36 protein-coding genes and 1 tRNA gene are annotated in these 40,625 nt (G+C 67.8%); 26 read left to right on the top strand and 11 right to left on the bottom strand.

Annotation, left to right across the window (positions count from 1 at the left end; genetic code table 11):
• The first annotated feature begins 298 nt into the window (after nucleotides 1-298).
• From DCO49_RS08710 to DCO49_RS08690, 5 genes are all read left to right on the top strand, one after another.
• Nucleotides 299-685, top strand: a complete 387-nt coding sequence (locus DCO49_RS08710; protein WP_165835707.1) for a DUF4124 domain-containing protein — start codon at nucleotides 299-301, stop codon at nucleotides 683-685.
• 262 nt (nucleotides 686-947) lie between these two features.
• Nucleotides 948-3,170: a TonB-dependent siderophore receptor gene (locus tag DCO49_RS08705; protein ID WP_116863701.1), complete on the top strand. Its 2,223-nt coding sequence runs from the start codon at nucleotides 948-950 to the stop codon at nucleotides 3,168-3,170.
• Between the two features lie 108 nt (nucleotides 3,171-3,278).
• Entirely contained in the window at nucleotides 3,279-3,599 is a 321-nt protein-coding gene (locus DCO49_RS08700; protein WP_116863700.1) for a DUF3649 domain-containing protein, read from the top strand.
• Nucleotides 3,596-5,230 carry a PepSY-associated TM helix domain-containing protein gene (locus DCO49_RS08695; protein WP_116863699.1) on the top strand — a complete coding sequence of 545 codons (1,635 nt, stop codon included), beginning with the start codon at nucleotides 3,596-3,598 and terminating at the stop codon, nucleotides 5,228-5,230. Before DCO49_RS08700 ends, DCO49_RS08695 begins: the two co-directional genes overlap by 4 nt.
• A complete protein-coding gene (locus DCO49_RS08690; RefSeq protein WP_116863698.1) occupies nucleotides 5,227-5,556 on the top strand; it encodes a DUF3325 domain-containing protein in 330 nt (109 codons plus the stop codon). The genes DCO49_RS08695 and DCO49_RS08690 overlap by 4 nt, the downstream gene beginning before the upstream one ends.
• Nucleotides 5,557-5,621: 65 nt before the next feature.
• Here the strand turns inward: DCO49_RS08690 and rlmKL are convergent, their stop codons facing one another.
• Nucleotides 5,622-7,760 carry a bifunctional 23S rRNA (guanine(2069)-N(7))-methyltransferase RlmK/23S rRNA (guanine(2445)-N(2))-methyltransferase RlmL gene (rlmKL, locus tag DCO49_RS08685; protein ID WP_116863697.1) on the bottom strand — a complete coding sequence of 713 codons (2,139 nt, stop codon included), beginning with the start codon at nucleotides 7,758-7,760 and terminating at the stop codon, nucleotides 5,622-5,624.
• Nucleotides 7,761-7,904: 144 nt separating this feature from the next.
• Nucleotides 7,905-8,432 carry a hypothetical protein gene (locus DCO49_RS08680; RefSeq protein WP_116863696.1) on the bottom strand — a complete coding sequence of 176 codons (528 nt, stop codon included), beginning with the start codon at nucleotides 8,430-8,432 and terminating at the stop codon, nucleotides 7,905-7,907.
• Nucleotides 8,433-8,504: 72 nt separating this feature from the next.
• Between DCO49_RS08680 and DCO49_RS08675 the strand changes: the two genes are divergently transcribed.
• On the top strand, nucleotides 8,505-9,071 hold the full coding sequence (locus DCO49_RS08675) for an N-acetylmuramoyl-L-alanine amidase (protein ID WP_116863695.1): 567 nt from the start codon (nucleotides 8,505-8,507) through the stop codon (nucleotides 9,069-9,071).
• Between the two features lie 493 nt (nucleotides 9,072-9,564).
• Here the strand turns inward: DCO49_RS08675 and DCO49_RS08670 are convergent, their stop codons facing one another.
• The 3 genes from DCO49_RS08670 to DCO49_RS08660 all read right to left on the bottom strand — a co-directional run bounded on the left by DCO49_RS08670 (nucleotide 9,565) and on the right by DCO49_RS08660 (nucleotide 12,112).
• Nucleotides 9,565-10,467 carry a sulfurtransferase gene (locus tag DCO49_RS08670; RefSeq protein WP_116863694.1) on the bottom strand — a complete coding sequence of 301 codons (903 nt, stop codon included), beginning with the start codon at nucleotides 10,465-10,467 and terminating at the stop codon, nucleotides 9,565-9,567.
• Complete coding sequence (locus DCO49_RS08665) at nucleotides 10,464-11,276, bottom strand: CoA pyrophosphatase (protein ID WP_116863693.1); 813 nt, start codon at nucleotides 11,274-11,276, stop codon at nucleotides 10,464-10,466. Before DCO49_RS08665 ends, DCO49_RS08670 begins: the two co-directional genes overlap by 4 nt.
• 134 nt (nucleotides 11,277-11,410) lie before the next feature.
• Nucleotides 11,411-12,112, bottom strand: a complete 702-nt coding sequence (locus tag DCO49_RS08660; protein WP_108768346.1) for an FKBP-type peptidyl-prolyl cis-trans isomerase N-terminal domain-containing protein — start codon at nucleotides 12,110-12,112, stop codon at nucleotides 11,411-11,413.
• A 166-nt stretch (nucleotides 12,113-12,278) separates the two neighbouring features.
• Between DCO49_RS08660 and DCO49_RS08655 the strand changes: the two genes are divergently transcribed.
• The 16 genes from DCO49_RS08655 to rnt all read left to right on the top strand — a co-directional run bounded on the left by DCO49_RS08655 (nucleotide 12,279) and on the right by rnt (nucleotide 25,827).
• Nucleotides 12,279-13,073 carry an enoyl-CoA hydratase-related protein gene (locus DCO49_RS08655; RefSeq protein WP_116863692.1) on the top strand — a complete coding sequence of 265 codons (795 nt, stop codon included), beginning with the start codon at nucleotides 12,279-12,281 and terminating at the stop codon, nucleotides 13,071-13,073.
• 4 nt (nucleotides 13,074-13,077) lie between these two features.
• A complete protein-coding gene (locus tag DCO49_RS08650) occupies nucleotides 13,078-13,431 on the top strand; it encodes a hypothetical protein (protein ID WP_116863691.1) in 354 nt (117 codons plus the stop codon).
• The gene (gene nth / locus DCO49_RS08645; RefSeq protein WP_116863690.1) at nucleotides 13,431-14,117 is read left to right on the top strand and encodes an endonuclease III; all 687 of its coding nucleotides are present in this window, start codon (nucleotides 13,431-13,433) and stop codon (nucleotides 14,115-14,117) included. The genes DCO49_RS08650 and nth overlap by 1 nt, the downstream gene beginning before the upstream one ends.
• Before the next feature lie 203 nt (nucleotides 14,118-14,320).
• On the top strand, nucleotides 14,321-15,532 hold the full coding sequence (locus tag DCO49_RS08640) for an OprO/OprP family phosphate-selective porin (protein ID WP_116863689.1): 1,212 nt from the start codon (nucleotides 14,321-14,323) through the stop codon (nucleotides 15,530-15,532).
• A 312-nt stretch (nucleotides 15,533-15,844) separates the two neighbouring features.
• On the top strand, nucleotides 15,845-16,864 hold the full coding sequence (gene pstS, locus DCO49_RS08635) for a phosphate ABC transporter substrate-binding protein PstS (protein WP_116863688.1): 1,020 nt from the start codon (nucleotides 15,845-15,847) through the stop codon (nucleotides 16,862-16,864).
• 426 nt (nucleotides 16,865-17,290) lie between these two features.
• Nucleotides 17,291-18,379, top strand: a complete 1,089-nt coding sequence (gene pstS / locus DCO49_RS08630; RefSeq protein WP_116863687.1) for a phosphate ABC transporter substrate-binding protein PstS — start codon at nucleotides 17,291-17,293, stop codon at nucleotides 18,377-18,379.
• Nucleotides 18,380-18,458: 79 nt separating this feature from the next.
• Complete coding sequence (pstC, locus tag DCO49_RS08625; protein WP_116863686.1) at nucleotides 18,459-19,427, top strand: phosphate ABC transporter permease subunit PstC; 969 nt, start codon at nucleotides 18,459-18,461, stop codon at nucleotides 19,425-19,427.
• Nucleotides 19,427-20,290 carry a phosphate ABC transporter permease PstA gene (gene pstA, locus DCO49_RS08620; protein WP_108764603.1) on the top strand — a complete coding sequence of 288 codons (864 nt, stop codon included), beginning with the start codon at nucleotides 19,427-19,429 and terminating at the stop codon, nucleotides 20,288-20,290. The genes pstC and pstA overlap by 1 nt, the downstream gene beginning before the upstream one ends.
• 19 nt (nucleotides 20,291-20,309) lie before the next feature.
• Nucleotides 20,310-21,140 (top strand): phosphate ABC transporter ATP-binding protein PstB, encoded by an 831-nt coding sequence (pstB, locus tag DCO49_RS08615; RefSeq protein WP_108751511.1) that lies wholly within the window; start codon nucleotides 20,310-20,312, stop codon nucleotides 21,138-21,140.
• 76 nt (nucleotides 21,141-21,216) lie between these two features.
• Nucleotides 21,217-21,924 carry a phosphate signaling complex protein PhoU gene (gene phoU, locus DCO49_RS08610; protein ID WP_079221290.1) on the top strand — a complete coding sequence of 236 codons (708 nt, stop codon included), beginning with the start codon at nucleotides 21,217-21,219 and terminating at the stop codon, nucleotides 21,922-21,924.
• Between the two features lie 189 nt (nucleotides 21,925-22,113).
• Nucleotides 22,114-22,464 (top strand): hypothetical protein, encoded by a 351-nt coding sequence (locus tag DCO49_RS08605; protein WP_116863685.1) that lies wholly within the window; start codon nucleotides 22,114-22,116, stop codon nucleotides 22,462-22,464.
• Nucleotides 22,451-23,326: a DUF692 domain-containing protein gene (locus DCO49_RS08600; RefSeq protein ID WP_116863684.1), complete on the top strand. Its 876-nt coding sequence runs from the start codon at nucleotides 22,451-22,453 to the stop codon at nucleotides 23,324-23,326. Before DCO49_RS08605 ends, DCO49_RS08600 begins: the two co-directional genes overlap by 14 nt.
• The gene (locus DCO49_RS08595; protein ID WP_116863683.1) at nucleotides 23,319-24,074 is read left to right on the top strand and encodes a putative DNA-binding domain-containing protein; all 756 of its coding nucleotides are present in this window, start codon (nucleotides 23,319-23,321) and stop codon (nucleotides 24,072-24,074) included. The genes DCO49_RS08600 and DCO49_RS08595 overlap by 8 nt, the downstream gene beginning before the upstream one ends.
• A 25-nt stretch (nucleotides 24,075-24,099) precedes the next feature.
• The gene (locus DCO49_RS08590) at nucleotides 24,100-24,600 is read left to right on the top strand and encodes a DoxX family protein (RefSeq protein ID WP_116863682.1); all 501 of its coding nucleotides are present in this window, start codon (nucleotides 24,100-24,102) and stop codon (nucleotides 24,598-24,600) included.
• A 189-nt stretch (nucleotides 24,601-24,789) separates the two neighbouring features.
• Nucleotides 24,790-25,107: an RcnB family protein gene (locus DCO49_RS08585; protein ID WP_116863681.1), complete on the top strand. Its 318-nt coding sequence runs from the start codon at nucleotides 24,790-24,792 to the stop codon at nucleotides 25,105-25,107.
• Nucleotides 25,108-25,242: 135 nt separating this feature from the next.
• Nucleotides 25,243-25,827, top strand: a complete 585-nt coding sequence (gene rnt, locus DCO49_RS08580; protein WP_012510544.1) for a ribonuclease T — start codon at nucleotides 25,243-25,245, stop codon at nucleotides 25,825-25,827.
• A 52-nt stretch (nucleotides 25,828-25,879) separates the two neighbouring features.
• On the opposite strand, the gene DCO49_RS08575 is transcribed toward rnt, so the two are convergent.
• The 3 genes from DCO49_RS08575 to DCO49_RS08565 all read right to left on the bottom strand — a co-directional run bounded on the left by DCO49_RS08575 (nucleotide 25,880) and on the right by DCO49_RS08565 (nucleotide 31,329).
• Nucleotides 25,880-28,903: a ligand-binding sensor domain-containing diguanylate cyclase gene (locus tag DCO49_RS08575; protein WP_116863680.1), complete on the bottom strand. Its 3,024-nt coding sequence runs from the start codon at nucleotides 28,901-28,903 to the stop codon at nucleotides 25,880-25,882.
• 293 nt (nucleotides 28,904-29,196) lie between these two features.
• Nucleotides 29,197-30,594 carry an ATP-binding protein gene (locus tag DCO49_RS08570; RefSeq protein WP_116863679.1) on the bottom strand — a complete coding sequence of 466 codons (1,398 nt, stop codon included), beginning with the start codon at nucleotides 30,592-30,594 and terminating at the stop codon, nucleotides 29,197-29,199.
• A gap of 6 nt (nucleotides 30,595-30,600) precedes the next feature.
• Complete coding sequence (locus DCO49_RS08565; protein ID WP_079221281.1) at nucleotides 30,601-31,329, bottom strand: response regulator; 729 nt, start codon at nucleotides 31,327-31,329, stop codon at nucleotides 30,601-30,603.
• Nucleotides 31,330-31,534: 205 nt separating this feature from the next.
• Here DCO49_RS08565 and DCO49_RS08560 point away from each other — a divergent pair, with 205 nt between their 5' ends.
• Genes DCO49_RS08560 through DCO49_RS08550 form a run of 3 tightly spaced genes read left to right on the top strand, consistent with a single transcriptional unit; the run spans nucleotide 31,535 to nucleotide 36,173 of the window.
• A complete protein-coding gene (locus tag DCO49_RS08560) occupies nucleotides 31,535-32,782 on the top strand; it encodes an efflux RND transporter periplasmic adaptor subunit (RefSeq protein WP_116863678.1) in 1,248 nt (415 codons plus the stop codon).
• On the top strand, nucleotides 32,779-34,737 hold the full coding sequence (locus DCO49_RS08555) for a MacB family efflux pump subunit (protein ID WP_116863677.1): 1,959 nt from the start codon (nucleotides 32,779-32,781) through the stop codon (nucleotides 34,735-34,737). Before DCO49_RS08560 ends, DCO49_RS08555 begins: the two co-directional genes overlap by 4 nt.
• Nucleotides 34,734-36,173, top strand: coding sequence for an efflux transporter outer membrane subunit (locus tag DCO49_RS08550; RefSeq protein WP_116863676.1), 1,440 nt, complete (start codon nucleotides 34,734-34,736; stop codon nucleotides 36,171-36,173). The genes DCO49_RS08555 and DCO49_RS08550 overlap by 4 nt, the downstream gene beginning before the upstream one ends.
• Nucleotides 36,174-36,340: 167 nt before the next feature.
• Here DCO49_RS08550 and rlmB read toward each other — a convergent pair whose 3' ends face one another.
• The 3 genes from rlmB to rnr form a co-directional block, all read right to left on the bottom strand.
• Nucleotides 36,341-37,084 (bottom strand): 23S rRNA (guanosine(2251)-2'-O)-methyltransferase RlmB, encoded by a 744-nt coding sequence (rlmB, locus tag DCO49_RS08545; RefSeq protein ID WP_079221277.1) that lies wholly within the window; start codon nucleotides 37,082-37,084, stop codon nucleotides 36,341-36,343.
• Nucleotides 37,085-37,179: 95 nt separating this feature from the next.
• Complete coding sequence (locus DCO49_RS08540; RefSeq protein WP_116863675.1) at nucleotides 37,180-37,662, bottom strand: GFA family protein; 483 nt, start codon at nucleotides 37,660-37,662, stop codon at nucleotides 37,180-37,182.
• A gap of 121 nt (nucleotides 37,663-37,783) precedes the next feature.
• Nucleotides 37,784-40,144, bottom strand: coding sequence for a ribonuclease R (gene rnr / locus DCO49_RS08535; protein WP_343126022.1), 2,361 nt, complete (start codon nucleotides 40,142-40,144; stop codon nucleotides 37,784-37,786).
• Nucleotides 40,145-40,376: 232 nt separating this feature from the next.
• Between rnr and DCO49_RS08530 the strand changes: the two genes are divergently transcribed.
• A tRNA-Leu gene (locus DCO49_RS08530) sits at nucleotides 40,377-40,461 on the top strand.
• Nucleotides 40,462-40,625: the final 164 nt, after the last annotated feature.

Genomic DNA, 40,625 nt, shown 5'->3' with positions numbered 1-40,625 from the left:
CGGGGGACGCTGCAAGTACGTCCATGTAAGCTCGGTCGCCGCATCCATGCGGCTCACGCCCCCGCAACCGGACCCACCCCGCCTTCGACAGTTTCCCGCGAGCTGTTGGGACCTGCTGCTGAGGGTGGGTGCCGACCGTTGGTCGGCACGGGGTTGGATCCCGTTGCGACGCAACGGGCTGTGACCCCATGTCTGGCGGAAGGCGAAGGCATATTGCGCGACCGGGGTCACACTCCTTATGCTCCCGCGCCATGCGGGCCAGGGTGGCCCGTGGGGGGGATCCATGCGAAGGATGTGGATGTTGCTGCCGCTGCTGGCCGCGGCCGGTGATGCGTGCGCGCAGCGTGTGTACAAGTGCAACGATGGTGGTCGTAGCGTCTACCAGACGCTGCCCTGCCCCAGCGGGCAGGATACGGGCGTGACGCGGCCGATCGTGCGTGATCCCAAGCTGAGCTGGCAGGAATCGGAGCGGGTCGACCGCGAGCTCCGCGATGCCCGCCGTCAGCTTCAGGCCAATGCCGGCCGCAGTGCGCCGCAGGGCTCCGGCACGGTCATCGAGGCCGCCAGCAATGCCGAAGCCTGCGACAAAGCGCGTGCGCGCCGCGAGATGGCCGAGTGGTTCGGCACGCGCACGCCACAGCGGCAGCTCAACGACGACGTCACCCGCGCCTGCGCGTCGCGCTGAAGGCGGGGGCCCCAGGCCCCGGCCAACCCACGCTTGATTAACGAAATGCGAATGCCTATCATTTACTGATCGGTTGTACGCTCAGCCACCTGGCGCCCCCACCGCGCTTCCGCCCGTGTACATCCCCGGCTCCTCGTGCGCCGACGGTTCTGGCCGTCAGCGCGTGGCGATGGGAGATGCCTCGGGTCGCGCGATTCCGCGCGGGCGCCCGCACGCATGGATTCCATCGCTGATGGTTTTCTCCTGCATGGAATCGCACTGTATGGCCCGACCGAACATTCCCGTCGTTTCACCCTTGGCGCTGGCCCTGGCCACGCTGTTGTGTGCCCCGCTGGCCCACGCCGATGCACCGTCCGCTGCCGATGCGCGCACGCTGGATACGGTGAAGGTGACCGCCGACGGCGAGATCCAGAACGGCTATACGGTGAAGAACGCGCGCAGCGCGACCAAGCTGGACCTGTCGCTGCGCGAGACGCCGCAGTCGGTCACCGTCATCACCCGCCAGCGCCTCGACGACATGGGCCTGTTCTCGCTGTCCGATGTGATGGGCCAGGTCACCGGCGTGCATGTGGCGGTCACCGACAGCGAGCGCATCAACTATGTCTCGCGCGGCTACAACATCACCAATTTCCAGATCGACGGCATGCTTAACACGTTCGGTGGGTCGATCAAGACCAATACCGACAACGTGATCTACGAGCGCATCGAAGTGATCCGCGGTGCCACCGGCCTGACCACCGGCGCCGGTGATCCGTCCGGCACCATCAGCATGGTGCGCAAGCGCCCGACCGATACCTTCCAGATGGGTGCCAACCTGACTCTGGGCCGCTGGGGCAACCAGCGCCTGGAAGCCGATCTCGGCGGCCCGGTTGCCTGGGACGGCCGCATCCGCGCGCGCGTGGTCGCCGCCAAGCAGCAGAGCGATTCGTTCCGTGATGTCTACCAGCTCGACAAGGACGTGTTCTACGGCATCGTCCAGGCCGACCTGACCGACAGCACGCTGTTCGAAGTGGGTTACGAGTACCAGTCGCCGCATACCCGCGGTGTGACCTGGGGCGTGGTGCCGTACTGGGGCCCGGATGGCACGCCGGCCAACCTGCCGCGCTCGACCAACCTCTCCGCATCGTGGAGCAGCTGGCCGATCATCGAGAAGACCACCTTCGCGCGGCTGGAACAGCAACTGGGCAGCCACTGGTCGGTGAAGGCCGCGATCAGCCGCGCCAAGCGCAACACCGATGGCGCGGTCTGGTATGGCGCGCAGGGTTACCCGCGTGCCGATGGCACCGGCGTGCTGGCCTACATCGGCAACTTCGTGGAAGACAGCACGATGGATGTGGTGGACGTCAACGCCACCGGCAGCTTCGAACTGTTCGGCCACACCCAGGAAGTGGTGTTCGGCGCAGGCCAGTCGGTGCGCAAGGGCGAGTACCCCGCGGCCTCCATCGACCCCTACCCCGCCAGTTACGCCCAGGTGCCCGACTGGCGGAACTGGACCGGCGATGTCGCGCCGCTGTCGGTCACCCGTCCGGGCTACCTCGGTTCGCAGGATGAGCTGCGCCAGCAGGCAGCCTACGTGGCTACCCGCCTGCGCCTGACCGACCCGCTGCTGGTGGTGGCCGGCGTGCGCTACGGCAACTGGGAAACCAAGACCTGGCGCTACAGCTACGACAGCAGCGGCAATGGCACGGGCACCACGCGCACCGGCTACAAGCCCAAGGACCAGACCACGCCGTATGCCGGCGTGGTGTACGACTTCAACCGCGTGCTCAGCGCCTATGCCAGCTACACCGACATCTTCGCGCCGCAGAACTACCGCGACAAGAACGGCAGCTACCTGGAGCCGGTGGTCGGCAAGATGTACGAAGGCGGCCTGAAGGCCGAGTTCTTCGGCGGCCTGCTGAATGCCTCGGCAGCGATCTTCGAGGGCGAGAAGGACAACGTGGCCGAGGTCGATGATTCGGTGCCGCTGAATTCGCTTCCGGATGGCACCCAGGCCTACCGCTCCACCGGCAAGGGCAACAAGGTGCACGGCTGGGAAGTGGAAGCACAGGGCAGTCTCGGCGAAAGCTGGAACCTGTCTGCGGGCTTTGCCCACGCTGTCAGCCGCAGCCAGGCCGGCGTCGTACAGAACAGCACCACCCCGCAGGACACTTTCCGCCTCAACGCCAGCTGGCGCCCGGGCGGCTTCGATGGCCGCTTCTGGCTCGGCGGCGGTGCCACCTGGCAGAGCCGTATCTGGCGCGCCAGTACCAAGCCGGCGGCCGACTACCTGACCAGCGGCCGCACCGAACAGGGCGTCATCCAGCAGGACGCGTTCTACCTGCTAAACCTGGCCGGCGGCTACCGCTTCAACGAGAACTTCAGCGCCCAGCTCAACATCAGCAACCTGCTGGACAAGAAGTATTACAGCAACGTCGGTTTCTACAACGGCGTGTACTGGGGTGAGCCGCGCAACGTCAGCGTGACGCTGCGCTGGAAGCTCTGATTCCCTGATGGATGGCGCCGGTTCTGCGACCGGCGCCCGGCCACGGATGGCCACCCCCGGCGCACTTCGGTGCGCCGGCCTTTCTTCCAACGAACCTGCAGGACCGCCGTGGACCGCTCGCCCGAACTTGCCAGCTCCCGCCTCAGCACCTTCTTCGCCAGCGAACGCTGGGGAGTGCTGTCCCGTTCCCTGGCCGCGATCTTCGGCGGCTATGCGCTGGCTTCGGCCACCAGCGTGTTCTGCGCGGTGGCGCTGCCCGGCGCACGCGGGCAGACCGTGCTGACCGGCATGCTGCTGGCCATTCTGGTCGCCGCCTGCGCGGCGTTGTGGGCGTTCGCCACCCGCAGCGCGCTGCGTGCGTGGGTCGGCATTCTCGCTCCCGCCCTGCTGATGGCTGCCATCGCGCGCATGCTGGGGGCCTGGGCATGAAGAACGGATTCCGCCAGTCGATGGCCTGGCTGCACACCTGGACCGGCTTGCTGGTCGGCTGGTTGCTGCTGCTGATTTTCATGGCCGGCACGGCCAGCTACTACCGCGAAGAAATCAGCCGCTGGATGCGCCCGGAGCTGCCGTCCAGCAACGTCAGCATCGACGTCGCCGCGCAGCGCGCGGTGGACTACCTGCAGGCCAACGCCGCGCAGGCCGAGAACTGGTTCGTCACCCTGCCGCAGCCGCGCAACCCGGCCATGCAGATTTTCTGGCGACTGCCCCCGGAACTGGCCGACCCCAGCCGTGGCCGTCGAGGCGGCTTCGGCGATGCCACGCTCGACCCCAACACCGGCCAGGCACTGAAGGCCCGTGAGACCCGCGGCGGTGATTTCTTCTACCGCCTGCACTTCGACCTGCACTACATCCCGGTGCTGTGGGCACGCTATCTGGTCGGCTTCTGCGCGATGTTCATGCTGGTGGCGATCATCACCGGCGTCATCACCCACAAGAAAATCTTCAAGGACTTCTTCACCTTCCGCAAGGACAAGGGCCTGCGCTCCTGGCTCGATTTCCACAACGTCAGCGCGGTGATGGCCCTGCCCTACCACGCGATGATCACCTACACCGGCATCGTCACGCTGATGATCATGTACCTGCCGTGGGGCGTGAAAGTCGCCTACCCGCAGGACGAGGACAAGTTCTTCAGCGAAGCCTTCGGCGGCATGCCGGAGGTGACCGCGCCGGCCGAAGGCCGCGCAACACCGCTGCCGATCGCGCAACTGCTGGACAGCGCGCGTGCGCATTGGCACGGCGTGGAAGTGGCCGGCTTCACCGTGTCCAACCCGGGCGCGGCCAATGCGGTGATCGACATCCGCCAGCGTGATGGCAAGCGCCTGTCCACCGACACCCCGGCCGTGCGCTACGACATGGTCAGCGGTGCATTGCTGGAAGAAACACCGCCCTCCGGTGGCGCCACCGCCACCCGCGGCGTGCTGTACGGCCTGCATCTGGCACGCTTTGCCGACTGGGGCCTGCGTGCACTGTTCTTCCTGTCCGGCCTGACCGGCTGCCTGATGGTCGCCAGCGGCGTGGTGCTGTGGGCGGTGAAGGAACGGCCCAAGCATGCCAAGAGTGGGCGCATCGGCTTCGGCCTGCGCCTGGTCGATGCGCTGAACATCGGCGCCGTGGCCGGCCTGCCGATCTCGTTTGCCGCCTACTTCTGGGGCAACCGCCTGCTGCCGCTGGAGATGGCCGAGCGTTCGAACGCCGAGGCCAACGTGTTCTTCTACGCCTGGGGCGCCGCCCTGCTGGCCGCCTTCATCTGGCCCAAGAGGATGATGTGGGCGTGGCAGCTGTACATCGGCGCGGCCGCCTTCGCGCTGGTGCCGGTGGTCAATGCCCTGACCACCCACGCGCACCTGGGCGTGACCTTGCTCAATGGCGATTGGGTGCTGGCTGGTTTTGACCTGTCGATGCTTGCGTTTGGCGCGATGCTGGCGATGTGCGGCTGGCGCATGCAGCGCTGGACGCCGTCGCTGAGCGCGGCCGAAAAGAAGAAGCGCGCAGCGGCGGCTGCAGCCGCCAAGGCACCGGCTGCGCCTGCGGCTACCGAAGCGGAGGCCAGCGCATGATGCTGCTGGCCCTGACCCTGTCGTTCTCCGCGTTCACCGCGCTGTCGCTGGCGATGGAAAAGCACCAGCAGGACCTCCACGGCAAGGCCGCCGCGACGCCGGCACGGCGCACGCAGTGGCGCGTGCTGGGCTGGGTGTTGCTGACGGTCGCGTTCGCGCTGTGCGTGGTCGACCACGGCTGGGCGATGGGCCCGGTGCTGTGGCTGGGTGCATTGACCCTGGCCGGCGTGCCGCTGGCCTTTGGCCTGTACCCGTACCGGCAGGCGTGGATCGCGCCGTTGGCCATCGCGCTGCCGGTTCTCGGCCTGGTGGTGGCGGTGCTCTAACCCGGCAGCCGGGGTCGGATCCCTTGCGCAATGCGCAAGGGCTCTGACCCCATTCACGACCGGGGTCAGCCCAGGCGCTTCAGTTCCCACGCGCGGTGGATGCGCGCGTTGCGCTCGAAGTCCGGGCCAATCGTGCGCGCGGTGATCTCGCGGCACTGGGCGAACTCGGCAATGGCATTTTCTTCCAGCTTGAAGCGGCGGAAGTTGTTGGAGAAATACAGCACGCCGCCCGGTGCCAGGCGCGCCACCGCCGCACGCAGCAGCTTCAGCTGCTCGCGCTGCACGTCGAAGTCGTCGGCACGGGCCGAGTTCGAGAACGTCGGCGGATCGCAGAAGATCACGTCGTACTGGCCGCGGTCGCCTTCCAGCCACGCCATCGCATCGGCCTGCACCAGCAGGTGCTGGTTGCCGCCCTGGCCGTTCAGCGCCAGGTTGTCGTAGCACCACTGCAGGTAGGTGGCCGACAGGTCGACGCTGGTGGTGCTGGCCGCGCCTGCCACCGCCGCCTGCACACTGGCCACGCCGGTGTAGCAGAACAGGTTGAGGAAACGCTTGCCACGCACCTGCTCGGCCATCATCCGGCGCAGCGGGCGGTGGTCGAGGAACAGGCCAGTATCGAGGTAATCGAACAGGTTCACCTGCAGCAGCGCGTTGTTCTCACGCACCACGATGAACTCGTCACGCTGCTCGAAGCGACCGTACTTGCTGCCGCCCTTGCCGCGCTCGCGCGACTTCATCGACACCTGCTCCGGCGGAACGCCGAACACTTCGCGCGCGGCAGCCAGCAGTTCGTTGCGGCGGCGGCGCACGTCGTGTTCCGGAATCGCGGCCGGTGCGGCGTATTCCTGCACGTGCAGGAAGGTACGGCGCTGGCCACGGTCTTCTTCGTAGACGTCGATGGCCGCCGCATATTCCGGCAGGTCGGCATCGTAGGCGCGGAAGCAGGTGATGTCCTCGCGCGCGCGCCAGCTCTTGAACTTCTTAAGGTTCTTGCGCAGGCGGTTGGCCACCATCTGCGCGCCTTCGCTCAGTTCGCGCGGCTGTGCCGGGTCGCGGCCCGGCACGGCGATCGGATCGCAGATGATCAGCGCGCATTCCAGCGCACCGTTGAACATCTGGTACTTCTTGCCGGCGCGCAGGCCGGTAGCGAAAGCGAGTTCGTCGTTGCCGCACAGCAGGCTGGCACGCCACTGCGGCACCGCCTTCTGCAGTGCGTTGCCCAGCGCGCGGTACAGCGCCGGATCGGCGGCCAGGCGCTCGTCGTAGGGCGGGTTGCAGACCACCGCGCCGATTTCCTGCTCCGGTGCGGCCAGGTCGGCCACGTCCGCACGGGTGAAGCGGATGGCATGGGCCACGCCGGCCACTTCGGCATTCTCACGCGCGGCCTGGATGGCCACCGGGTCGATGTCGCTGCCGTGGATGACCGGCTTCAGCGCGGCCAAGCCAGCAGCTTCGCGGTCACGCGCTTCGCTCTGGATCGCCTTCCAAGCGGCCTTGTCGAAGCCCAGCCAGCGGCTCGGCGGCAGGCTGCCATGGCGCATCAGGCCGGGCGCGACGTCGGCGGCCATCAGCGCGCCTTCGATCAGCAGCGTGCCGCTGCCGCACATCGGGTCCAGCAGGCCACCACCGGCGGCGTGCAGGCGCGGCCACTGCGCGCGCATCAGCAGCGCGGCGGCCAGGTTTTCCTTCAGCGGCGCCTCGTGGGCGGCACCGCGCCAGCCACGGCGGTGCAGCGGGCCACCGCCGAGATCGATCGACAGCGAGGCACGGCCCTTGCGCAGCGACAGGTTCACGCGCACGTCGGGCAGGTCGGTGTTGACCGAGGGGCGTTCCAGGCCTTCATCGCGCATGCGGTCGACGATGGCGTCCTTGATCCGCTGCGCGGCGAAGCGCGCGTGGGTGATCTTGTCGCCGGACACATGCGCGTCCACCGCCAGGGTCATTTCCGGCTTGACGTGCTCATGCCACGGCAGCGCACGCACGCCGTCGTACAGTGCCTGCTCGTCCGGGCACTCGAACTCGTCGATCGGCCACAGCACGCGGCTGGCCAGGCGCGACCACATGACGATCCGCAGCGCCTGCTCCAGTTCGCCATCGGCGTTGACGCCGGCAATGGTGGCGGTGGCCTTGCCAAGGCCCAGGGCCGACAGTTCATCGGCAAGCAGGTATTCCAGGCCCTTGGCACAGGAGACGAAGAATTTCACGGGATCGGTTCGCAGGTGGTCGGGCGCGGCACAGGGGCCGGGCCAGTCGGAAAGGAGGGCCGTGGACACGGCCGGCAGGCCCGCGCCGGGGCGGCGGGGCTGCCATTGTAGTCAAAGCGGGCGGGCGCGCCGTGCGCCCGGGCTTCACAGCTGGCGCAGCAGGCGCTCGAAGGCCTGCGCGGAGGCCTCCACATGGCGTTCCAGGCGGTGGCCGTCGTCCACCAGCAACAGCTGCGCCGAGCGCGCCTGCGCCCAGGCGATGACCCCGGCGGCCGGCACCACGTCGTCATGCCAGGCCTGGACCACGGTGGTCGGCACGGCGGCGGCGTCCAGCGCCGGCATCGGGCCCATGGTGGTGGGCGGCACCATCAGGAACAGGCCGGCCACCGGCACCTGCAGCGAGGCGATGCCGGAAATGTAGGCGCCCAGGCTGGAGCCGGCCAGCACCACCGGCCCCTGCGTGGCGGCCGCGGCGGCACGCTCGACCAGGCGCTGCAGGCGGGTGCGTACGTCGCCGACGCGGCTGATCCCGCTCATCGCGTCCAGGTCGGTGTAGTCGGGGCGCTCATGGGTCCAGCCCAGGCGCTCGGCAACCTCGGCCAGCGCGGTGACCTTGGTGGCCTCCGGGCCACTCTCGAAGCCGTGGGAGAGGATGCAGTGGCCGCGGCTCATGCATGCGCTCCCAGGGAGCGGCTCAACGTCGATCGGGAAGGCAGGTTCATGCTGCAATGCTAGCATCGCCGCATGCCCACCCCGCTCCTGCCCGGCCTGCAGCTGCAGCCCCTGCCCTACCATGACCGCCTGCCCCTGCGTGATGCCGACAGCCTGCGGATGGTGGTGATCCACTGCACCGAGCTGCCCGACCTGGCGATGGCCCGCGAGTATGGCGAGCGTGTGCTGTACGACAGCGGCGCGGGCAACAGCGGTCATTTCTACATCGACCGCGATGGCAGCGTGGTGCAGTACGTGGCGCCGGAGCGCATCGCCCACCACGTGCGCGGCATGAACGCCGATACGGTGGGCATCGAGCTGGTCAACACCGGCCGCTACCCGCACTGGTTCGACAGCCACCACCAGGCGATGGACGAGCCGTATACGGAGGCGCAGCTGGTTGCGCTGGAGGCGCTGCTGCTGGCGCTGGTGGCACGATATCCGTCGCTGCAGCGGATTGCCGGGCACGACCAGCTGGATCTGGAGCAGGTGCCGGCCAGTGATGATGCGGGGCTGACGGTGGCGCGCAAGCGGGATCCGGGGCCGTTGTTTCCGTGGGCGCGGGTGCTGGCGAGGGTGCCGTTGCAAGGGTTGGAGTGATCGGCAGGGCTGCGCCCTGCACCTGCCGGATCAACGTCAACGTCAACGTCAACGTCAACGTCAAAAGCTGGCTATCCGTGGGATGGCGGGGTGGGTCCGGTTGAGGGGGACGCTGCAAGTACATCCCTGTAAGCTCGGTCGCCGCATCCATGCGGCTCACGCCCCCTCAACCGGACCCACCCCGCCTTCGACAGTTGGCCGCGATCTGTTGGTACGGCACGGGGTCGGATCCCGTTGCTGCGCAGCGGGCTCTGACCCCAATCTGGAATTCGATATCTGATGGATTTCATCCACGCATGGCGTGGATCTACTGGCCTCTATCTGCCGGAACCTGCTGCTGATGGTGGGTGCCGACCGTTGGTCGGCACGGGGTCACATCGATCGAAATGCGATTTTGTAGAGTCGAGCCGTGCTCGACTGCGCCCTGCACGGCTACCGGGCCGGTGGGGTCAGAGCCTTTCCCCGCTGGGAAACGGATCCGACCCCGCGCGACTCAGGCGCCGGTGGCGACCGGGCGGGTGCTGTCGCTGACCCAGCCGCTCCAGGAGTCGGCGTAGATGCGGGCGCCGCTCAGGCCGGCGCTTTCCATCGCCAGCAGCAGGTGGCAGGCGGTCACGCCGGAACCGCACATCAGCACGACGCGCGCGGGGTCCTGGCTGCCGATCACGCCCTGCAGTTCGGCGCGCAGTTCCTGCGGGTCGCGCAGGCGGCCGTCGAGGACGTTCAGGGCGAACGGGCGGTTGACCGCGCCGGGCACGTGGCCGGCCACCGGGTCCAGCGGCTCGACTTCGCCGCGGAAACGCTCGCCGGCGCGGGCGTCGACCAACCAGCCGGGGGCGTGTTTGAGGCGCGCGGCGATTTCGTCGGCCGAGGCCACCTGGGTGGTGTCGAAGCGGCCTGGATAGGGCGGCTGCGCGGTCACCTCGCTGTGGCCGGTGGCCAGCGCATGGCCCGCGGCCTGCCAGGCGGCGATGCCGCCGTCGAGCACGGCCACACGGGTATGCCCGATCAGGCGCAGCAGCCACCACAGGCGTGCGGCGGCCATGCTGCCGTCGCTGCCGTCATAGACCACGACCTGGGTGTCCGGCCCGATGCCCCACTGGCCCACGCGCGCGGCGAAGGCGTCGCTGTCGGGCAGCGGATGGCGGCCATGGCCGCTGCGGCGCAGGTCGGAAAGATCCTGGTTGAGATCGGCATGGACCGCACCCGGGATATGCCCGGCCGCATACTGCCCTGCCCCGGCCTGCGGGTCGGCCAGCGCTGCGCGCGCATCCACCACGCGCACAACGGTGCTGGCGGTGGCACGGGCATCGACCACGCGCACGTCGCCATCGAGGGCGGCAGCCAGCGTGGCGACATCGACCAGGGGGGTCCACGGCGGATTGATCGGCTTCATTGCACTTGCTCCAGGCGGCGACGCAGGTTGTAGAGGATGGCAGCGGTCGCGCCCCAGATGCGCTGGCCAGGCCAGCCGTATTCGAGGACATGGCGCACGCGGCCGCGATGGTTGATCTCGACCTGGCGCAGGTTATCGGCAGCCATCAGGTAATCCAGCGGCACCTCGAACACCTCGGCCACTTCGCTGGGCTGCGGTACCGGCACGAAATCCGGATCGACTACCGCCACCACCGGGGTCACCCGGTAACCGGTGATGGTCACGAACGGATCGAGGTAGCCCAGCGCCTGTACCTGGCCCGGTGCCAGCGCGATTTCTTCCTGACTCTCGCGCAGGGCGGCGGCCAGGGCATCGCGGTCGTCCGGTTCGGTGCGTCCGCCCGGGAAACCGACCTGGCCGCCGTGGGTGCGCAGGGTCTCGGTGCGGCGGGTCAGGATGACCTGGGCACCTCCGGCACGCGGCACGATGCCGGCCAGCACCGCGGCTTCCACCGGCGGGCCGGGGGGCAGCAGGTCACTCAGTTCGCTGCGGTTCCAGCCATCGCCCTGCGGCGGTTCGGCCAGCGGATGCAGCGCGCGCAGCAGGCGTTCGTGGTCGGCCAGTGATCCGCGCAGCGACTGCTGCAGTTGTTCGCGCAGGGGCTGCACACGATGCAGGACGCGGCTGCGTTCGCGGTCGCTCATCGACGACCACCCTGCGATTTCATCGATATGCCGCCCGCACCCGACGCATAGCCGGTTGTGATCCAGCTTGCACACTCCAATGCAGGGGCTTGCGACAACACGCGCCGGTTCTTCCGTAGTTTGCACCCTGCAACAGTAGCGCGAATGGCTGCGGTTGGGGACGATCACGAAGGTGCGTGATCGTCGCGGGATGCACAAACAGAAACGCGCCGGTGGAAGCCACCGGCGCGTTGTCTGCATTGCATTGATGTTGGGTCGACTTACTTGACGCTGACCAGCTTGACTTCGAACTGCACCGCCACGTTCGGCGGGAAGCCGGTACGCGGGTCGGCACCGTAGGCCTGATCCGGCGGCAGGGTGATTTCCCACTTCGAACCCGCCGGCATCTGCAGCAGGGTCTCGCGCATGGCCTTCATTTCGACTTCGCTGACCTTGATCGACGGAATCTGCTGGGCCGGACGGGCTTCGGTCGGACGCTGGCCGAACGGGTACGGACCGGCCACTTCCAGCTGCACGGTGTTGGCCTGGGTCGGCTTGGCGCCCTTGCCGGCTTCGATCACGCGGTACTGGACGCCACTCGGCAGGGTCTGCACGCCCGCCTTGGCCTTGTTGGCCGCAACGAACTGGTCGCTCTTGGTCTTGTTTTCGGCAGCAGCCTTTTCGTACTCGGCCTTGGCAGCCTGGGCACGGCCCTGCTCACGCTTCTGGAACGCTTCAACGGCCGGCTTCAGCTGCTCGGCGGTGATCGCCGGCTGCTTCTTGGCGTAGGCGTCCTGCAGACCCTTCACCACCGAGTTGATGTCCAGCTGCTCACCACGACCGGTCAGCTCCGCCAGGTTGTTGCCGTAGTCGTAACCGAAGTAATAGCTCAGCTTGCCCTTTTCGGACGCGACGTCCTGGGCGAGGGCATTGCCCGTCAGGGCCAGGGCCGCGACGGCGACCGCGATAGAACGCAACTTCATCAAACAGTTCTCCAGGGGTGGTAACTCAGGGACGTTCTGCGCCGCCCTGAGGCGACGGGTTAGGATACCGGCCACAACGTGTAACCGCTACTGACCACGCAGGCTTTGACCCACCTGCGTTTCAAGAGTTCAATCTCACTTTTTTTTAACGTTCCAGGAGCTTTCCGTGGCCTCAGCCCCCGCCGACCAGCCCGTCGCCGTGACCGATGACGGCGCCATCCGCACCCTCACCGTGCAGCGCCCGGAAAAGCTCAATGCCCTCAATGCGGCCACCCTGCAGGCCCTGGCCGAGGCGTTCAGCGCGGCGTCGGCCGACCCGGACGTTCGCGTGGTGGTGCTGACCGGCGCCGGCCCCAAGGCCTTCGTGGCCGGCGCCGACATCGCCGAGATGAATACACTCAGCGCGGTTCAGGGACGTGATTTTTCGCTGCTCGGCCAGGCCCTGATGCGCCGGATCGAGCGCATGCCCAAGCCGGTCATCGCCCGCGTCAACGGCTTCGCGCTCGGCGGTGGGCTGGAGCTGGCCATGGCCTGCCACCTGCGCATCGCCGCCGATTCCGCCAAGATCGGCCAGCCGGAGATCAACCTGGGGCTGATCCCGGGCTTCGGTGGCAGCCAGCGCCTGCTGCGCCTGTGCGGCCGCGCCGCCACCCTGGAACTGTGCCTGCTGGGCGCCCCGATCGATGCCGAACGCGCCTTGGCGCTGGGCATCGTCAACCAGGTGGTGCCGGCAGCCGAACTCGACAACCGCGTGCAGGACGTCGCCAGGCAGCTGGCACGCTCGGCGCCGCTGGCCCTGCGCGGCCTGCTCGATGCCGTGCACGTGGGTGGCGAATGCAGCCTGGAAGCCGGCCTGGAGTATGAAAGCGTGCAGTTCGGCCTGCTGTTCGCCACCGAAGACATGCGCGAAGGCACCAGCGCGTTCCTGCAGCGCCGCCCGCCGGCCTTCCAGAACCGCTGACCCCATGGCATCCCGACCCAACCCCGTGCAGCTTTTTGCCCGGGTCCAGGCAGACGATCTCGATGGCGCCCTGCAGAACGGCCTGATGGACTACATCGCCGCGGATGCCGACGCACGGCTGCTGCCCGACCACCCGGAACTTCCGCAGCGGCTGCTGCAGGCACAACGTGACCTGCGCACGGCCTGGGCCGCACGCGAACGCTATCGCGCACGCGCCGTGCGCCTGGCACGCCGCGAAGCCGAACGTGATGCACGTCGCACACCGGCACCGGCGCCCGATGTGAAACCCGCGCTGCCCGCTGCGGCGGCCGCGATCCTCGCCCGGGCCAAGGCCCGCGCGGCAGGCAAGGAACAGTAATGGCCACTGCAAAGAAGACCACGCGCGCACCTGCGCGTCGTGGCAGCGTGATGCCGCGCGCCGACGTGGTGGAGATGTTCACCCGCCTGCGCGAACTCAACCCGCACCCGAAGACCGAACTGGAATACAGCTCACCGTTCGAACTGCTGGTGGCGGTGGCACTGTCGGCGCAGGCCACGGACGTGGGCGTCAACAAGGCGACGCGACGCTTGTTCCCGGTGGCCAACACACCGGCGAAGATCCTCGCGCTCGGTGAGGACGGCCTGAAGAAGTACATCGCCACCATCGGCCTGTTCAACGCGAAGGCGAAGAATGTGATCGCCACCTGCGCGATCCTGCTGGAGAAGTACGACGGCGAGGTGCCACGCGATCGCGAGGCGCTCGAAGCCCTGCCCGGTGTCGGCCGCAAGACCGCCAACGTGGTGCTCAATACGGCCTTCGGCGAACCGGTGATGGCGGTAGACACGCACATCTTCCGCGTCTCCAACCGCACCGGGCTGGCACCGGGTAAGAATGTGCGCGAAGTGGAGGACCGTCTGGTGAAGGCGATCCCGGCCGAGTTCCTGCTCGATGCGCACCACTGGCTGATCCTGCACGGTCGTTACGTGTGCAAGGCACGCAAGCCGGATTGCCCGGGCTGCGTGATTGCCGACCTGTGTCGCTTCAAGGAAAAAAACGTCGCGTAGACCGCAGGAAACGCATCCAGGCGAGGCGTGGATCTACTGCAATCCGTGCGCAACCCCAACGTCACATGCAAGCGTTTACATCGTCAGCCCCTGACGCGACGGGGCCTGCGGCGGATCCCGGCCGCGCTCCAACTGTCACATTTACGCAATCTTTACCTTTTAGCCTGCGCGCATCTTCCCACCTGCCTGCAAGGCTCCTCTCCATGAAACTGCATCACCAACTCCTGACGGTGGCCGTGGCTGCTGCGCTGTACGTGCCGGCTGCACACGCTGAAGTCGCCATCGATGTGATCGGCGGTTCGGAAATCACCTTCGAAGGCCTGGTCCAGGCTGACGGCAACTGGTTCGACAATGACGTCGTGGACCTCAACGGCGGTGACGCCGGCAATGGCAAGGACAGCGAATTCGAACTGCGTCGCGCCGAGCTGGTGCTGAAGGGCAAGGGCCCGGGCAACGTGGAGTGGGTCGTCGGCTACGACGCCAAGGCTGACAAGTTCCTCGACACCAACGTCAAGTACAAGCTGCTGGGCAACGCCAACCACTTCATCCAGGCCGGCCAGTTCAAGCAGCCGAACAGCCTGGAAGAACTGTCCAGCACCAAGAACAACGACTTCATCTCCAAGGCTGCGGTCACCAATACCTACGCGGTCGCCCGCCGCCTCGGTGGCGCCTACAGCTACGGCCAGGACAACTGGTCGGTCACCGCCAGCGCCTTCGGCCGCGAACTGACCCGCAACCTGGCCCACGGCAGCGGCTACGGCGCACGCGGCACCTTCGCCCCGATCAACGAGAAGGGCCAGGTCCTGCACTTCGGCCTGAGCTACGTCGACTACGACGCCGACGCCGACACCCTGCGCGTGCGTGCCCGTCCGAACGCCGACCTGGCCACCGCGCGCCTGGTCGACAGCGGCAACATGACCGACACCGACCGCGTCAGCACCCTCGGCGCTGAAGCCATGTATTTCCAGGGTCCGTTCAAGGCCCAGGCCGAGTACTACAGCAGCAAGGCCAAGCGCTACGACCACGACAACTACACCAGCGACGGCTACTACGTCAGCGGCGTGTGGAACGTGACCGGCGAAACCTGGAGCTACAAGGCCGGCACCCCGGGCACCGGCCTGCCGAACAACCCGGCTGGCGGCCAGTGGCAGCTGGGCGTGCGTTACGACCACATGGATCTGAACGACGGCAACCTGTCGACCAATCCGGTAGCCGGCCGTCCGCCGATCGTCGATGGCGTGCTGGGCGGCAAGATGGACATCTGGACCGTCGGCGCCAACTGGTACTGGCGTTCAAACTTCAAGTTCATGGTCAACTACGTGATGGTGGACAGCAAGAAGTACAGCTCCACCGCCCGCGGCTTCGTCAATGACGATCCGAACATCCTGGAAGCCCGCGCGCAGTTCTTCTGGTAAGACCTGACGCACGCGTTGCAACGAAGGCACGGCTCCGGCCGTGCCTTCGTCGTTTCAACGCCCTGTCGCCCCCGCCACCCGGTGGCCGCACCTGCGCAGCACCGGCGCTGGAGCAGCGCCGCGGGGGCCACGACGCCCTGTTCCCCACCGTGCTCCGAAGGCCCTGCAGGCCCTCTGGCGCGGGTTCCGGGACATTCATGACGGGTGTCACGATTGCGTCATATGACAGACGCAGGCATGTCACGTAACCGTTATGGAATGTGCACCGAAACGTCGGGCAGCCGCCCTTCGACCACCCCAGGAGTCTCTCCCGTGATCCACGCCTTCAAGTCGCGCGCCGCTGTCGCCATCCTGGCTGCATCGTCCGTGTTTGCCGCCAACGCCGCCGATGTCACCGGCGCGGGCGCTTCGTTCATCTACCCGGTCATGTCCAAGTGGTCGGCGGACTACAGCACCGCGACCGGCAAGAAGGTCAACTACCAGTCGATCGGTTCCGGTGGTGGTATCGCCCAGATCAAGGCGGCGACCGTGGACTTCGGTTCCTCCGATGCCCCGCTGAAGCCGGAAGAGCTGGCTGCTGCCGGCCTGGCCCAGTTCCCGTCGGTCATCGGCGGCGTGGTGCCGGTCATCAACGTGGCCGGCGTCGCCCCGGGCGCGCTGAAGCTGGACGGCCCGACCCTGGCCAACATCTTCCTGGGCAAGATCAAGACCTGGAACGACCCGGCCATCGCTGCCCTGAACAGCGGCCTTGCCCTGCCGAACGCCAAGATCACCATCGTCCATCGTTCGGACGGTTCGGGCACCACCTTCAACTTCGTCAACTACCTGTCCAAGGTCAGCCCGGAGTGGAAGAGCAAGGTCGGTGAAGGCACCTCGGTCCAGTGGCCGGCCGGCATCGGCGGCAAGGGCAACGAAGGCGTCGCTGCCTACGTGAAGCAGATCAAGGGTGGCATCGGCTACGTCGAGCTGTCCTACGCCCTGCAGAACAAGATGTCCTACGCGGCGATGAAGAATGCTGCCGGCAAGATCGTGCAGCCGTCGGACGCCTCCTTCTCGGCCGCGGCCGCCAGCGCTGACTGGGCCAATGCCAAGGACTTCTATCTGGTCATGACCAACGCCCCGGGCGAGCAGGCCTGGCCGATCACCGCCACCAACTTCATCCTGGTGCGCAAGCAGCCGAAGAACGTGGCCGGCGCCAAGTCGACCCAGGAATTCTTCCGCTGGATCTACAAGAACGGCGACGCCCAGGCCAAGCAGCTGGACTACGTGCCGCTGCCGGACACCCTGGTCAAGCAGATCGAGACCTACTGGTCGCAGAACCTGAAGTACTGAGCAAGGCGTTCCCCCGCAGGAACGGGGGTCGGCGGGTCCTCTCTCCCTCGCCGACCCCAACCGGGCGCTGGTCCTTCGGGCCTGGCGCCTTTCTTTTTTGGGGGCCTGGCCCTGCCCCCGCCCTTGTAGCGCTGAGCCCATGCTCGGCTGCTTTTGCCTTTGTAGAGTCGAGCCATGCTCGACTACGGGCCGCCAGCCGAGCATGGGCTCGACTCGACAAAAGCGAAAGGCGCCCGCCCGCCGCGCGCATTCCAGCGCCCCGGGCGGCGCCGGGCAGCCCCACCATAGGGTCGCTGACCCCGTGAAACCCTTGTCAGAACGTGATGTCCGACACCTCTGTCATGGACGTCATACGGCTGTAACAAAAACATCATTTCATAGCCGCATCCGCCGACGCCGTCGGCTCTTCCCCGCTATGGAGTGAACATGAAACTGCACTCGGCCGGCCTCGCCGCCCTTTCCCTGGCCATCGCCCTGGGCCTGTCGGCCTGCGGCGGCGACAAGCAGGCTGCACAGCAGCCGGCTGCCGACGCAGCCGCCGCCCCGGCCGCTGCCGGCGACAAGGTGACCGCCGAGGTCTCCGGCGCTGGCGCTTCCTTCATCTTCCCGCTGGTGTCCAAGTGGTCGGCCGACTACAACACCGCCAGCGGCGCCAAGATCAACTACCAGTCGATCGGTTCGGGCGGCGGTATCGCCCAGATCAAGGCCGGCACCGTTGATTTCGGTTCCTCCGACAAGCCGCTGAGCAGCGACGAACTGGCCCAGGCCGGCCTGGCCCAGTTCCCGTCGGCCATCGGCGGCGTGGTGCCGGTCGTCAACATCGAAGGCCTGGAAGCCGGCAAGCTGCGCCTGACCGGCGCCCTGCTGGCCGACATCTTCCTGGGCAAGGTCAAGACCTGGAACGACCCGGCCATCGCCGCGGCCAACCCGGGCGTGACCCTGCCGGACGGCAAGATCACCATCGTCCACCGTTCGGACGGTTCGGGCACCACCTTCAACTTCTCCAATTACCTGTCCAAGGTCAGCCCGGAGTGGAAGACCACGGTCGGCGAAGGCACCTCGGTGCAGTGGCCGGACGGCGTCGGTGGCAAGGGCAACGAAGGCGTTGCCTCCTACGTGAAGCAGATCAAGGGCTCCATCGGCTACGTCGAGTTGGCCTACGCCCTGCAGAACGCCATGCCGTACACCGCCCTGCAGAACGCCGCAGGCACCTGGGTGCAGCCGAACGCTGAAACCTTCGCCGCCGCTGCCGCCAGCGCCGACTGGGCCAGCGCCAAGGACTTCAACTTGGTCATCACCAACGCCCCGGGCGAGCAGGCGTGGCCGATCACCGCCACCAACTTCATGCTGATGCAGAAGAAGCCGAAGGACGCCAAGCGCAACCAGGACACCCTGGCCTTCTTCAAGTGGGCCTTCGAGAACGGCCAGACCCAGGCCAACGAGCTGCACTACGTGCCGCTGCCGGCCGAACTGACCAAGCAGATCGAGGCCTACTGGGGCACCGAGCTGAAGTGATGGACCCGACGGTGCCCGCCCCGCGCGGGCACCGTCACTTCCACGTCGTGCCGCCCCCTTTCCTGGCCCTGCCGTCCCCATGAATGCCATCGCCCAGCCTGTAGCAGCCCCGTCCACGCGCGATGCGCGTGATGCCCGCAACGACAAACTGTTCCGATGGGTGCTGGTCGGCACCGTCATCTTCGTCCTGATCGCCCTGGCCTGTGCCGCGCTGTCCATGCTGTGGGGCGGCCGCCATGCCCTGCAGATGCAGGGCATGAGCTTCTTCTTCTCCTCCGACTGGAATCCGGTCGAAAACAAGTTCGGCGCACTCGCCCCGATCTACGGCACCCTGGTCACCGCGTTCATCGCGATGGTCATCGCCGTGCCGGTCAGCTTCGGCATCGCCTTCTTCCTCACCGAAGTCGCGCCGCGCTGGCTGCGTGGCCCGGTCGGTACCGCCATCGAACTGCTGGCCGGCATCCCCTCGATCATCTACGGCATGTGGGGCCTGTTCGTGCTGGTGCCGGTGATGACCGAGTACGTCACCCCGTTCCTCAACGAAACCCTGGGCGAATGGCCGATCATCGGCCCGATGTTCCAGGGCCCGCCGCTGGGCATCGGCATGCTCACCGCCGGCTTCGTGCTGGCCATCATGGTCATCCCGTTCATCTCCTCGGTGATGCGCGAAGTGTTCCTGACCGTGCCGACCCGCCTGAAGGAATCGGCCTACGCGCTGGGTTCCACCAAGTGGGAAGTGAGCTGGGACATCGTCCTGCCCTACACCCGCTCGGCCGTCATCGGCGGCATCTTCCTCGGCCTCGGCCGTGCCCTGGGTGAAACGATGGCCGTGGCCTTCGTGATCGGCAACAGCGTGCGCCTGTCGCCCTCGCTGCTGGAACCGGGCACCACCATCGCCGCGCTGATCGCCAACGATTTCGGCGAAGCCACTGAAACCTACCGCTCGGCGCTGCTGCTGCTCGGCTTCGTCCTGTTCATCGTCACCTTCGTCGTGCTGGCCATCGCCCGCCTGATGCTGATGCGCCTGTCCCGCAAGGAGGGCAACTGATGTCCACCACCGCTGACTCCCTGTACCTGCGCCGCCGCATCGGCAACGTCATCGCCATCGCGCTGTCCTGCGCCACCGCCCTGTTCGGCCTGTTCTTCCTGGGCTGGATCCTGTTCACCCTGGCCTCCAAGGGCCTGGCCGGCATCAATCTTGATCTGTTCACCAAGATGACGCCGCCGCCGATGCAGGAAGGCGGCCTGGCCAATGCCTTCTTCGGCAGCGCGGTGATGTGTGCGCTGGCGATCGGCATCGGCACCCCGCTGGGCGTGCTGGCCGGTACCTGGCTGGCCGAGTACGGCAACGCCCGCAAGGCCGGCACCGTGGTCCGCTTCGTCAACGACATCCTGTTGTCGGCACCGTCCATCGTGCTGGGCCTGTTCGTCTACACCCTGTACGTGATGCAGACCGGCGGCAACTTCTCCGCCTTCGCGGGTGCGCTGTCGCTGGCCTTCATCGTGCTGCCGGTGGTGGTGCGCACCACCGACGAGATGCTGCGCCTGGTGCCTTCGCAGATGCGCGAAGCCGCCCTGTCGCTGGGCATCCCGCAGTGGAAGGTGATCGTCCAGGTGCTGTACCGCAGTGCATCGGCCGGCATCATCACCGGCATCCTGCTGGCCCTGGCCCGCATCTCCGGCGAGACCGCACCGCTGCTGTTCACCGCCTTCGGCAACCAGTACTGGAACAACAACATCTTCCAGCCGATGGCTTCGGTGCCGGTGGTGATGAACCAGTTCGCCGGCAGCCCGTATGAATCCTGGCAGGTGCTGGCCTGGGCCGGTGCCCTGGTGCTGACTGTCTTCGTGTTGCTGGTCAGCCTTGCCGCCCGTGGCATCCTGCTGCGCAACCGTATCTCCCATGACTGACCTTTCCGTGGATAACGCCATGAACGACCTCTCCAACGCCGTGCCCATGCAGCGCATCGCGGTGCCGGCCTCGCACGAGAACCTGCACACGCCGTCGCCGGTCAAGCTGGCCGCGCGTGGTCTGGACTTCTACTACGACAAGTTCCACGCCCTGAAGGGCATCAACCTGGAGATCCCGGAAAAGCGCGTGACCGCGCTGATCGGTCCCTCCGGTTGCGGCAAGTCGACCCTGCTGCGCATCTTCAACCGCATCTACGCGCTGTACCCGAAGCTGGAAGCGCGTGGTGAGGTGCTGCTGGACGGCGAGAACATCCTGTCGCCGAAGTACCCGATGAACCGCCTGCGCAGCAAGGTCGGCATGGTGTTCCAGAAGCCGGTGCCGTTCCCGATGACCATCTTCGAGAACGTGGCCTACGGCATCCGCCACCACGAGAAGCTGAGCAAGGCCGACATGGCCGACCGCGTCGAGCAGGCGCTGCGCCAGGGCGCGCTGTGGGACGAAGTGAAGGACAAACTGGGGCAGAGCGCCCTGGGCCTGTCCGGGGGCCAGCAGCAGCGTCTGTGCATCGCCCGTGCCGTGGCCCTGCGCCCGTCGGTGCTGCTGCTGGACGAGCCGACCTCGGCGCTGGACCCGATTTCGACCAGCCGCATCGAGCAGCTGGTGGAAGAGCTCAAGCACGAGTACACCATCGTCATCGTCACCCACAACATGCAGCAGGCAGCGCGAGTGTCCGACTACACCGCCTTCATGTACCTGGGCGACCTGATCGAGCACGACCGTACCGAAGTGATCTTCTCGCAGCCCTCGCAGCGGCAGACCGAGGACTACATCACCGGTCGCTTCGGCTGAAACGGCAGTCGAGCATGGCTCGACGCTATCGATAACGGCAGTCGAGCATGGCTCGACTCTACAGAGTGGAACAACCATGAATCTTCCCAACGACCACATCGTCAAGAGCTACGACGAAGAGCAGCAGCGCCTGGTGGCCGAAATCGTGCGCATGGGCGAGATGGCCGTCGCCCAGCTGGAGGCGTCGATGGACGTCATCGAAAAGCGCGACGAGAACGCCGCCCACCGCATCATCGCCAACGATGAAGCCATCGACCAGCTGGAACAGCAGATCAGCCACGACGTGATGCGCCTGGCCCTGCGTGGCCCGATGGCCCGCGACCTGCGCGAGATCCTGGCCGGCCTGCGCATCCCGGCAGACATCGAACGCATCGGTGACTACGCCGCGAACGTGGCCAAGCGCTCGATCGCGCTGGGCAAGGTGCCGCCGCTGCCGCAGATCCAGGGCCTGCGCGCCCTCGGCCGTCTGGCCGCGCAGCAGGTGCGCCGCGCCATCGCCGCCTACCGCGACAACGACGCCGAAGCCGCCATCGCCCTGCGCCAGGACGATGCCCGCCTGGACGCGCAGTACACCGCGCTGTTCCGCGAGCTGCTGACCTACATGATGGAAGACCCGCGCAACATCACCCCGTGCACCCACCTGCTGTTCATGGCCAAGAACCTGGAGCGCGTGGGCGACCATGCCACCAACATCGCCGAGAACGTGTGGTTCCTGGTGCACGGTGAGCAGCCGCTGCCGCCGCGCGAGAAGCGCGACGAGACGTCGAGCACCGACCACGTCTGATACTGCGCTGCAACAGCGGAGACGCGTCCGAGGGCCCCTGTCGGCATGACAGGGGCCTTTTTGTTTGCGCGCGCGCCGCCTGTAACACTTCTCACGAAAATTTGAGGTCTCGGCGAGGATTCCTTGAGTACGATCGCGGCATCATCGTTTCACCCCGGGCGCCCGCCCACCACACAAGGAGTACGACCGATGAGCAGTTCCAACAAGACCCTGTCCCTGCTGACCGCCACTGCACTGGCCGCAGGCCTGGGCGTGACTGCCAGTGCTTCGGCCCTGAGCATGACCGACCTTGCCCAGGGCTACCTGGTGGCCGGCCAGGCTGCCAAGGCGGGTGATGCAAAGGCCGCCGACAGCAAGGCTGGTGATACCGCCAAGCATGCCGAGGGCAAGTGCGGTGCCGACGGCAAGAGCGCCGAAGGCAAGTGTGGCGCCGACAAGGGCAAGGCCGGTGCGGCTGCTGGCACCAAAGCGAAGACCGCTGGCGACAAGAAGGCCGCCGAGGGCAAGTGCGGCGAAGGCAAGTGCGGTGCGAAGCACTGACGCTGCCGCCAGCGTCGTCCACCCACGGCTGCCGCTGCCTGCGGCGGCCGTCGGGCTGGGCCTGCGGCGTGCGCTGCTGCAGGACCTGCACGACGCCCCGGCCGGCGACTTCGATTTCCTGGAATGCGCGCCGGAAAACTGGATCAACGTCGGCGGGCCGGCCGGCGATGCGCTGGACGAACTGGCCCGGCGCCACCCCTTGAGCTGCCACGGCCTGTCGCTGTCGCTGGGCGGCAGCGCTGCACTGGATACCGAGCTGCTGCAGCAGGTCGGCCGTTTCCTCGAGCGCCACCGCGTGCCGCTGTACAGCGAACACCTGAGTTACTGCAGCGACGACGGCCAGCTGTACGACCTGCTGCCGATTCCGTTCACCGACGAAGCCGTGCGCCATACCGCCGCGCGCATCGCCCGCGTGCAGGACCTGCTGGGCCGCCGCATCGCGGTGGAGAACGTGTCCTACTACCTGGCCCCGCAGCCGGCGATGGACGAACTGGCCTTCACCAACGCGGTGCTGGCCGAGGCCGATTGCGACCTCCTGCTGGACGTCAACAACGTCTACGTCAACGCCTGCAACCATGGCTACGATGCCGACGCCTTCATCGCCGGGCTGCCCGCGCAGCGCATCGTCTGCCTGCACGTGGCCGGCCACCTGGACGAGGCGCCCGACCTGAAGATCGATACCCACGGCAGCCCGGTGATCGACCCGGTGTGGGCGCTGCTGGAGCGCAGCTACGACCGCTTCGGGCCGCGCCCGACCGTGCTGGAACGCGACTTCAACTTCCCGCCCTACGCCGAACTGCAGGGCGAACTGCGCACCATCCGCCGGCTGCAGGGCACGCAGCGCGAGGTCGCCCATGGCTGACGCGCCCGCGCGCCTGTGCGCGCAGCAGCATGCATTCACCGCGCACCTGCGCGACCCGCAGCAGGTGCCTGCCCCGGCCGACCTCGACCCGCGGCGGGTGGCGGTCTACCAGCGGCTGCTGTCCAACAACCTGCTGGGCCTGCTCGGCAACAGTTTCCCGGTCTGCGTGCGCCTGCTCGGCGAGGCGGCCTGGGCCGAGCTGGTCCGACACTACTTCGCCCACCACCGCGCTCGCACGCCGCTGTTCACCGCGGTGGCAGCAGAGTTCGTGCACTGGCTGCAGGCACAGCCCGAGCTGCCGCACCCGGCGCTGGCCGAGCTGGCCCACTACGAGTGGGTGGAAACCGATCTGTACCAGCGTGCGGCCGAGCCATTGCCGCCGGCCCCGGGCATCGACCCGCTGCAGGAACCGCTGCGCTGTTCACCGCTGGCCTGGCCGCTGCTGTACGCGTGGCCGGTCCACCGCCTCGGCGCCGATGACGCACCGGTCGCTCCACCCGCCGAACCGACCGGCCTGCTGGTCCGCCGCGATGCCGATGGCGTGGTGCGCTTCGCCCAGCTCAGCCCGTTGGCCGCGCACCTGTTGATCCTCATCGACGAGGCGCCGGGAGCCACCGGCGGCCAGCAGCTGCAGCAGCTCGCCAACCTGCACCAGCTCGACGCCGATGCGTTGATCGAACCCGGCACCCCGCTGCTGCAGCAGTTCCTGCAGGCCGGTCTGATCGGCCCGCTGCCCACCGTGGCCTGATACCTCCAACGAGGAGTTCCCCGTGATGAACACCCTGCCCCTGGCCGCCGTGCGCGGCCAGCTGGATCGCTGCGGCCCGTGGTTGGCGCCGCTGGGCCTGCGCCTGCTGCTGGCCTGGGAATATTTCGAGTCCGGCCGCGAGAAGCTGCTGGGCGAGAACTGGTTTGCCGAACTGCAGGGGGCGTTCCCGTTCCCGTTCGACCAGCTGCCCGCCGGCGTGAACTGGCAGCTGGCGACCTGGTTCGAGCTGGCCGGCGCGGCCTGCCTGCTGTTCGGGTTCGGCACCCGCCTCGCCGCGGCGAGCCTGCTGGTGCTGACCGTGGTGGCCACCTATGCCGTGCACTGGCCGATGCACTGGCATTCACTGGGAGAACTGGCGATGGGCTATGCGATCAGCGACCAGGGGTTCGGCAACTTCAAGCTGCCGCTGCTGTTCATGGCGATGCTGCTGCCGCTGCTGTTCAACGGCGCCGGGCGCCTGAGCGTGGACGCGTGGGTGGCCGGCCGGACCGTCGCGCCCCGTTAGTCGCCAACCTTGGTTGGCGGTTGTTCCGCATGCCAGCCAAGGTTGGCATCTACCGGTCTGGCGGCCAGCCCGTTACACGCCGATACGCGACGAAACCGCGCAAAAGGCCGATTTAATCGCCTATTCATCAAAAAAATCCGATGCTGGATCCGTGGCCTCGATGACCACGTCCTTCCCCGGAGTTGCCCCATGAAGCGCCTGATTGCCGCCGCCCTTTCGCTGACACTGCTGGCCACCGCCGTCTCGCCCGCGATGGCCGCACCCTATGGCGCCGGTGGGCGCGACGACAACCACGGCCACAAGGATCACCACGACGACCGTCGCGATCCGCCCCGTCGCGGCCACACGCTCGCCCGTGACCACCGCGGCGAGTACGTCCGCGATTACCGCCACCATGGCCTGCACGCCCCCACCCGCGGCCAGGAATGGCGCAAGGTCGACGGCCGTTACGTGCTGATTGCCGTGGCCACCGGCGTCATCGCCGACGTGGTGCTGGCACGCCGCTGACCCGTGCACAGCCTCCCGGCCATGCGATGCGTGGCCGGGCGCTCAGGGTCGCTCTGCTAGAATCCGCGCATGACTGACCCCACCCCCGCAGCTGACACCGCCCCTGTTTCCTTGGTTCCGATGGCGCAGCGCGCGATGTCGCAACGGTTCCGCGGCTTCCTGCCGGTGGTGGTGGACGTGGAAACCGGCGGCTTCGACAGCCAGCGCAACGCGCTGCTGGAAATCGCCGCCGTGCCGATCGAGATGGACGAGAACGGCCTGCTCTACCCGGGCCAGACCGCCAGTGCCCACGTGGTCCCCGCCGAAGGCCTGGAGATCGACCCGAAGTCGCTGGAAGTGACCGGCATCATCCTCGACCATCCGTTCCGGCTGGCGAAGGAAGAGAAGGCCGCGCTGGACCACATCTTCACCCCGGTCCGCGCAGCGATGAAGAAGTACGGCTGCCAGCGCGCGATCCTGGTCGGGCACAACGCCCATTTCGACCTGGGCTTCGTCAATGCCGCCGTGGCCCGCACCGGCCACAAGCGCAACCCGTTCCATCCCTTCAGCGTGTTCGACACGGTCACCCTGGCCGGTATCGCCTATGGGCAGACGGTCCTGGCGCGTGCAGCCAATGCCGCCGGCCTGGGCTGGGATGCGAACGAGGCGCACAGCGCGGTGTACGACACCGAGCAGACGGCACGGTTGTTCTGCACCATCGCCAACGCCTGGCCGCGGTAGATTCACACCTGCAGTGCGGACCAACGGTCCGCACCCACCAACCAAATGGCAATTACCCGATGCTGGTGCGGTCGCGGCCGTCGCTCTTGGCGCGGTACAGCGCGCGGTCGGCGCGCTGGTACAGCAACGCCGGGGTGCGGTCGTCATTGGCCAGTTCCACCAGGCCCGCACTGAAGGTCACCCGCAGACCCTTCACTCCGGCCCAGTCCGGATGGTCATGGAACAGGCCGCGCAGGCGCGCGCAGACCTGCGCCGCTTCTTCCAGGCGCGTGTCATTGAGCAGCAGCGCGAACTCTTCGCCACCGGTACGCGCCGGCAGGTCCGAATCGCGGCAGGCTGCGGCGATCACTTCGGCCACTTCCTTCAGCACCAGATCGCCGATGCTGTGGCTGTAGGTGTCGTTGACGTCCTTGAAGTGATCGATGTCCAGCACCACCAGGCTCAACGGATGGCCGCTGCGCTGCGAACGGGCGAAATCACGCGCCAGCGTCTCGTCGAAGCCGCGGCGGTTGGCCAGGCCGGTCAGCGCATCCTCGCGGGCCTGCCGCTCGAACGCCTCGGCCTGCCGCGCCAAGCGCTCGGCCAGCTCGGTCTTTTCCTGGTTCAACGCCTGCAGGTGCACCGTCTGCGCCTGCAGGTCGAAGGTTGCTTCATCCACCCGCCGGGCCAGGCGCAGGTTGCTGGCCTTGTACTGCTGCAGCAGGAAACGGTACAGCGCCACCAGCGCGCCCAGCAGCAACAGGCCGATGAAGGCCTGCACGCTGTGCCGCTGCCACCAGAACGGCTCGACGGTGAAACTCCACACCGCTTCCTGCTGGCCCCAGGCGCCGCCCGGGTGCGAGGCCGCCACGTGCAAGGTGTAGTCGCCTGGTGGCAGGCCGACGTACTCCACGCTGCGCTGCGGGCCACGCTCGACCCAGCCGGCGTCCAGGCCTTCCAGCCGGGTGCGGTAACGGATGCGGTCGGACATCAGGTAGCTGAGGCCGACGAAGCTCACCGCCAGCCGGCGCCCGCCGGGAATCAGGTTGCGCTCGGGCCCTTCCCAATGCACCTGCGCGCCATCGACCTGCACGTTCTCGATCGCCGCCGGCGGCGCCGGGCGTTCGCGGAAGCGCTGCAGGCGCTGCGGGTCCACCGTGCTCAGGCCACCGGCGGTGACCACCCAGAAGCTGCCATCCTGGCGCAGGATCGCCGACGGCGCCGAGCTGCCATTGGCCTGCGCGTTGGCCATGCCGTCGATCTCGTTGTAGCGCTCCACGGTCACCCGTGGCGCGCGGCCGTCAGCCACCGCGTTCAAGGTCGCCATGTCGGTGCGCAGCACGCCGCGGTTGCTGCTGATCCACACATTGCCCAGCCGGTCGGGAACCAGCTGGAACACCGTATCGACCGGCATGCCCTGCTCCAGGCCGACCCGCGACAGGCGGTCCTTGTACCAGCGGTACAGGCCACGGTCGCTGCTGATCCACATCGCGTCGCCGATCTGGTGGAAGCCGAACACACTGCGGCCACCGCCCATCGGTGCCAGGTCGATGGCCTGTACGTGGTCGCTGCGCAGCACGCGGATGCCCTCGATGGTGCCGATCCACAGGTTGCCCTGGTGATCGTGTTCCAGCGCGGTGATCAGGCCGGTGGGCATGCCCGGCATGTTTGCCACCCGCACGCGGGCGCCGTCGATGCGCACCACGCCCTTCTGCGTGCCGGCCCAGACCACGCCGGACGGATCGACGCTGATCGCGCGGATATTGCCACCCGGCATGCCATCGGCGGCATCGTAGTTGTGGCGCAGGCTTCCATCGGCGCGCAGGCGGTAGACGCCGTCGCCGAAGGTGCCCACCCAGACGTCGCCGCCGGGATCCTGGGCCAGGCTCAGCACCGACGCCGCCTTGCCACCCCGGTTGTGCAGCGGCATCGCGCGGAAGCGGCCATCGGCGGTCTGCAGGTCCAGACCGCTGGCGCTGCCCACCCACAGCCGGCGATCGCGGTCCTCGAACACGGTGCGCACGTAGTCACCGCTCAGGCCATCGCGCTCGGTGTAGCTGCTGAACAGCGTTTCGCGCAGGCGGTACAGGCCACCGTTGGCGCCGACCCAGATGCTGCCCTCGGCGTCCTCGCGCAGGCTCACCACCCGCCCGCCGGGCAGGTTCAGACCGGCCGGCAGGCGCTCCAGGCCGTGGCTGGAGATGCGCAGCAGGCCCTGGTTCTCGGTGCCCAGCCAGATGTCGCCGTGGCGGTCCTGCAGCATCGCGGTCATGTGCAGCTGGCCGGGCAGGCTGTGGACCCGCACCAGGCGGTCATCCTCGACCCGGTACAGGCGTTCGCCGGCCACGATCCACAGGGCGCCATCCGGTGCTCGATAAGGCCAGGTCAGGCCTTTGCCGACGCCCCATTCGGCCGGCGCACGCTTGAGCTCGCCATCGTTGTCGCGCAGCACCAGGCCATCGAGGGTGCCGATCCAGACCCGGTCCTGGGCATCGACCACCAGCTTGGTGAAGCTCATCGCCAGTGGCAGGTCCGGCGGCGGCGGCTGGTAGACGATGCCGGATTCCGGGGTCAGGTAGGCGATGCCCTTGCCCTCGTACAGCAGCCACAGGCGCCCTTGGCTGTCCATCTGCATGGACTGGATCAGCACTTCCGGGGTGTTGGCCTGGTGTTCCCAGACCCGCCACTGGCCGGCGCTGCTGCGGTAGGTCACGTTGCCGCGCGAATCGCTGATCCACAGCCCGCCCTGACGGTCCACCAGCAGCGCGCCGATGCCGTTGTCGCGCAGGCCCGGCCGCGTGCTGCGGTCGAACACGGTGAAATCCAGGCCGTTGTAGCGCACCAGGCCTTCCCAGGTGGCGAACCACAGGTGGCCTTCGGGGGTCTGGGCGATGTCGCGCAGCGAGTTGTGCGGCAGGCCGTTGCGCGAGGTCCACACGTCGATGGCGTAATCGCGCAGCGGTGGCGCGACGGTCTGGGCCGTCAGCGGCGACGCCAGCAGCAGCAACAGCCACAGCACACCGAGCCGCAACAGGCGACGAACATGGTGTTCCGGGTGGCGCCCCGCCAGGCGCCTGCCAGCCCCCTGACCGCCCATTACTGCAACGGCAGCGGCCAGGTGCGGTTGCCGCGCATGGCAACAGGCAGGAACAGGAACAACCGGGCGGTACGGGGCCGCGCGCCGGTGTGAACAGGCTGGCTCATCGCGGGAACTGTGGGGAGATGGGGCGAATGATAGGGCAAACACCCCCCTCGGCGTCACCGCGGCGTGAAAGCCGGGGTATGAGGCGGGGGCAGAGCCCTTACGCCTGCGGCGGAAGGGATCCGACCCGGGGCCGGATCCCTCTGCGCACGCAGAGGGCTCTGACCGTAACTATCCGGACCCCCGACTCAGCGCCCGGCCGCCGGGCTGCCCGCCGGCCACTGCACCACCGCTTCCAGTCCGCCCTCGGGGCGGTTGCGCAGCCACAGCCGGGCGCCGTCCTTCTCGGCCAGCGCGCGGGCGATGGTCAGGCCCAGGCCAGCGCCGCCGGTCTGCCGCGAGCGTGAGGTTTCCACCCGCACGAAGGGATCGAACACCGCTTCGAGCTGGTCATCGGCCAGCCCCGGGCCATCGTCGGCCACCACCACGGTGATGCCACCGCCGCTGCGTTCCACCCGCACCCGCACGCGCTCGGCATACATCACCGCGTTGTCCACCAGGTTGGAGAACAGGCGGTGCATCGCCAGCGGCCGCAGCATCAGCACCGCGCCACTGGCGCCTTCGAAGGCCACGTCGGCGCCCGCCTCGGCGGTGTCCTCGACGATGCTCTCCAGCAGCGAATCCAGGTCGAGGGCCGCGCGCTGTTCGGCGCTCTCGGCGCTGCGGGCAAGCTCCAAGCCTTCTCGCACCAGGGCCTGCATGGCTGCGAGGTCGCCGATCAGGCGCTCGCGGAGGATCTCGTCGGTCACGTTTTCCAGGCGCAGGCGCAGCCGGGTCAGCGGCGTCTGCAGGTCGTGGGTGATCGCCGCCAGCATCTGCGTGCGTTCGGCCAAGTGCCGCTGCAGCCGCTGCTGCATGGCATTGAATGCCTCGGCGGCGCGCTGCACTTCGCGCGGGCCGCGCAGGGGCAACGGGTCGCGCTGCAGGTCGTCGCCCAGTTCCTCGGCTGCCGAGGCCAGTTCCTGCAGCGGCGCGCTGGCCATGCGCGAAACGATGTAGGCCAGCACGGCGATCGCCAGCACCAGCAGGGTCAGGAACAGCGGGTCTACGGCCAGCACGCCGTTGTGCGCCACCGCCGGCGAATCCAGCGCCAGCTTCAGCGAGGTGCCATCGCTGAGGACCACGTCCACGGCCCGGCACTTGGGCGGGATGAAGGACGGGTCGCGTTCACGTGGCGGGCGCCGCTGGCCCGGCGGTGGCGGCGGCAGCAGTTCCTGCAGCTTGGGGATGCACGAGCGGAACGAGGTGAAGTGCACATGCGCGCGCGCCACCGGTCCGGGGCGGTCATCGAGCACTTCCATCAGCGCCGTATCGACGCGGCCCAGGCGAGCGCCGGGCTGCAGCGCGCGCACGCTCGGCCCGCCCATTTCCAGCAGGCGGTCACGCAGTTCCGGGTTGCCGTCGAGCAGGTTGACGTAGCCCTGCAGGCGGTCGGCGATGCGGTTGAGGTTCTGCCGTTCGAAGTCCTGCTGGCGCTTGGACGTGGCCAGCATGGTCGCGCCGATCGCGGCCACCGACATGCCCAGCAGCAGGATCACGAACAGCCGCCCCACCATCGAGGACAGGAAGTGGCGCAGGCGCTTCATCACGGCTTATTCCAGGTTGACGGCCGAGGCCAGTACATAGCCTTCGTTGCGCACGGTCTTGATCAGGCCATCGGGGCCGCCATCGTCGGCCAGCTTGTTGCGCAGCCGGCTGACCTGCAGGTCGATCGCGCGGTCCTGCGCCTCGTAGTTGCGGCCGCTGCTGAGCGCCACCAGCTGTTCGCGCGAGAGCACCTTGTTGGCGTGCGCGATGAACACCCGCAGCAGGCGGAACTCGGCGCCGGACAGCACCACCACGCGGCCATCGGGGTCGACCAGGTGGCGGTGTTCCAGATCGAAGATCCAGCGTGAGAAGCGCGCGCGGCGCACCGCCAGCGGCTCCAGGTTGGCCGGCAGGGCCTCGGTCCGGCGCAGCACGTTGCGGATGCGCGCCAACAGCTCGCGCGGCTCGAACGGCTTGGCCAGGTAATCGTCGGCGCCCATTTCCAGGCCCAGCACGCGGTCGATCGGCTCGGCACGAGCGGTCAGCATGATCACCGGCGTGTTCGAGCGCGCGCGCAGATCACGGCACAGGGTCAAGCCATCCTCACGCGGCAGGTTGAGGTCCAGCACGATCAGGTCCACGTGCTCGCGCTCCAGCAGCTGGCGCATGCTGGTGCCATCGGCCGCGGTGCTGACCAGGTAGCCGGCGCGGCCGAGCTGTTCGGCCAGCAGGGTGCGGATGTCATTGTCGTCGTCGACGATCAACAGGCGATGCATCGGGTTTTCAGTCTCCATATCGCGATTTTCCCGTGTCGGGAGCTGAACCGCATCCTGTCCAGTGCGTACCACTGTATCCACGCCGGGGCCGGATACCTGCAGTTACGCGTTTCGGCCGACAGTGTTACACACAGACACACCCCGAGCATTGAGCCCGCCTGCGCCCGATCTTCACAATGCCCACCATTGCCGCTGCGGCGGCCTGCCCGAGTGAAGCCCGCACGTGATCTCCCGCCTGTTGCCCGCGACCCGCCGGGGTCGTCTGATCGTGATTGTCCTGCTTGTCGTCATTGCTGCCGCGTGCGCCTGGTGGCTGCTGCGCAAGCCCGCCGCCCCGGCCCTGGCCACCAGCCCGGTCAGCCGCGGCGACATCGAACAGACGGTGGAAGCCACCGGTGTTATCGATGCCTACAAGCTGGTCAGCGTCGGTGCGCAGGCCTCGGGCCAGATCAAATCGCTGAAGGTGCAGCTGGGCGATACGGTGAAGGAAGGCGACCTGATCGCCGAGATCGACGCCACCACCCAGCAGAACCAGGTGCTTAACGCCCAGGCCTCGCTGGACCAGGTGATCGCCCAGCGCGCCGTGCAGCAGGCCAGCCTGCGCCAGGCCGAGCTGGACTTCGCCCGGCAGAAGGAAATGCTGGCCGCCGAGGCCACCTCGCGGCAGGAATACGATGCCGCCGAAGCCACGCTGAAGACCGCCCGCGCCCAGCTGCAGTCGTACGAGGCGCAGATCAAGGGCCGCGAGACCGAACTGGGCACCGCCCGCGCCAACCTCGCCTACACCCGCATCACCGCGCCGATGGACGGCACCGTGGTCGCGGTGGTGGCCGAGGAAGGCCGGACGGTGAACGCCAACCAGACCGCGCCGACCATCGTCATGCTGGCGCGCCTGGACGTGGTCACCGTCAATGCCGAGGTCTCCGAGGCCGACGTGGTCAAGATCAAGGCCGGCATGCCGGTGTACTTCACCACCCTCGGCGATCCGGACCGCAAGTACCACGCCACGCTGCGCCAGATCAATCCGGCGCCGTCGTCCATCGCCAACGAAAGCTCGTCCAGCTCCAGCAGCTCGTCCAGCTCCAGTTCCAGCAGCGCGGTTTACTACAACGCGCTGTTCGACGTGGAAAACCCCGATGGCACCCTGCGCATCGACATGACCGCGCAGGTCTCGGTGCTGCTGCAGCAGGCCAAGGGCGCGCTGCTGGTGCCGGCCGTGGCGCTGGGCCCGAAGACGCGTGACAGCGAGCGCGTGGTGCGCGTGGTCAACGAACAGGGCCAGCCGCAGCCGCGCAAGGTCAAGGTCGGCATCAACAACGGTGCCTCCGCGCAGATCCTGTCCGGGCTGAAGGAGGGCGAGCGCGTGGTGGTCGGCGAAGGCGGTGCGGCCGCCGCCAGCAGCGGCACCGGCAACCGCAGCGGCGGCGCGATGCGCATGGGCCCGCCCGGTGGCATGGGTCCGCGCCGATGAGCATGACGGCGCCCCTGCTGCGCCTGCGTGACCTGCGCCGCGAGTTCCCGGCCGGCGAGGACGTCATCGCCGTGCTGCGCGACGTCAACCTGGACATCCATGCCGGTGAGATGGTGGCCATCGTCGGCCAGTCCGGCTCGGGCAAATCGACGCTGATGAACATCCTCGGCTGCCTGGACCGCCCGACGCGCGGCAGCTACCAGGTGGCCGGCCGCGAAACCGGAAAGATGGAGCCGGACGAGCTGGCCGAGCTGCGACGCGGGCATTTCGGTTTCATCTTCCAGCGCTACCACCTGCTGGGCGACCTCGATGCGCGTGGCAACGTGGAAGTGCCGGCGGTGTATGCCGGCAGCCCCGGGCCGATCCGCAACGCGCGCGCCGAGCAGCTGCTGCAGCGGCTGGGCCTGCACGACCGCATGCACCACAAGCCGGGCCAGCTGTCCGGCGGCCAGCAGCAGCGCGTGTCGATCGCCCGCGCCCTGATGAACGGCGGCGAGGTGATCCTCGCCGACGAACCGACCGGCGCGCTGGACACGAAATCCGGTGAGGAAGTTATGGCCATCCTCGGCGAGCTGCATGCCGAAGGCCACACCATCATCATCGTCACCCACGACATGAGCGTGGCCGAGCACGCCCAGCGCATCATCGAGATCCGCGACGGCGAGATCATCGCCGACCGCGCCAATCCGAAGGCGCCGGACTACCGTGCGCAGCGCCAGCCCAGCGCCGACGTCGCCCATGGCAGCAGCTGGCGCGCGGCTCGCGATCGCTTCACCGAAGCGTTCCGGATGGCGCTGCTGGCGATGAACGCCCACCGCCTGCGCACCTTCCTGACCATGCTCGGCATCATCATCGGCATCGCCTCGGTAGTGTCGGTGGTGGCGCTGGGCAACGGCTCGCAGCAGCAGATCCTGCAGAACATCAGCGCGCTGGGCACCAACACCATCGACGTCTACCCCGGCCGTGGCTTCGGTGACATGCGCTCGGCGCGCGTGCAGACGCTGAAGGCCACCGATGCAGATGCGCTGTCGCAACAGAGCTACGTGGACAGCGCTACGCCCAGTGTGTCCGCCTCGGTGACCGCGCGCTACCGCAACCAGTCTGCGTCGGCGCAGATCAGCGGCGTTGGCGAGCAGTATTTCCGGGTGAAGGGTGTGACCCTGCTCGACGGCAGCTTCTTCGACATCGACGCGATCCGCGGCCTGGCGCAGGTAGGCGTGATCGACGAGAACACGAAGACCCAGTTCTTCCCCGACAGCGACCCGATCGGCCAGGTGATCCTGCTGGGCAACGTGCCGGTACGCGTGGTCGGTGTAGCCAAGAAGCAGAGCTTCGGCTTCGGTGGCAGCACCAGCCTGGGCGTGTTCGTGCCGTACACCACGGTGATGTCGCGCATGCTGGGGCAGAGCTACGTCTCCAGCATCACCGTGCGCGTCAACGATGAAACACCGATGGATGCCGCGCAGGAGGCCATCACCCGGCTGCTGACCCTGCGCCACGGCACCGAGGATTTCTTCCTCAGCAACAGCGCCGAGATCCGCGAGACCATCGAGCAGACCACGCGCACGATGACCCTGCTGATCGGCGCGATCGCCGCCATCGCCCTGCTGGTCGGCGGCATCGGCGTCATGAACATCATGCTGGTGTCGGTGACCGAGCGGACCCGCGAGATCGGCGTGCGCATGGCTGTGGGTGCGCGGCAGAGCGACATCCGCCAGCAGTTCCTGATCGAAGCGGTGCTGGTATGCCTGATCGGCGGCCTGCTCGGCATCGGCCTTGCGCTGCTGCTGGGCGTGCTGATCGGCCACTTCTCCAGTAATTTCCAGGTGGTGTTCTCCACTGCCTCGATCATCGCCGCGTTTGCCTGCTCGACCCTGATCGGCGTGGCGTTTGGATTCCTGCCGGCACGCAATGCCGCCCAGCTCGACCCGGTGGAGGCCCTGGCCCGCGAATGAAAATGATGACCCGACTGACCTCCCCTGCCCCTTCGCGCCTGCTGCTGGTCGGCGCGGTGCTGCTCGCCCTGTCCGGCTGCGCCTCGGTGGGCCGCTACCCCACCGAAGACCCGGCCGTGGCCGCGACCTATGGCCGTGGCGATGCCACCCTCAACGCGCCGGCCGATGACCCGCGCAGCAGCCTGGACACCCCGGGCCGCGACGTCCGCCAGGACACCTGGTGGACCGGCTTCGGTGACGAGCGCCTGGACCGCCTGGTGGCGCAGGCCCTGGCCGCCAACAGCGACCTCGGTGCCGCCGGCCTGGCCGTGCAGCGCGCCCGCCTGCAGGCCGGCCTGGCCAGCAACGCGCTGTGGCCGCAGCCGTCCTCGTCCGGCGTCAGCGCCAGCGGCAGCCGTCCCACCGACCAGGCCGCCGACTGGAGCCGCGGCTATTCCACTGGCGTGTCGCTGTCGTGGGAGGTGGACCTGTGGGGCCGCCTGCGCACCGCGCGCGACATCGCCCGCTGGGAAGCCCAGGCCAGCGAGGAGGACCGGCAGAACACCGCCCTGCTGGTGATCGGCGACACGATCAGCCAGTACTGGACGCTGGCCTACCTCAACCAGTCCATCGCCAGCGGCGAGGCCAACCTGCAACGCCTGGAGCGCACCCGCGACCTGGTGCAGGCGCGCTTCGACGCCGGTGCGGTATCGCGGCTGGAAGTGCGTCAGGCTCTGCAGAACCTGGAATCGCAGCGTTCGGCGCAGAGCGCGCTGGAACAGCAGCGGGTGGAAGTCCGCAACGCGTTGACGGTGCTGCTGGATGGCACGCCGTGGCCGCAGCAGGATGAGCCGCAGGACCTGCAGGCCGCCCGCAGCCCGGGCATCGACGAAGGCCTGCCGGCCGACCTGCTGGGCCGCCGCCCCGACCTGCGCGCGGCCGAGCTGCGCCTGCGCAACAGCCTGAAGACGATCAAGGTGACCGCCACCCAGTACTACCCGGCACTGAGCCTGACCGGCAGCCTCGGCTCCAGTGCGACCTCGCTGGGGGATGTGCTGCGCAACCCGGTGGCCACACTTGGCGCCGGCCTGTCGCTGCCCTTCCTCAACCTGCAGCGCGCGCAGCTGGACACCGACATTGCCGGGACCGGCTACCAGATCGCCGCGACTAACTTCCGCAAGACGCTGTACACCGCACTTTCGGAAGTGGACAACGCGCTGTCGGCGCGCGAGCAGCTGGCGCGCCAGGTGGCCGCTTCGCAGGCATCGTATGACCAGGCCGTGGAAGTGGAGCGCGCGCAGGAAGTGCGCTACCGGGTGGGTGCTACGGACCTGCGTACATGGCTGGAAGCACAGCAGACCCGGCGCGATGCCGAGCTGTCACTGGCGCGCGTGCGGCAGAGCCAGCTGAACAACGACGTGACCCTGTTCAAGGCGCTGGGCGGCAGCGCGGGGTAAGGCTCCATGGGATGGCGGGGTGCACCGCTCTGGCAGGTGTCGACCTTGGTCGACACGCGACTTCCGTAGAGCCGAGCCCATGCTCGGCTGTCGCAGGCCGCGCGGCCGCGTCGTCCCGATCAGGAAGCAGCCGAGCATGGGCTCGGCTCTACAAAACCGTCAGCCGATCAACCGCGCTGGCGCACGGCCTCGAACAGGCTGACGCCTGCGGCGACGGAGACGTTCAGGCTCTCGATCTCGCCCGGCATCGGGATCTTGACCAGGCCATCGCAGTTCTCGCGGGTCAGGCGGCGCAAACCGTCGGCTTCGCCGCCCAGCACCAGGGCGATGTTGCCCTTCAGGTCCAGCTGGTACAGCGACGCGGTGGCTTCACCTGCCAAGCCGTAGATCCACACGCCCTGCTTCTGCAGGTCCTTCAGGCAGCGCGACAGGTTGGTCACCGCCACCACCGGGATGAGATCGGCGGCACCGGCCGAGGTCTTGCGCACCGTGGCATTGACCGTGGCCGACTTGTCCTTGGGAATGATCACCGCGGTAGCACCGGCTGCCGCAGCCGAGCGCAGGCAGGCGCCCAGGTTGTGCGGGTCCTGCACCTCGTCCAGCACCAGCAGCAGGGCCTTGCCCTCGGCAGCGGTGACCAGGCCTTCCAGCTCGTTCTCGCTGTAGGTGCGGGCTGCGGCATAGCGCGCGGCCACACCCTGATGACGCACCGAACCGCCGACACCGTCCAGCGCCTGGCTGTTGACCTTGCGCACGTCGATGCCCTTGCGGCGGGCGTTTTCCTCGATTTCGACCAGGCGCGGGTTCTTCGCACCGGCCTCGACCAGCACTTCGCGGACGTTGTCGGCGTCGTTCTCGATGGAGGAGGCGACGGCGTTGACGCCGACGATCCACTGGCTGTTCTTGCTCATGCGGGGGCCGAACCGGAAAGGGGGTGGCTATGGTAGAGCATCGGCGGCGGCCGCGCTTCAAGGCAGCCGAGCGTGGGCTCGGCTCTACACAAACCTCAACGGGTGCGCGGCGGCCAGTGCGGGGTGTCGTGGTCAGGGTGCTGGTGGGACACGATCGTGGCCAGGAATTCCAGGGCGGTCACGTCCTCCTCGGTGCGGCTGCCGGGCAACAGGCCCAGGCCATCCACGAAGGGCAGCTTGCGCTCCATGCCGTACTGCAGGGTCGGCGGCAGGCGCTCGGGTGCGTCGAAGGCGCCGGCGGCCACGGCCATGCCGTCCGGGGCCTCGTAGGTCAGCGGGGTGCCGCAGTCGCCGCAGAAGCCACGGCGGACCACGTTGGAGGACTGGAAATAGCGCGGCTGGCCGCGGGTCCAGCTGAACTGCGCGCCGCGCACCGAGACCAGTGGCGCGTAGTAGGCGCCGAAGGCCTTCTGGCACATCCGGCAGTGGCAGATCGAGCTGTCGGTGAGGGCGCCGCGCGCCTCGAAGCGGATGGCGCCGCACTGGCAGCCGCCGCGGTACTCGGGTTGGCCTTGCATGCTGGGTTCCTCCGGAACGTCGTGCCAACCAAGGTTGGCACCTACCGGGTGAGGAATGTGCCAACCAACGGTTGGCACCTACCGGGCAAGGTGGGGTGCCGACCGTTGGTCGGCACGCCTTTCAATACTGCTTTTTCGTGCGCTTGGCCGGCTTGCCGCGTTCGGGCAGCGGCGGCAGGCCATCACCCTCGTCCTCACCCTTGTGCTCGACCAGGCGGAAGTCGATCTTGCGCTCTTCCATGCTGGCCTTCAGCACCAGAATGCGCACGCGGTCGCCCAACCGGTAGCTGCTGCCGCGGCGTTCGCCGGTCAGCGTCTTCCGGGTGGCGTCGAACTTGTAATAGTCCTGCGGCAGCTGGGTCACATGGACCAGGCCCTGCACCTTGGAATCATCCAGCTCCACGAACAGACCGAAGCTGGTCACGCCGCTGATCACGCCGTCGAACTGGCCGCCCACGTGCTTTTCCATCCACGCCGCGCGGTAGCGCTCGTCGACCTCGCGCTCGGCCTCGTCGGCACGACGCTCGCGCTCGGAACACTGCAGCGCCAGCGCGGCCATCTCGCGGGCGTTGTAGGTGAACTTGTCCAGCGGCTTGCCGGACAGCGCGTGCTTGATCGCACGGTGTACCAGCAGGTCGGGATAACGACGGATCGGCGAGGTGAAGTGCGCGTACGCCTCCAGGGCGAGGCCGAAGTGACCATTGTTGTCCGGGCTGTACACCGCCAGGCTCTGGCTGCGCAGCAGCACCGATTCCAGCAGCGTGGCATCGGGACGGTCGCGGATCTTCTTCAGCAGCTTGGTGTAGTCGCCCGGGCGCACCTTCGACCACGGCGGCAGGCTCAGCTTGAACTCCTTGAGGAATTCCAGCAGGTCGGCGAACTTGGTCTCCGGCGGCTTCTCGTGGACGCGGTACGGGGCCGGCACATGGCGCGACAGCAGGTACTTGGCCGCCTCCACGTTGGCCGCGATCATGCATTCCTCGATCAGCTTGTGCGCATCGTTGCGCACCAGCATGCCGGCCTGGGTGACTTCGCCACGGTTGTCCAGCACGAAGCGCACTTCGCTGCTTTCAAACTCGATGGCGCCGCGCTTGGCACGCGCCTTGGACAGCACCTTGTACAGCTGGTGCAGGCGCTGCACCTGCGGCAGCAGCGGGCCCATCCAGGCCTTGGTATCGGCATCGTCCTCGCCCACCGCCTTCCACACCTGGGTGTAGGTGAGGCGCGCGTGCGAGTTCATCACTGCCTCGTAGAAGCGCGAATGGCTGACCACACCGTCGCGGTCGATCTGCATGTCGCAGACGAAGCACATGCGATCGACCTTGGGCATCAGCGAGCAGATGCCGTTGGACAGGGTCTCCGGCAGCATCGGCACCACGAAGCCCGGGAAGTACACCGACGTGGCGCGCTTCTGCGCTTCCTCGTCCAGCGGCGTGCCGGGGCGCACGTAGTTGGAGACATCGGCAATGGCCACCACCAGGCGGAAGCCATCGGCATTCGGTTCGCAGTAGACCGCGTCGTCGAAGTCCTTGGCATCTTCACCGTCGATGGTCACCAGCGGCGTGCTGCGCAGGTCGACGCGGTCGCCGATCATCGCCGGCTCGACCACCATCGGCACCGAGGCGGCTTCATCCAGCACTTCCTGCGGGAACTCGAACGGCAGTTCGTGGCCGTGGATGGCGGTCTCCACCACCAGCGAAGCGGTCAGCTTGTCGCCGAGCACGGCGATGATGCGGCCGATCGGCGGGCGGCGGCTGTCCGGTGCCTGGGTCAGTTCGCAGACCACCAGCTGGCCATCGCGCGCGCCACCGGTCTGGTCCGGCGGTACCTGTACGTTGCGCTGGATGCGCTTGTCATCGGGCACCACGTAATTGATGCCCATTTCAATGCTGAAGCGACCGATCAGGCGGGTCATACCGCGCTCGAGCACGCGGGCGATGCTGCCTTCGCGGCGTCCACGGTGGTCGATGCCGGTCACGCGGGCCAGCACCTTGTCGCCGTGCATCACCTTGCGCATTTCATAGGGCGGCAGGAACAGATCGTCGCCGCCCTCGACCGGGCGCAGGAAGCCGAACCCTTCCGGGTTGGCGATCACCACGCCGGTGACCAGGTTCAGGGTCTGGATCGGCGCGAAGCCGCCGCGGCGGTTCTGCACCAGCTGGCCGTCACGGACCATGGCGCCGAGCCGGCGCGACAGTGCCTCGGCACGGTCGGCCGCGGTCAGGCCCAGGCGCGCGCCCAGTTCCTCCGCGGTCTGCGGCCCGTCGCAGCGCTCCAGCAGGGCCAGGATGGCCTCGCGGCTGGCGATGGGCTGTTCGTACTTCTCGGCTTCGCGGGCGGCATAGGGATCGTCGATCACCTTGCCGGTCGGCGGCAGCTTGCGGCCCGGGGCCGGGCCCGGTGCGGCGGCATCTACGCCGCGGCCCTTGCGGCCGCGCGGCGGTGCACCGCCTTCATTCGATTCGGGGAACCAGCCCGGCAGCGGCTTGCCCGGCTTGGTGGTGCGGGCTGCGCCCGCCTTGGCGCCCTTGGTCGGGGCCTGGCTGCGGGACTTGCTCCCGCCCTTGCTTGGTTTTTTGGTAGTCATCGCCCTACATGGTAGCCGTTGCAGACGTGCAGAGCGGGTCAGAGCGGCCTTGGAAGTGCCGCGTGAAATATTTGTTGGAAATCGTTGACAGCCTGCGGATTCATCTTCACAATTGCGTCTCTGGAACGCCCAGGTGGCGGAATTGGTAGACGCACTAGTTTCAGGTACTAGCGGGTAAAACCGTGGAGGTTCGAGTCCTCTCCTGGGCACCAACGAAAAAACTCCTCGCTTCGGCGGGGATTTTTTTTGCCTGCGATCCAGCAGCAGGGTCGGATCCCTTTCCAACGGAAAAGGCTCTGACCCCATCGCGAGATTGTTTTCGAGAAGTGTTGACACCTCGGTAACAACACCCCATAATCTCGCTCCTCGACGCCCA

The sequence above is a fragment of the Stenotrophomonas sp. SPM genome, assembly GCF_003105135.1.
GTDB lineage: Bacteria > Pseudomonadota > Gammaproteobacteria > Xanthomonadales > Xanthomonadaceae > Stenotrophomonas.
This window is presented reverse-complemented; position numbering and strand designations above follow the sequence as displayed.

What these genes read in the sequence shown, in the direction of transcription:
- DCO49_RS08705 (WP_116863701.1), top strand. Translation starts at nt 948, where the DNA reads ATGGCCCGACCGAACATTCCCGTCGTTTCACCCTTGGCGCTGGCCCTG.
- DCO49_RS08650 (WP_116863691.1), top strand. Translation starts at nt 13,078, where the DNA reads ATGGCATCCCGACCCAACCCCGTGCAGCTTTTTGCCCGGGTCCAGGCA.
- rlmB (WP_079221277.1), bottom strand. Translation starts at nt 37,084, where the DNA reads ATGAGCAAGAACAGCCAGTGGATCGTCGGCGTCAACGCCGTCGCCTCC.
- DCO49_RS08565 (WP_079221281.1), bottom strand. Translation starts at nt 31,329, where the DNA reads ATGGAGACTGAAAACCCGATGCATCGCCTGTTGATCGTCGACGACGAC.
- DCO49_RS08710 (WP_165835707.1), top strand. Translation starts at nt 299, where the DNA reads ATGTTGCTGCCGCTGCTGGCCGCGGCCGGTGATGCGTGCGCGCAGCGT.
- pstB (WP_108751511.1), top strand. Translation starts at nt 20,310, where the DNA reads ATGAACGACCTCTCCAACGCCGTGCCCATGCAGCGCATCGCGGTGCCG.
- phoU (WP_079221290.1), top strand. Translation starts at nt 21,217, where the DNA reads ATGAATCTTCCCAACGACCACATCGTCAAGAGCTACGACGAAGAGCAG.
- DCO49_RS08570 (WP_116863679.1), bottom strand. Translation starts at nt 30,594, where the DNA reads ATGAAGCGCCTGCGCCACTTCCTGTCCTCGATGGTGGGGCGGCTGTTC.
- DCO49_RS08675 (WP_116863695.1), top strand. Translation starts at nt 8,505, where the DNA reads ATGCCCACCCCGCTCCTGCCCGGCCTGCAGCTGCAGCCCCTGCCCTAC.
- DCO49_RS08605 (WP_116863685.1), top strand. Translation starts at nt 22,114, where the DNA reads ATGAGCAGTTCCAACAAGACCCTGTCCCTGCTGACCGCCACTGCACTG.
- DCO49_RS08550 (WP_116863676.1), top strand. Translation starts at nt 34,734, where the DNA reads ATGAAAATGATGACCCGACTGACCTCCCCTGCCCCTTCGCGCCTGCTG.
- DCO49_RS08680 (WP_116863696.1), bottom strand. Translation starts at nt 8,432, where the DNA reads ATGAGCCGCGGCCACTGCATCCTCTCCCACGGCTTCGAGAGTGGCCCG.
- DCO49_RS08540 (WP_116863675.1), bottom strand. Translation starts at nt 37,662, where the DNA reads ATGCAAGGCCAACCCGAGTACCGCGGCGGCTGCCAGTGCGGCGCCATC.
- DCO49_RS08585 (WP_116863681.1), top strand. Translation starts at nt 24,790, where the DNA reads ATGAAGCGCCTGATTGCCGCCGCCCTTTCGCTGACACTGCTGGCCACC.
- rnt (WP_012510544.1), top strand. Translation starts at nt 25,243, where the DNA reads ATGTCGCAACGGTTCCGCGGCTTCCTGCCGGTGGTGGTGGACGTGGAA.
- DCO49_RS08590 (WP_116863682.1), top strand. Translation starts at nt 24,100, where the DNA reads ATGAACACCCTGCCCCTGGCCGCCGTGCGCGGCCAGCTGGATCGCTGC.
- DCO49_RS08595 (WP_116863683.1), top strand. Translation starts at nt 23,319, where the DNA reads ATGGCTGACGCGCCCGCGCGCCTGTGCGCGCAGCAGCATGCATTCACC.
- DCO49_RS08670 (WP_116863694.1), bottom strand. Translation starts at nt 10,467, where the DNA reads ATGAAGCCGATCAATCCGCCGTGGACCCCCCTGGTCGATGTCGCCACG.
- DCO49_RS08695 (WP_116863699.1), top strand. Translation starts at nt 3,596, where the DNA reads ATGAAGAACGGATTCCGCCAGTCGATGGCCTGGCTGCACACCTGGACC.
- DCO49_RS08575 (WP_116863680.1), bottom strand. Translation starts at nt 28,903, where the DNA reads ATGGGCGGTCAGGGGGCTGGCAGGCGCCTGGCGGGGCGCCACCCGGAA.
- DCO49_RS08660 (WP_108768346.1), bottom strand. Translation starts at nt 12,112, where the DNA reads ATGAAGTTGCGTTCTATCGCGGTCGCCGTCGCGGCCCTGGCCCTGACG.
- pstA (WP_108764603.1), top strand. Translation starts at nt 19,427, where the DNA reads ATGTCCACCACCGCTGACTCCCTGTACCTGCGCCGCCGCATCGGCAAC.
- DCO49_RS08640 (WP_116863689.1), top strand. Translation starts at nt 14,321, where the DNA reads ATGAAACTGCATCACCAACTCCTGACGGTGGCCGTGGCTGCTGCGCTG.
- DCO49_RS08690 (WP_116863698.1), top strand. Translation starts at nt 5,227, where the DNA reads ATGATGCTGCTGGCCCTGACCCTGTCGTTCTCCGCGTTCACCGCGCTG.
- DCO49_RS08555 (WP_116863677.1), top strand. Translation starts at nt 32,779, where the DNA reads ATGAGCATGACGGCGCCCCTGCTGCGCCTGCGTGACCTGCGCCGCGAG.
- pstC (WP_116863686.1), top strand. Translation starts at nt 18,459, where the DNA reads ATGAATGCCATCGCCCAGCCTGTAGCAGCCCCGTCCACGCGCGATGCG.
- nth (WP_116863690.1), top strand. Translation starts at nt 13,431, where the DNA reads ATGGCCACTGCAAAGAAGACCACGCGCGCACCTGCGCGTCGTGGCAGC.
- pstS (WP_116863687.1), top strand. Translation starts at nt 17,291, where the DNA reads ATGAAACTGCACTCGGCCGGCCTCGCCGCCCTTTCCCTGGCCATCGCC.